Origin of the sequence: Rhizobacter sp. Root1221 (assembly GCF_001425785.1) — a bacterium.
Classification (GTDB): Bacteria; Pseudomonadota; Gammaproteobacteria; order Burkholderiales; family Burkholderiaceae_C; genus Rhizobacter.
In genome coordinates, this window is sequence record NZ_LMDI01000033.1 from 1 (window position 1) to 53,501 (window position 53,501).

Sequence of the window (53,501 nt, forward strand, 5' to 3'; positions counted from 1 at the left end):
GAAGGCAAGCCGCGCAAGCCTTCGCCGCCGCCCAACCGCCCCTGTTCAACTGAGGGGGAAATTATTCCGGACAGTAGTGGGCGTTCGCCGGGATGACCTGCTGGTCAGGCGCGCAACCCGCGCGGCGCGGCCGGGCGGAACGCGCGCATCCACCACACGAGGCGTGCCCAACGGGCGGTCCACGGGCGGGCCTGCGGCGGCACCAGCAGCTGGAAGCGGCCGGAGGTGCGCGCCTCCACCACCCACTCGCTGCCGGCGGGCAGTTCCATCGGTTCACCCGGCAGCAGCCACACGTCTTCGGCCGGGAGGTCGCGGGTGCCTTCGGTGGTGAGCCACAACCAACCGTCCACCACACGCAACTGGCGTGGGCCCGGGCCCACGGTGAGTCGCGTCGCCTGCCCCGGCGCGAGCGTCCACAGGGCGTCGCGTTGTTGACTCTTGCTCATCAGTTGTACGCTCATGGTCTGCTCCATTTACACTCGATTGAAGTGAAGCTTAGAGGGGAGCCCAGGATGCGTCCAATGAGTTGCCAGCACCGGATTATCGCGTTTCACGCATGAGTACCGCACGCCGCCGCCCGCTCGCCGTGGGCCCCATCCGCGCGTTCGAATCGGTCGCGCGGCACCTGAGTTTCCGGGCCGCCGCCGAAGAGTTGTTCCTCACCCAGTCGGCCATCAGCCGCCAGATCCAGGCCCTCGAGGAAGACCTCGGTGCGCCGGTGTTCCTGCGTGGCACCCGCAAGGTCGAGTTGACACAAGCCGGCGTGACCCTGCTGCGGGCCACCGAACCACTGCTCGACCGCCTCGACACGTCGGTGCGGCAAATCCGCCAGACGCGCGGGCGGCGTGTGGTGAGTGTCAGCACGTTCGCGTCGTTCGCGTCGCTGTGGCTGATCCCGCGGCTCGAAGCGTTCCAGCGCGAGCACCCGCAGATCGACATCCGCATCAGTGCCACCGACAACCTCGTCGACCCTGATGGCAACGACGCCGGTGAGGTGGATGTGGCGTTGCGCTACGGCCTGCCCGAACAGGCCACCCCTCATTCCGTGCAGTTGTTCGACGAAGTGGTCACACCGATGGTGAGCCCGTTGCTGCTGGAACGCGCGCAGACCATCGGCCCGCCGCTGCGCACGCCGGCCGACCTCACCGCGCACACGCTCATGGAGGAGGACAACCCGAAAGGCAGCGCCGAGTTCGTCAGCTGGATGCGCTGGTTGCGCACCCACGCGGCCCCCGACCTGCAGCCCGCACGCTGGGTGTTCTTCAACTACACCCACCAGCAGGTGCAGGCGGCGCTGGCGGGCCAGGGTGTCGCGATGGCACGCCTGGCGCTGACGGTGGACGCCGCCTCGCGCGGCGAACTGATCGAGGTGTTCCCGGGGTGCCGGCTCGAATCGCCGTATGGCTACTGGCTCATCAAGCCCCCTGCCACCCAGATGACGGAGGACGCCAAGCGGTTCTGCACGTGGGTGGAAGCGCAGGCGGCGGTCACGCGGGCCGCGATGGCCGCGCTGTGATCAGGCGGCCGCTTCGGCCCGCATGCGCACGGCGTACTTGACCCAGCGCCGCTTTTTCCAGCGGTGCAGCATGGCCAGGCCGCGGAACCATTCGTCGATCAGGAACGCGCACCACACGCCCACGAGGCCCAGACCGAACCACGTGCCCAGCAACCAGCCACCGAGCGCCATCACACACCACTGCGACAGCAGCCCGGCATACAGCGGGAAACGCGCATCGCCCGCGGCCCGCAGGCTGTTGATGACGATCAGGTTGAACGCCCGCGCCGGCTCGAGCAGCAGCCCCATGCGAAGCAGCAGCGTGCCAGTGGCGATGATGGCCGGGTCATCCGTGAACAGGCCGAGGATCCAGGGCGCCAGCGCGGCGAACACCGCGGCCACGCCCATGGTCACGACCAGGCCGATGCGCAGGCTGCGCATGCACTCGGTGTAGGCGTCCTCGAACCGGCCCGCCCCCACGAGGCGGCCGATCAGGATCTCGGTGGCCAGCCCGATGGACAGGCTGAACAACATCATCACCATCGCGATCTGCATCGTGTACGACTGCGCGGCGAGGGTGGTGTCGCCCATGCGGGCGGTGAATGCGGTCAGCACCATGAACGCCGTCCACCAGCTGATGTTTTCACCGGCGGCGGGCAGGCCGATGTGCAGGATGCGGCCCAGGCGGTCGCGCTGGAACGTCAGGAAGTCGCGCAGGCGGATCTTCAGGTGCGTGTGGTGCTCCACCAGGATCCACAGTGCCACGCACGCGACGAAGCGGCTGAACACCGTGGACAGCGCCACGCCCATCACCCCCATCTGCGGCGCGCCGAACAGGCCGAACAGCAGCACCGCGTTGCCCGCGAAGTTGAGCAGGTTCTGGCCCAGCGTGACAATCATCACCTCGCGGGTGTGACCGTGCGACCGCAGCACCGCCGACAGTGCGAAGTTCATGGCCTCGAGGAACAGCGTGCCGCCCATCAGGTGCAGGAACGGCACGGCGTGCACCAGCAGCGCGTCGGACAGCTGCATGGCCCGCAACATGGGTTCGGCGAAGAACCACACGGCCAGGCTCACGATGAGGCCGAGCCAGGTGTTGGTGCCCACCGCCGTGGCGGCGATGCGGTCGGCGCCCTCGCGGTCGTTCGCGCCCAGGTGGTGGGTGATCACCACCGATGCCCCGATCGAGAAGAAGCTGAACACGATCAGGAACAGCACCACGATCTGCCACGCCGACCCGAGCGCGGCCACCGCGTCGTCGGACACGTGGCTCACCATGAACGTGTCGACCACGCCGGTGAGGATGTGGAGCGCCTGCTCGATGAAGATGGGCCAGGCGAGCGCAATCAGCCCCGGGATGGGCTTGGGCGAGGAGGCGGTCAAGGCGGAAGTCATGCGGCGAACGTGGAACCGGCTCCAGGGCCGGAGGCGGATTCTCGCACGACTGAACCGGTTTTGTGAAGAGTCTTTACACGTCTTGGCGTGCGATATGACACGTCGTGGCGTGCGCCGCGTGCCGTGGTGGCTGCTGCCCCCCGCATCGCCGCGGGTCACCGGTGTTCCGCGAAATGCGGGAGATGCGTTACCTGTGGCAACAGCCGGCGCGCCTCGGCAACACGAAACTCGCCACCTTCCTCGGCGCCGAGCCCCACACGGTGCAGGCGCCCGGGGGCCTCGGCCCTCGGCCGCGGCTACGCTTGGTTACAACGCAGGCGCCGACCGGAGGTAAACCCTGGTCCTGGAGGCCGCGTTGGGATGTCGTACCGGCACACCCGCGCCGCCTGATCAATGAATGAACGAGGGGATATTGTCATGACTGATGTGGTTGCTGCTTCTCACGTGGAACCCGCCGCACCGCGCCGCAAGCTGCCGGTGTGGGCCATTGCCGGCATCGTGGGCGTGCTCGGCGCCGTGGGGGGCGGGGCCCTGTCCACCGCGCTCGTGAAGAGCCCGGCGCCGCAGGAAGCCGCGGCCGAGGCACCGCCGGCAGCCCAGCAGGCCGCCAAGAACCACGCGACGAAGAAGCCGGTGGTGCAGGAAGATGCGGCCGAGTGCCGCAACTGCGGCGTGGTCGAGAAGGTCGTCGCGGTGAAACACAAGGGCGAAGGCACCGGTGTGGGCGCCGTCGCGGGCGGCGTGGTCGGCGGGGTGCTGGGCCACCAGGTGGGTGGCGGCAACGGCAAGAAGGCCATGACGGTGCTGGGCGCCGTGGGTGGCGGCCTGGCCGGCCACGAGATCGAGAAGCAGGCCCGCGCCACCACCGTCTACAAGGTGCACGTGCGCATGGACGACGGCACCACGCGCACCGTCACGCAGTCCACCGCCCCCGCGGTGGGCGCACGCATCCAGATCTGACGCGGTACCCGGGCCCGGCGCAAACCGGGCCCGCGTCCTCAGGCCCAGCGGTTGCGGGCCTTGAAGTACTTGAAGTTCGGCAGGTGGTCGTCCGGGAGGAACACCGCCGCCGAACGGGCCGGCACCCGCACCCGGGTCTGCCCGCCCATCATCAGCTCGGCCACACCTTCACCCACCGCATCGCGCAGCAGCAGGCCGCTGTACAGGTGCGGGTCGGGCAGCAGCAGCGACGCCTCGAACGCCTCGTTGCCGCGGTTCAGCACCACGAGTGCGGTTTCACCCGGCTGGCCGGTGTGGCGCAGGAACACGAGGGCATCCGTGCCATCGAGGCGGTCGCCCAGCACCGTGAGCTTGCCTTGCCACAGCGCGGGGTTGGCCTGGCGCAGGTCGATCAGCGTGCGGTAGAAGTCGCGGGTGGTGGTGTCCCAGCGTGATGCCTCCCACACCATCGGGCGCCGGCAGTCGGGGTCAGCTGCGCCGTCCATGCCGTTTTCCTCGCCGTAGTAGATGACCGGCAGGCCGGGCAGCGTGAACTGCGCGGCCAGGGCCAGCTGGCGGTCGGCCCAGTCGGGCAGCAGGTGCTTGAGGCGCGGGGTGTCATGGCTTGCCAGCATGTTCCACGACGACAGCGACCCTTCATGGCCGCACCCCTCGTAGCCGTCGCGCAGTGCCGCGTTCGACTGGCGCGCGCCCACGTCGCCCGCCAGCCAGCCCAGCACCGCCGAACGCTGGTAATAGTTCATCACGCCGGTGAAACGGTCGTCGCCCACCCAGTCGCCGCCGTAGTTCATCAACTCGCCCAGCAGCTCGGCCTTCGGGTGCGCGGCCTTCAGGACGGCACGCATGCGCTGGACGAACGGCAGGCCGATGTCCTGGCCCGTGTCGAAACGCCAACCCTGCGTGCCCATTTCCAGGAACCGGTGCAACACACTGGCGGGTGCGCGGTACAGGCGCTCCTCGAGTTCCGGCGCGTCCAGGCGCAGCTCCGCCATGTAGCGGTGGCCCCACCAGCACAGGTAGTCGGCCGCAGCCAGCACCAGCGGGTCGACGCTGTCGAGTTCGGCGTGGGTTTGCGGGTCGAGGAACGTGAACCAGTTGCGGTACGGCATCTCGCCGCGTTGGGCGGCGAGGAACCACGGGTGGCGGAAGCTCACGTGGTTCAGCGCGGCATCGAGCACCACGCCCATGCCGTTCAGCCGGGATGCCGCGAGCAGCGCGCGGAACACCGCCTCGTCGCCGAACATCGGGTCGATGCGGTCGAAGCTCACCGCGTCGTACTTGTGGTTCGACGGGGCCTCGAAGATCGGCGTGAAGTAGAGCGTGGTGGCGCCCAGGTCCTTCAGGTACGGCAGGCGGTCGATGACGCCCTGCAGGTCGCCCCCGTAGAACACCGAGCCCGGATCGGCCGGGGTGTCCTTCGGGTCCGCGCACAGCACCGGTTCGTGCCAGTCACGCAACGTCAGGCCGTCCTTGCGGTACGGCGGCAACGCGAGCTTGGAGCGGCTGTCGTGCGGGCCGCCGATGGCAAAGCGCTCGGGGAAGATCTGGTAGACGATCTGGGCGTGGGGATGCGGCATGGCAAACAGGGTGCGGTAGGCAGTCGGCATTCGTGGAACCGGTTTTTCTGAACCGATCCAGACGACACTGTATCGGAAACAGGGCGGCCCGACGAACCCCCTGTGGGGTGATGTTGCGGCGAAATGCGCGGCGTGTCATCCATTGCCGCGTCAGCCCCTGGCTGGGAGCGAGGCCTTGGCGCCCTTCGGCGCCCGCACCGAACGCGGGGCGCTTGATGTCGGTTCTCATTGAGTGCTGACGCAGCGATGTCCTCAGGGCTCTTCGACCTCGTTCAAATCCGCAGCCACGTGCAGCCGTGCAGCGTGTGAGTCGCTGCCGATCGGGCTCCTTCACTCGCTTCCGCAACGAGAAAGAAATGGGCCGCCGAGGAAGAAGAACAGCGGCTCAACGCGCAAGCGAGTAAGACCACTTTGCAGCGGGTTGCTGCCCTTTGATTTCGGTGGACGAACGCTTGCTGCCGGCCAGGTCCAGCCATTCGTGGCCGACAGCTTTGGTGCTCAAGCAAACCCGTCGCCGAGGGCCCGCGCGTCGGGGAGTGCGCCGTTTGATTTCCGCCAGACCAGAGTGAAGTTGTTTGCCGGCATTGGTACGGCCTCCTCCAGCACAAGGCCTTCATTGCCCGCGGTTTCCGCCACCTTGTCGATGTCGCGCACGCCCCAGCGCGGATTCCTTGCGCGCAGGCTCGCATCGAACGCTTCATTGCTCTGCGAGGTATGCGCGCCGCCACGCATGTACGGGCCGTAGGTCACAAGCACGCCACCGGTCGGCAGGATCCTACCGGCGCCCGCCATCAACGCGAGCGTAGCCTCCCATGGGGAGATGTGGACCACGTTGATGCACACGATTGCGTCGGCCGCGGATACGGGCCAGGGACGCTTTGTGACATCAAAGGCGAGGGGCGGCTTTACATTCGACAGGTTGCCTTCGGCCACCCACGCCTCGATGGAGGCATGGCGCTCCACATCCATCTCGCTGGGCTGGAAATTGAGGGCGGGCAAAGCCTGGGCGAAGTGCGCCACGTGCTGCCCAGTGCCGCTGCCGATCTCGAGCACGAGGCCGCGTGGCGGCAGTACGCGCGCAAGCACCTCAAGGATCGGCTGCTTATTGCGCTCGGGGGAGGGGGCGGTCTCGCGTAAGTCCATCAGCGATGGTAAGCCTCAAGTCGCGCTCGGCGCCTCAACCGCTCCGTCTGCCACCTGCCGATGCGTGCCCTTCGCTGCGGGACTTCCTTCTGCGAAGTGCCCAGTTCAACGGCCAGCGAGACCCTACACTGGAGGTCGTCGCCCCACCCGCCCAGCCCACCTTGGACCCGCTGCACCTCGCCGTCCTCGACGACGAACCCGACATCACCCGGCTGCTGGCCAGTTACCTGGCCGGCCACGGCTTTCGCGTCACGCAGTTGCACGCCGGGCGTGACTTGATGGCGCTGATGGCCACGGACCCGCCCGCGCTCGTGCTGCTCGACCTGGGCCTCCCGGGCGAGGACGGCCTCACCATCGCCCGCCAGTTGCGCGAACGCTGGCACTGCGGCCTCGTGATCGTCACCGGCCGGGGGGATGCGGTCGACAAGGTGGTGGGCCTGGAAGTCGGTGCCGACGACTACGTGACCAAACCGTTCGACCTGCGCGAACTGGTGGCCCGCATCAAGGCGGTGCTGCGCCGCATCGAACCGGCCGCGCCGCCACCCGCATCGGCCCCCACACGCTGGCGGTTCGCGGGGTGGACCCTGGACGAAGCCGCCCGCGAGTTGCGCGCGCCCGACGGCCAGCCGGCCACGCTCACCTCCGGCGAGTTCGACCTGCTGTGCGTGCTCGTGCGGCACGCGGGCCGGGTGCTGTCGCGCGACTTCCTGCTCGAACATACCCGCGGCCGCGCCGCCGGCCCGTTCGACCGCACCATCGACGTCCAGGTGGGCCGGCTGCGCCGCAAGATCGAACGCGATGCCGACCACCCCGAACTGATCAAGTCGGTGCGCAGCGCGGGCTACGTGCTGGTGCCCGCCGTGGAGCCGGCATGATCACCCCGGCCAACGAACCCAACCTGTACACGTCGCTGTTCGCGGCCTACCCCGATGCGCTGCTGCTGGTCGACGACGCCGGGCTGATCCGCCTCAGCAACCCGGCCGCCGACACGCTGCTCGGTTACGCCCCCGGCGAACTGATCGGCCGGCCGGTGGACGCGCTGGTGCCCGACAGCATCCGCCCGCGTCATGCGAACTTCCGCCACGCCTACGCCCACCAGCCCCGGCCGCGGCCCATGGGCATGCAGATGGACCTGGTGGCCAAGCGCCGCGACGGCAGCGAGGTGATGGTCGAGATCGCGCTCAGCCCACTGCAGGGGCACGGCCTGCCGTACGTCGTGGCCGCCATCCGCGGCATCAGCGACTACCCCCGGGTGCGCCATGCGCTGGCCCGTGCGCACTACAGCGAATCGGTGGCCCGCATCGGCCGGCTGGCCGTGGACACGCGCGACCCGCAGGTGCTGCTGCAGCGCATCCCGGCCGAGGCCGCCGAGGCGCTCGGCGCGGACACCGCGGTGCTGTTCCTGCTGGAACCCCACGGCCTCGAATTCGTGGTGGCCGCCGGCGTAGGCCTGCTGCCTGGCGAGGGGGTGGGTACCCGGGTGCCCAACGACCCGCGCGGCAAGCTGGGTTTCGTGCTTGCGCACGGCGCCCCGGTGGTGGTGCCCGACTACCGGCTCGAACACCGCTTCGGCGTGCCCGCCGGCTACCTGGACGCAGGCCTCGTCAGCGCACTGGCCGTGCCGCTCACCGACCGCGGCCGCGACGTGGGGCTGCTGACCGTGCGGTCGCGCCGCCCGCAGACCTTCGGCGACGACGAGGTGCGGTTCCTCGAATCGCTGTCGAACCTGCTCGCGGCCACCTTGCAGCGCGTCCAGACCGAGGAAACGCTGCGCCACGCCCAGCGCCTGGAAAGCGTGGGCCAGTTGACGGGCGGCATCGCGCACGACTTCAACAACCTGCTCACGGTGATCCAGGGCAACCTGCAGGTGCTCGAGGATCTGCCGGCCGTGGCCGGCGACGACCACGCCCGCGTGCTGGTGGCCGCCGCCGGCCGCGCCAGCCGCCGCGGCGCCGACCTCACGGGCAAGCTGCTCGCGTTTTCGCGCCGGCAGGTGCTGAGCCCCAGCGCGGTGGACGTGCCGGCCATGGTGCAGTCGCTCGCGGACATGCTGCGCCGCACACTCGACCAGCGCATCCGCCTCCAGGTGCACACCGCCGACACGGCGCTCCCGTGCCTGGCCGACCCTGGCCAGCTCGAATCGACCCTGCTGAACATCGCGATCAACGCCCGCGATGCCATGCCGTCGGGGGGCGCGCTGTCGTTCCGGGTGAGCCGGTGCGACCGCCTGCCGCCGGCGCTGTGCGAACCCTTCGAGATCACCGAGGCGGACACCGGCGGGTTCGTGTCCATCGCCATCGCCGACACCGGCGCCGGCATGAGCGATGCGGTCAAGGAACGCGCCTTCGAACCATTTTTCACCACCAAGGAGGCGGGGCGGGGCACCGGCCTCGGCCTGAGCACCGCGTATGGGTTCGTGAAACAGTCCCGCGGCGCGGTGGCGCTCGACAGCGTGCCCGGCGAGGGCACCACGGTCACGCTGTACCTGCCCTTGGCCACCACGACTGAAGAAGAAGACACCCCCGGCCGGCCCGACACCGTGCCCCCCGGGCTGCGCGTGCTGCTGGTGGAGGACGAGCCGGAGGTGCGCGCGGTGGCCGTGCGCTTCCTCACGGGGTTCGGGTGCCACATCACGTCGTGTGCCACGGCCGAGCAGGCGCTGCTGCGCCTCGATTCGCCGGAACCGTTCGACCTGCTGCTGAGCGACATCGCGCTCGGGGCCGGCCTGCGCGGCACCGACCTCGCCCGCGAGGCGCAGGCCCGGCGCCCCCACCTCAACGTGCTGCTGGTCTCGGGTTTTTCTGCAGAACTGATCGACATGAGTGAGACGGCCCCCGCCTCGTGGGAGCTGCTCGCCAAGCCCTACTCCCGGCAGGAACTCCAGCACGCCATCGCGCGGGCGGTCTCACCTCACTGAAGGGTGGCGGCCGCGTGCCCCAGCGCCCCGGCGTCCGGAATGCGGATGTCGCGCCGCCCGGTGCCGCAGAAGGCGATCACCCCGTCGCGCTCCATGCGCGACAGCGCGCGGCTGACGGTCTCGAGTTTCATGCCCAGGTGGTTGCCGATCTCGGCACGGGTCATGCGCAACGTGATCTGGTCGGTGCGCAGCCCGCGTTCGGCGAGCGACACCGCCCACTGTTGCAGGAACTTGGCCACCCGGGCGTCGGCGGACAGCGTGCAGAGTGACATCAACGCATCGCGGTCGCGGGCCATCTCGCGGCTCATCGCGCAGTGCAGCAGCCGGGCCAGGTCGGGTTCGCGGGCCGAGGCACGCAGCAGGTCGTCGTAGCGGACCGACCAGACTTCGCTGGTGTCCATCGCGACGGCACTGCCACCATGGCGCCCCGACGCGATGCCGTCGAATCCGAGCCAGTCGCCCTTGAACTGCAAGCCCACCACCTGCTCGCGGCCATCAGCGGCACCGTTGACGAGCTTGAACGCACCGGCATGCACCACGTGCAGCCACTGGAACCGGTCGCCCGCGGCGTACAGGCTTTCGCCTGCACGCAACACCCGGCACGTGACCGGCACGCAGTCACGCACCAGGGCGAGCGAGGCCGCAATGCGGTCGCAGGGTTCCCGCAGGGGCAACACCGGCGGACGGAGGGACATCGGGACGTGGGCGGCGGCGGTGGTGGTCATCGAAGCCTCCTGGCTTGTCTTGAATCAATGCCACGACCGTAGGCAGGCCGGGCGAACGGCCGACGAACCCCGCGTCGCGTTCCGTAACGTTCGGTGAACCGATGGTGACAACGGCGGCGGCGCAGGCCGGGCTTGACTGGCGTCAACGCCACCCGGTCGCAAACGCCTACGCTGGGGACCTGCTTTGCCTGACTGCCACACGATGAACCACCCGCACCCCGCCCACTGCCACACCGGCGCGCTGCCGCCGCGTGACGTCGCCTGCCTGCTGGGCAGCGCGGCCGACCTGCGGCGTTCGGCCGTCGCCGGGACGCCGCAACGGCCGCTGCGGGGCAAGAACATCGCCGTGCTGGCGCCGTCGGCCGACCTGCCGGCGGCCGAAGCCACCACACGTGCGGCACAGGCGCTCGGTGCCCAGGTCGTGCACGTGCGGCCCGACACGCTGCCGCCGGTGGACGCCCCCGCGTTCACCGTCACGGCGGGGCTGCTGGGAAGGCTGTACGACGCGGTCGTGGCCGAGGGCGTGCCGGCGGGCCTGGTGCGGCGGCTGGAGGCCGCGGCCGACCGGCCCGTGCTCGACGACATCGCCGGCGACGCCCACGCGCTGCGCACGCTGGCCAACGCGATGACCCGGCTGGACGGCGTCCCGGACCACCACGACTGGCTGCTGCAAGCGCTGCTGGTGCACGCGGTGGCGTGAGGCCTGTTCAGCAGAAGGCGGCCACCCGCACCCGCACCCTCACACCATGCCCGAGGCCCCACGCGGCGGCCCCGGCCAGCAGCGCGCCCGACAGGCGCACGGCCCACGACGTGTCCACCCGGCCGAGCGCAGCCAGCGGGTGCCCCCCATGCGCTCCAGCGCAGCAGCGCGAGCTGGTCGGCCGGGATCTCCCCGGCGGCCGCGACGCACCCGCGCGCGCCTGGGCCACATGCACTTCAGCCAGGGTCACCCCCGGCACCGAACGCAACACCTGTTCGATGATGCCGCGCAATGCATGCCCTGCACCACGAACACCGACCGGGCCTCGCGCCCACCGTCGGTCCGCTGGACCCATTCCGTGCGGGTGTCGTCCAGCGCCGCGCGTTCGCGGGCATCCAGTGCGGGCAGTGCCGCGGCCGTCAGCACGGCATCTCCGCCTGGACGGCCTGCTGCAGCGCGGGTGTGTCGAGCAGCCGCACGTCGCGTTGCTTCACCTCGATCCACCCGCGGGCCTGGAACGCCGAAAACGCGCGGCTCACGGTTTCGAGCGTCAGCCCGAGGTAGCTGCCGATCTCCGCACGGGTCATCCGCAGCACGAACGACGACCCCGAGAATCCGCGCGACTGCAACCGCTCGGCGAGGTCCAGCAGGAACGCCGCCACGCGGGTGTCCGCGCGCAGGCGGCCGGGCAGGCGCAGGGTCTGGTCGCGGGCAATCTCGCGGCCCAGCAGCCGGTGGAACTGGCGCTGCAACGCCGGCATGTCGCGCAACAGCGCCATCAGCGGCGGGTACGGGATCACGCAGACCTGGGAGTCCTCCAGTGCCACGGCGTCACCCACGTGGTGCTCGTCCGCCAAGCCTTCGAGCCCCACCAGGTCACCGGCCATCCGGAAGCCGGTGATCCATTCCTGGCCGGCGCGACCGAGGGTGCGGGTCTTGAAAAACCCGGTGCGCACCGCGAACACAGCACGGAACGGATCGTGATGCCGGAACAGCGTGTCGCCACGGGCCACGGCCTGGCGTTGCGCCACCATCGAGCCGGCCAACGCGAGCTCCTGGTCGGACAGGCCCAGCGGCAGGCACAACGCGCGCAGGCTGCACGCGGCACACGCGGGCGAGGCCGGCTCGGCAGGAAGGATCGGGATGAGATGCATCGTGCCCGCATTGTTCGAGGGCGCCCCGCGCGGCATGTTGCGCCAGATCAAACCGCACTCGGCCCGGGGCGGCGACAGTCACACTATGCGAGCCGTTGCCCTCCCCGACCGCCTCGACACCTTCGGCCCCCGCTACACGTCTTACCCCACCGCGGACCGCTTCGGCGGAAGTTGCGCATGTCCTCACGGAAGAGCAGGCTGGCCTCGGTCTTGGTGCTCCCCAGCATCAATGGGACCTTGGCATGCATGGCCAAGCCCTCGGGGCTCATCGGCCGCGTGGTGAGGTGGGGCCCATCGATCACCGGTCTCGCACCTTCGAGCCCTGACTTGGCGACGGCTCGCTGCCGCGCCGCAAGCACGGCATCGAAGGAAAGCGCGTGCAGCGGCGCAAGGTTCGCTCGGTCGCGACGACGCTGTCGCTGAACCGAAGGTCAAGTTCGATGCCCGGATGCTGCTGATGCAGCACTTTCACCAGCGGCATCACCACCGTCTGGCCCAGCGCAACCGACGCTGTCACGCACACGGTCCCGCGCACTTCGCTTGTGCTTGCTTGAATGTCGTCCGATGCAGCGTCCAACTCCTCCAGCACATCGGCGACTCTTCTGAAATACGCATCGCCGGCTTCTGTTGGGGCCACCTTGCCCGTCGGGATCTTCGCGCCGCGAAGCGATCATTCTTTGGAGAAACTCTATGAGCAAGGTTCTGGCACTGGTCGGGATGGGTCCGGGTGTATCGGCGGCGGTTGCGCGTCGCTTCGGTCGCGAGGGCTATGCCATTGCCGCGATCTCGCGCCGTCCCGAGACATTGGAAGAGCAAGTGGCCGAGCTGCGGTCAACAGGCACTTCGGCGGCGGCCTACCCGGGCAACGCCGCCGATCCAGACGGACTCGCAGCCACACTTGGGCGCATCGCCGCGGATCTCGGGACGATCGATGTGCTCGTCTACAACGCCGCCGGCATGCGCCACAAACCGCTTGCACAACTCATCGCAACGGAATTGGCAGAGGACCTGGCCATCAGCGTGGTGGGGGCTCTGGCCGCCGCGCAAGCCGTACTCCCCTCGATGCGTGCGCGACGCCACGGCTCGTTGTTGTTCACCGGCGGTGGCTTTGCCCTGGAGCCTGAACCGGACTACGCAACGGTCGGGATTGGCAAGGCCGCTCTCCGCAATCTGACGTTCAGCCTCTTTGCCGATTTGAGGAACACCGGCGTACATGCAGCCATGCTGACCATCGCGGGTTTCGTCAAACCCGGCACTGCGTTTGACCCAGAGCGGATTGCCGACCGCTTCTGGGCATTGCATAGCCAGCCGGAGAACGCTTTCGAACGCGAACTGGTGCTGGGAAGCCCGAGCTCGTGAACACGCTGTTGATCGAATTCATGGGGCGCGCACTTCGGCAAGAAGCCTGGGCGCACCCGCTTCTCCCGCATCGGCTGATCAGGCGCCGCGCCGGAACTCGCTGGGGCTCACGCCCACGCGCTTTCGGAACACCCGCGAGAAGTACAGCTGGTCGTCGTAGCCGACCAGCGACGACACGGTGCAGATGGCCGTGCTCGAGCTGCGCAGCAGGTGCTTGGCCAGGATGAGCCGCTGGTCCTCGCGCCACCGCACGATCGTCACGCCCATCTGGTCGCGGAACAACTGCGCGAGCCGCGACGGCGACAGGCACGCCTCGCGCGCGATCTCCTCCAGGCTCAGGTCTCGTGCGAGGTGCCGTGCGATGAACTGGCAGGCGGCCTGCACGCGGGCGTCGATCGCTCGCGTGGCCTGGGCAGGCGCCTCCTCCACACAGCGGATCAGCAGGTGTTCGAGCTGGTTGATGGCCAGCTCCTGGGATGTGGGCCGGCCACCGCGGTGGGTCTGGTCCACACGGGTGAACAGGTCCTCGAACTCGGCGCGCAAGGCCTCGCCGTGCAGGTGCAGCCGGCCAATGTGCCGGGACGCGCCGGGCCACTGCAGCCACGGGGACCAGAACCCCCGCGGCCGGAAGTACACCCAGCGGTGGAACCACTCGCCGTGACCGTCGGCCCGGCCGTAGTCGTGGCGGGCCTCGGGCGCGAACAACAGCAGGTCGCCACGTTCGCACCGCACGGACCGATCGCCATCGAACACGTCGCCCGTGCCACGCACCGTCATGTTCAGGATGAAGCCCTTCATGCCGTGCGGCCGGTCGATGCGGAAGTCGAGCGGCCCGCCCGACACGATGGGTGTGATGCCGGCCACCAGGTGCTGGTCGAACGGGTACCCCGGGAACAGCGGGTCGGTTTGCGCCACGCTGGATCGTCCATGCACTACGGCGGTTTTGTCCATTCCGGGTTCGCTCCTCGACCTCTAGCATTTGACATTCGTATGATGAATACAACCCCTCGGAAGTACTGAGATGTCCGGCATCGAACTGCACCAAGTGGCCAAACGGTATGGCGCGATCGACGTGATCCCCGACCTCTCGCTGAGCGTCGAACCCGGCGAGTTCATGGTGTTCCTGGGCCCGTCGGGCTGCGGGAAGTCGACACTGCTGCGCATCGTGGCTGGGCTCGAGGCGGTGAGCGGCGGGTCGATCCACATCGGCGGGCGCGACGTGACCACCCTCGCCCCGGGCCAGCGCGACGTGGCCATGGTGTTCCAGCAGTACGCGCTCTACCCGCACATGACAGTGCGCGACAACATGGCCTTCGGGCTGCGCAACGTGGGCACCTCGGCCGCCGAGATCGCGCGGCGCGTGGACGACGCCGCGCGCATGCTGGAGCTGGGTGCCCTGCTCGACCGCAAGCCCACGCAACTGTCCGGCGGACAGCGGCAGCGGGTGGCCATCGGCCGGGCCGTGGTGAAGGAGCCGGCGGCGTTCCTGTTCGACGAGCCCCTGTCGAACCTTGACGCGGCGTTGCGCAACCGCACGCGGGTGGAACTGTCACGGCTGCACCAGCGCCTGGGGGCCACGATGGTGTTCGTGACCCACGACCAGGTCGAGGCGATGACCCTCGCCACGCGCATCGTCGTGATGAACGCAGGCCGCATCGAACAGGTGGGCACGCCGATGGACGTGTACCGCCGGCCTGCATCGCGGTTCGTCGCCGGTTTCGTGGGCAGCCCGTCGATGAACTTCGTCGACGTGGCGCGGGCCCCGTCCGACGGGGCTTTCGTGCGTGTGCGCCTGCCCGACGGCACCGTGACCCCCACCCGCATTCCCGCGGGCGACGTGCCTGGCAACGGGTTGCTGACGCTGGGTGTGCGGGCCGAATGCCTGACGGTGGACCCGGCCGGCACGCTCGGCGGCCGCACCGAGGTGGTCGAGCGCCTGGGCGACCGCACGCTGGTGCACGTGTCGCTGGCCGCCGGTGACCTGGTGGTGGCCGAGGCCGCGCCCCACAGTGAGCTGCGCGCGGGCGACCCGGTGCGGCTTGCGCTGGACCCCGCCGGGCTGCACGTGTTCGACGCCACGGGCCGCGCCCACCACCCGGTGGCCTGATTCCCCATGGCCACCAAGCGCCTGCCGCCGTCCCTCGTGCCCACCTCCGGCGTGGGCGTGTCCCACTGGGGACACGCGCTGTTCATCGCGCCGTTCGTGCTGGTTTACGTGGCCCTGCTGGTGGTGCCACTGGTGCGCGGGATGTACCTGTCGTTCTTCGAGGTGGATGCGCTGTCGGGCGACAGCACGTTCGTGGGCTTCGACAACTTCGTGCAACTGGCCGGCGATGCGGTGTTCCGCGGCGCCGTGTTCAACACCTTCGCGTTCGTGCTGATGACCACGCCCGCGTTCGTGGCCATCGGCCTGGCCCTGGCCCTCGCGCTGAAACAGGCCGGCTTGCTGCGCGCAGGGCTGCGCGCCATCTTCTTCGGCGCGTCGGTGCTGTCGGTCACGATCGTCACGCTGGTGTGGCGCCTCGTGTTCATGACCGACCGCGGGCTGCTCGCGAACCTGATGCGGGCCATCGGCCTGGACCCGGTCAACCCCCTCGTCGATCCGCACCTCGCGCTGCCGGCCGTGGCGCTGGTCACCGTGTGGTGGATCATCGGGCTGCCGATGATGCTGTTCCTCGCCGCGCTGCAGCAGATCCCGCAGGACGTCTACGAGGCCGCCGCGCTCGACAACGCCAGCCGCTGGCGCACCTTCCGGTCCATCACGCTGCCGGCCATCCGGCGCACGCTGGCGCTGGTGGCGATCATCGAGGTGATCGCGCAATTCCAGTTGTTCGGCCAGGTGCAGCTGATGACCCTGGGCGGCCCCGACAACGCGACGCGGCCCATCGTGCAGTTCATCTTCGAGGCGGGCTTCAACCAGTGGGCCATCGGTTATGCGGCCGCGGCAGCCCAGGTGCTGTTCGGTCTGATGCTGATCGCCGTGGTGGTGCAGGTGCGCGTGGCATCGCGCAAGGAGGCGGCATGAAGACGCATGGCGCCCTGGGCGACCGCCTCATCCTCGCCAGCGCCTGCCTGCTGGCGCTCGTGTGGATGGCCCCGCTGCTGTGGGTGCTCGCGCTGTCGTTCAAGCCGAACGACTTCCTCGCCGGCCGCACCGACGTGCTGTTCTCGCCACCGTTCACGCTGAAGAACTACACGGACATCTTCGGCACGTCGTCGGTGTTCCGGTGGATCATCAACAGCAGCATCGTGGCCATCGCGCAGACGGCACTGACGCTCGTGCTGTCCACGCTGGCAGGCTACGGGTTCGCGCGCACCGAGTTTCCGGCCAAGCGGTGGTGGTTCGCGTTCGTGCTCGCGGGCCTGGCGGTGCCGGAGCAGGCCATCGTGATCCCGCTGCACCGGCTGTTCGCCGACCTCGACCTGCACAACAGCTACAGCGCCCTCGTGCTTCCAAAACTGGCGGCGCCGTTCGGTGTGTACCTGATGACGCAGTACTTCAAGGCCGTGCCGAAGGACATCGAGGAGGCTGCGCTGCTCGACAACACGCCCCGCTGGAAGGTGTTCTGGCGCGTGGTGCTGCCGCTGTCGCTGCCCGCCCAGGCCACGCTCGGCATCTTCACCTTCCTCAACGCATGGAACGACTACCTGTGGCCGCTGATCTCGGCGTCGCAGCCGGAGATGTACACGCTGACGCTGGGCCTCGCGGCCACGCAGTCGAACTTCGCGCAGTCCGAGGGCATCGGCTACCTCATGGCCCAGGCGGTGTTCGCCGGGTTGCCCATCTTCATCGTCTACCTGTTCTTCCAGCGCCACATCGTCCAGGCGGTGGCGGGCACCACCGTGCGCTGACGCGCCATGCGACACGGCTTGATTCCACAGGCGCATCCACTGAAGGAGATCCTTCCGATGAACACGACCCAACGCCGTGCCTGGCTCGGCTTCGCCCTTTCGCTCTGTGCGCTGTCGGTGCAGGCGCAGGACAAGACCGTTGTCACGCTGTCCCGGTTCTTCGGCGCCTGCGAGGCCGACTACGGCAGCGTCAACGACGCCGCCAAGGCCCGCGGCGAGTGCGGCATCATCACCTCGCTCGTGAACCAGTTCAATGCGAGCAACACGCTCAACGTGGTCGTGAAGCCGCAGATCGTCGAGTGGGGCCCGTACTATGACCAGCTCACGGCCCGGCTCGTCGCGAAGGACGTGCCCGCCATCGCGGTGATGCACGAATCGGTGCTCGGCGATTTCGTGGCCCGCAAGCTCGTCGACCCGCTGGACGACGGCCTGAAGAAGGTGGGCGTCGACACCGCCACGTACTCCGGCCAGGCCAGGACCGGCACCACCTTCGACGGCAAGACCTACGCGCTGCCCTTCGACACGTGGGCCTGGCTGTGGCACGTCAACCTCAATCTCTTCAAGAAGGCCGGCCTGGTGGATGGCGCCGGCGCCCCGGTGCTGCCGAAGACACCCGACGAACTGCTGGCGCAGGCCCGCAAGTTCAAGGAGGCCACCGGCAAGCCGTACTTCGCCTGGACCACGGCGAACGAGACGGCCGCCCCCACCCGCACGTTCCTGACCCTTGTGAACCAGCAGGGCGGCCAGCTGTTCAAGGGACGCACGATCGACGTGAAGGGCAAGGAAGCCGCCGCCGCCATGTCGCTGATGAACAAGCTGTGGGCCGAGGGCCACATCAAGAAGGGCCTCGACTACGGCGCCACGCAGCAAGCCTTCATGAACGGCGACGTGGGCGTGAACGTAGTGGGCACGTGGACCATCGACGACTTCATCGTGTCGTCCGAGAAGGCGGGATCTCCGCTGAAGGGCGGCTACACCGTGGTGCCGTTTCCGGCGCTGTACGGCAAGAAGTCGGCGTTTGCCGACGGCCACAGCTGGGTGCTGCTCAAGGGCGGCATCAAGAACGACAAGCAGCGTGAAGGTGCCTACGCATTCCTGAAGTTCCTGTGGGACAACGACCACCACTGGGCCCGCACCGGCCACCTGCCCGCCAACCGCGCAGTGCTCGAGAGCGACGGCTTCAAGGCCCTGCCGTTCCGCAAGAACATCCTCGAACTGTCCAACACCGGCGCCGGCATGCCCGGCACGGTGCCACGCCAGCGCGCTGTGGAACAGATCATCGGCGAGGAGCTGTCCAGCATGCTGCTGGCCAACAAGCCGGTGGCCGACGTGCAGGCCGGCATCGAGCAACGCGTGAACAAGCTGCTCGCCAGCGCCAAGTGAACCCGGGAGCCTTCGGACATGATCCACGCCAAACTCGTCGTCGACAGCGACTTCGTCATCTCGGAACTCGACCGGCGGATCTTCGGCACGTTCGTCGAACACATGGGCCGTTGCGTGTACACCGGCATCTTCGAGCCGGGCCACCCCACGGCCGACGAAACCGGCCTGCGCCAGGACGTGATGGCGCTCACGCGCGAACTCGGGCCCACCATCGTGCGGTACCCGGGCGGCAACTTCATGTCCGGCTACAACTGGGAAGACGGCGTGGGGCCGCGCGAGGACCGGCCCGTGCGGCTGGACCTCGCGTGGTATTCCACCGAGACGAACCAGTTCGGCACCAACGAGTTCATCGACTGGTGCCGCAAAGCCGACATCGAGCCGATGCTCGGCGTGAACCTCGGCACCCGCGGTCTCGACGAGGCGCGCGCGTACATCGAGTACTGCAACCACCCGGGTGGCACTACGCTGTCCGAGCTGCGCCGCAGCCACGGCCAGGACCAGCCGCACGGCGTGCGCTTCTGGTGCCTCGGCAACGAGATGGACGGACCCTGGCAGATCGGCCGCAAGACGGCTGAGGAGTATGGGCGCATCGCCGTGGAGACCGCCAAGCTGCTGCGATCGGTGGACCCTACGATCCAGCTCGCCGCGTGCGGGTCGTCGGCCCACAACATGCCCACCTACGGCACCTGGGAGGACACCGTGCTCGACCATTGCTTCGAGCAGGTGGACTTCATCTCCCTGCACACGTACTTCGAGAACAAGCACGACGCCACCGAGGAGTTCCTCGGCAACATCGACGTGACCGACACGTTCATCCAGGAGATCGTGGCCGTGGCCGACAGCGTGGCCGCGCGCAAGCACTCCACCAAGCGCATCATGCTGTCGTTCGACGAGTGGAACGTCTGGTACAAGAGCCGCGGCATCGACGACCTGCGCAAACCCGGCTGGCCCGTGGCCCCGCGCCTGATCGAGGAGGTCTACAACTTCGAGGACGCGCTCGTCAACGGCGGTGCGCTGATGGTGCTGATGAACCACGCCGACCGGGTCAAGGTGGCGTGTCTCGCGCAACTCGTCAACGTGATCGGGCCCATCATGACGGAGCCCGGAGGCCCCGCGTGGCGCCAGACCATCTTCCACCCGTTTGCGCTGACGGCCCGCCATGCCCACGGCCGCGTGCTGCGCCCGGTGATCGACTCGCCGTCTTACGAGGCCAAGACGTTCCCCGAGATTCGCTACCTCTGCGCATCAGTCACCGACGATCCGGCCACCGGCCGCACGGTGGTGTTCGCGCTGAACCGCCACCTCGGCGAGGAGATGGACTTGAAGGTGCACCTGCGCGGCCTCGGCCGGCAGCGCACGCTCGTGGAAGCGGCCGAACTGCACCACGTGAACATGAAGGCCACGAACACCCGCGAAGCGCCCGACACGGTCACGCCCGCGCCCCACACCCGCGTGTCGGTGGACGGCGAGGTGTTGACGGCCCGGCTGAAACCGGGTTCGTGGAACATGTTCGTGACCCACGCCACCGACCGGGGCTGAGCACGATGTTCGAACGCGCCGAGGTGGTGGGCACGATGAGCGCGCAGGTGGCCCGCATCCTCGGCATGCGCATCGTGAGCGGGGAGTACCGGCCCGGGTCGGTGCTACCCATCGAGCCCGAGTTGTGCGCCGCCTTCGGCGTGAGTCGCACCACGGTGCGCGAGGCGGTCAAGCACCTCGCGAGCAAGCGGCTGCTCGAGGCGCTGCCGAAGGTCGGCACGCGGGTGCTGCCGTTCGACGAATGGAACCTGCTGGACCGCGACGTGCTGGGCTGGCGTCTGCTCGCGCAGTTCGACCACAAGATCGTCGCGGACATCTTCGAGATGCGCCTCTGTTTCGAGCCCCGGGCCAGCGCGCTCGCGGCCGAACACGGCACCGCGGACGACTTCGCGATGCTGGCCCACCGGCTCGACGGGCTGCGCGCCGCGCTCGCCCCGGGGCAGGACACCCGCCTCGCGGCGCAGGGCGACCTGGAATTCCATCTGCTGGTCATCAACATGTCGCGCAACGGCATGTTCATCACGATCGGCGGGGCCATCAAGGCCGCGCTGCGCGTGTCGTCGGAAATGTTGCACCGCCACCCGGACCAGCCCGGACGCGACCCGGCGCTGTACGCCGAGGTGGCCCGGCACATCACCGCCCGCCACAGCGCCCGCGCCGCGGACGCCATGACGGTGCTGCTGCAGGCCTCGCGCGACCGGTTGCTCACCATGATGGCCAAATCGTAAACCTCCAGGTTGTCTTTTTGGATGATGCGGTTTAAGCTGGTTTTTTCCACGGCTCACCAGGAGGTCACCATGCCTGTACTTGATCCCTACCTCTTCTTCGACAACAACGCTTCGGAGGCGATGCACTTCTACGCCCGCACGCTGGGCGGAAAGATCGAGTTCGAGCAGAAGGTCAAAGGGTCACCCGGCTGGGAGAGCATGCCCCCCGAGGTGGCCGAGCAGGCGATGCACATCGCCATGTCGCTGGGCGACCGCCGGCTGATGGCCTCCGACAGCTGCGGCCAACCCTTCAACGGCCGCCGCGGTGTGTCGCTGTCGCTCTCGTACACCGACCTGGCCGAGGCCCGCCGCCACTTCGACGCGCTGGCCGACGGTGGCAAGGTCATCATGCCGCTTGGCGAAACCTTCTGGGCCGAGGCCTTCGGCATGCTCGAGGACAAGTTCGGCACGGCGTGGATGATCAACGGCGGGCAGAAGGCGGTGTGAATCTCCGTCATCCCGTCACCCCGACGGACGTCGGGGCCCACTGGGCGCTGCGAGTTGAGTTTTCTCTCGGGCGAGGCCGCGCCGGGTCTCGGCCCGGCAGCCGAGTCCCTTCTTGTTCTGGTGAAAAAGAAGGAACCAAGAAAACACCNGATGAGATCCGGGCGGCGGTGGGGGTGCGTTACCCCTTCGAGTGAGCGCTTTCGCCCGTCACCCCTCCCGTCACCCCCACGGACGTCGGGGCCCACTCTTCGCTGCGAGTTGAGTTTTCTCTCGGGCGAGGCCGCGCCGGGTCTCGGCCCGGCAGCCGAGTCCCTTCTTGTTCTGGTGAAAAAGAAGGAACCAAGAAAACACCTCAACATCAGCTTCCCAGACCTTTGCCCTGGCGCTTCGGCTGAGCGGGACTCGCACGGTGTACGCCGAGAACTCAACCAAGCCAGGACGTCTCTCCACGCCCTGACTCCCGGGGTCTGCCTTCCCAGGCACCGCACCACCCGTGCCACTCGCGTCACCCTGGACGGGTCTCCGGCTTGGCGTCTCTCCACGCCCTGACTCCCGGGGTCTGCCTTCCCAGGCACCGCACCACCCGTGCCACTCGCGTCACCCTGGACGGGTCTCCGGCTTGGTCATCGGTACAGCAGGGCCCCGCGCACGGAGGGCCTCGTCGTTCGTCCGGCCAATCGCCGCACATCGCGCAAGCCATGTGCGCGCCCTCCGGCACGGGTGTACGATCCGCCCCCGTCGCCCTCACCCCCCTGGAGTTCCCCATGTTCAAGATGATCGCGCTCATCGTCGTGGTGCTGATCGCCACCGTGCTGGGGCTCGCGGCGACGAAGCCGGACACTTTCCGCGTCGAACGTTCGGCCACCATCAAGGCCCCGCCCGAGAAGGTGTACGTGCTGATCAACGACTTTCACCACTGGACCCAGTGGTCGCCGTGGGAGCGCATGGACCCGGCCATGCAGCGCACCCACAGCGGCGCCAGCAGCGGGACCGGCGCGGTGTACGCCTGGGAGGGCAACAAGAAGGTGGGCAAGGGCCGCATGGAGATCGTCGACTCGGCGGCTCCGTCGAAAGTGACCATCAAGCTCGATTTCCTGGAACCCTTCGAGGCCCACAACACCGCGGAGTTCGTGCTCACCACCCAGGGTGACGCCACCACGGTCACCTGGGCCATGACGGGCCCCAACCTTTTCCTCGGCAAGGTCATGAGCGTGTTCACCAGCATGGACAGCCTGGTGGGCAAGGACTTCGAAAGCGGCCTGGCCAACCTGAAGGCAGTGGCCGAAAAATAGACGCGGCGCGGTCCTACACCCGTGCAGCACGGCCCGGGCCATCCTTCGAGGATCGACATTCTCCGGAGGACCCGCCATGCCTGACCGCCGCCCAGAACGCCGCCGCGAAGGCGACCGTGTGCCCGACGTGTCGTTCCGCGTGCGCCGCGACGACGATTGGTCGGTGGTGCACGGCCGCGAGTTGTTCGACGGCAAGAACGTGGTGGTGTTTTCGCTGCCCGGGGCTTTCACGCCCACCTGCTCGTCCACCCACCTGCCCCGCTATGACGAGTTGGCCCCGGCCTTCCGGGCGCACGGCATCGACACGGTGGCGTGCATCTCGGTCAATGACCCGTTCGTGATGGACGAATGGGCGCGCACCCAGCACTGCGACAACCTGCTGATGTTGCCCGACGGCAACGCCGCCTTCACCCGCGAGATGGGCCAGCTGGTGGACAAGCGCGACCTGAACTTCGGCGAGCGGTCGTGGCGCTACTCGATGCTGGTGCGCAACGGCATCATCGAGAAGATGTTCGTCGAACCGGACGAACCTGGCGACCCGCTCACGGTGTCCGACGCCGACACGATGCTGAAGTACCTCGATCCGGACGCCAAGGCACCCGATGCAGTGGCCATGCTCTCGCGCGAGGGGTGCCCCTTCTGCGCGAAGGCCCGGAAGATGCTGGACGACGCGAAGATCCCGTTCGCGGACGTGCCGCTCGACGGCGCCATCCGGTCGAAGGCGCTGAGCGCCATCGCCGGCCAGGCCACCGTGCCGCAGGTGTTCGTCAACGGCGCCCACGTGGGCGGCTCCGAGGCACTCGAACGCTGGCTGCACGCCCGCTCCGTCGCCTGACACCACGGCGCAGAACCGTCCTACGGACACTCCCCGGCCGCCAGGCGCACGATGTTCCCCTGACGATGGGAGAACTGCCATGGCGAGTCGGGTCATCTGGAAAGGGGCCATCAGCTTCGGGCTGGTGCACGTGCCGGTTGCGTTGTATCCGGCGTCGTCGGAAGGCGGCATCGATTTCGACTGGCTGGACAAGCGCACGATGGATCCGGTGGGCTACAAGCGGGTCAACAAGCGCACCGGCAAGGAGATCGACAAGGCCCACATCGTCAAGGGCGTGAAACAGGCCGACGGCGACTACGTGATCCTCAGCGACGAGGAGATCAAGGCCGCCTACCCGAAAACGATGCAGACCATCGAGATCGAGGCCTTCGTCAAGGCCGCCGAGATTCCGTTCCTGCACCTCGAACGCCCGTACTACCTGGAGCCCGTGGCCAAGGGCGAGAAGGTCTATGCGCTGCTCCGCGAGGCCATGCTTGCGCAAGGAGTGATCGGCATTGCGCGGGTGGTCATGCACACCAAGGAACACCTGGCAGCGCTGATTCCCGCCGGCCCCGCGCTGATGCTCAACACCTTGCGCTGGGCCGCCGACATCCGCGACGTGTCCGACCTGAAGCTGCCGGCTGAAGGCAAGTCGGCCGCGCACCTGAAGGACAGCGAGTTGAAGATGGCCGAGCAGCTGGTCAAGGACATGACCGACACGTGGCAGGCCGGCCAGTACGAGGACCACTTCACCGAGGCGGTCCACACGCTGATCGAACAGCGTGTCCATGCGGGCAAGACCGAAAAGGTGACCCCGCTGGAAGACGCCGGCCCTGCCGGCACCACCAACGTGGTGGACCTCACGGCGCTGCTGAAGCAGAGCCTCGGCGGCCGGCGCGCCGCGGCCAACGAACCGAAGGCCAAGGCGCCGCCGGCCGGGAAGGCGGCCGCCAAGAAGGCCCCGTCCACCCGCAAGCGGGCCTGAGGGGCCATGGCGACGCCGCACGCCGACCGGCTGGAACGCTACCGCGCCAAGCGCGACTTCACGCTGACGCCGGAGCCCGCCGGGGTGCGGGCTCGGCGCGGCAAGGCCCTGTCGTTCGTGATCCAGAAACACGACGCCACCCGCCTGCACTACGACTTCCGACTGGAGTTCGACGGGGTGCTGCTGTCGTGGGCCGTGCCCAAGGGGCCGTCGTTCGACCCGTCCGACAAACGCATGGCCGTGCGCACCGAGGACCACCCGATGTCGTACGCCGACTTCGAGGGCACGATCCCGCCCGGGCAGTACGGCGCCGGCAACGTCATCGTCTGGGACCGGGGCACCTGGACCCCGCTGAACGACCCGGCCGACGGCCTCGCCGCGGGCAAGCTCGCCTTCGAGCTGCACGGTGAAAAGCTGGCCGGCGTGTGGGAACTGGTGCGCATGAAACCGCGCAACGGGGAGCGGCAGGAAGCGTGGTTGCTGTTCAAGAAGCGCGACGCACACGCCCGGCCCCATGACGAGTTCGATGTGGTGGCCGAACGGCCCGACAGTGTCATCACGGCCCGGCCGCTGGCGCCGCGCGTCCGCAAGGCAGCGCCGCCCAGGAAGGGGCCCCTGCCGGCCACGCTGGCGCCACAGCTCGCCACCCTCGCCACGGCGGCGCCCACCGAGGGCGAGTGGACCTACGAGATCAAGTACGACGGCTACCGCGTGATGACCCGCATCGAACGCGGGGTGCCGGCGTTCCTGACCCGCGGCGGGCACGACTGGACGGCCAAGCTGCCGGGGCTGGCCCAGGCGGTGCGCGGCCTCGGCATCAAGTCCGGTTGGCTCGACGGGGAACTGGTGATGTTGAACGACGACGGGGTGCCCGACTTCAACGCGCTGCAGAACGCGTTCGACCGCACCCGCACCGACCGCATCGTCTATGTGCTGTTCGACGTCCCGTTCCTCGACGGCCGGGACCTGCGGTCCGAGCCCTTGCGCGAACGGCGGCAGGTGCTGAAGGCGCTGCTCGACGGCCATGACAGCGACCGCGTGCGGTTCAGCCCCGGCATCGACGCCGACCCGGCCAGCATCCTCGCGTCCGCCTGCCGCATGAAGCTCGAGGGCGTGATCGCCAAGCGGGCCGATGCCCCCTACGAGTCCCGGCGCTCCACGTCGTGGCTCAAGCTCAAGTGCCAGCAGCGGCAGGAGTTCGTCATCGCGGGTTTCACGGCACGCCGGGGTGTCGACGGCGAGGTCGGCAGCTTGCTGCTGGGGGTGCACGACGAGCGGGGCCGGCTGGTCTCGGTGGGCAGCGTGGGCACCGGCTGGGACACCGCCACGTCCCGCGACTTGTGGCACACGCTGGCCCGCATCGAGGCCCCCGCGCCGCCGTTCACCGCGGAGGCCGCGCCGAAGAATGGGCGCTGGTCGCGGCGAGACCTCGTGCAGGTGCACTGGGTCAAACCCACCCGCATCGCCGAGGTGTCGTTTGGCGAGTGGACCCCCGACCAGCAGATCCGCCACGCCGTGTTCGTGGCCCTGCGTGCCGACAAACCGGCGCGGCAGATCACCCGGGAGAAAGCCGTGACACCCACGACAACCCACACCACCGTCAAGATCTCGAACCCCGGCCGCGTGATCGACCCGGGCACCGGCGCCACGAAGCTCGACCTCGTGCGGTACTACGACAGCATGGCCGAGTTCATCCTGCCGCACCTGAAGGGCCGGCCCTGTTCGCTCTTGCGCGGACCCGACGGCGTCGGCGGTGAACTGTTCTTCCAGAAACACACCGGCAAGCTGAAGCTCGACGGGGTGAAGCAGCTCGACCCGGCGCTGTGGCCCGAGCACGAGCCGCTGCTGGAGGTGGGCACCGAGAAGGCGCTGGCGAGTGCCACGCAGATGAACACCATCGAGTTCCACACCTGGAACGCCAAGGTGCGTTCGATCGGCAAACCCGACCGCATCGTGTTCGACATCGACCCCGGCGAAGGCGTCGGCTTTCCCCAGGTGCGCGAGGCCGCCACGCTGACCCGTGCGCTGCTCGCCGAACTGGGCCTCGAGGCGTGGCTCAAGACCAGCGGCGGCAAGGGATTGCACGTGGTGGTGCCCATCGCCCCCCGCCTCGACTGGGACACGGTGAAGGACTTCTCCCGCGCGGTGGTGGCCCACATGGCCCACCACATCCCCGACCGTTTCGTGGTCAAAAGCGGGCCGTCGAACCGCGTGGGCAAGATCTTCATCGACTACCTGCGCAACGGCCACGGCGCCACCACGGTGGCCGCCTTCAGCGCCCGCGCCCGGCCCGGCCTCGGGGTGTCGATGCCATTGCACTGGGACGAACTCGACTCGGTGAAGGCGGGCAGCCAATGGACCATCGCCAATGCCCGCGAGCACCTGTCGTTCCAGAAGGCCGATCCATGGGCCGGCTACGCCACCGCCCGGCAGCCCCTCGGTGCGGCGATCAAGCGGCTGGCACTGCAGGCCGGCGGCGCCAGGTGATCAGGCGGGCGGGACGGCCTGCACCACCTTGTCCTGCGGGCGCTGGTACAGCACCCGCGTGGTGTCCGCCGGCACGAAGGCCGTGAACACGACCGACGCGAGGCGATCGGGCGCGAACAGCACCCCCACCCGCGGGGACAGGCTCAGCATCTCGTTCTGCGTGACGATGGGCACCTCCAGGTCGTACACCATGCGCGACGCGGTGTAGGCCTCCCCCCCGAACCGGTTGTGCTCCACTGTCTGCGACTTGGTGGTGCGGACCATCTTCGTGCCCGACAGCAGGCTGGCCCATTCGGCCGTCTCCGGATCGGAGGCGCGGTACAGCAGCTTGATCTGGCAGTTGACGATCACCCCCGACTCGAGTGCCTCGACGTTGAGCGTGCGGTCCTCGGGGCCGCGCAGGTCCCGGATGGACTGGTGCAGCAGCACCATGTTGACGTTGAACCCGGCGATCGTCGCGAGCGCATCGCTGATCTCCTGCGAGATCATGAACTTCACTTCGTCGACCGCCAGGGTCAGGTGGTGCGGGCGTTCGGGCGCCAGCCGGCGCGCCTCCTGGATGACCTCGGTGATGAAGGTCTGCGTGGCACGCTTGATGGTGGCGTCGTCCAACGAACCGCGCACATAGACGCTGGCGCCCATCCTCAGCGCGTCGGCAACCTTGTTGCCGCCCCCCTTCTTCGGGTTCAGCGACGGCATCATGCCGAACTCGACCAGGCCGTCGTACAGGCGGTTGGCACTTTCCTTCAGCGGCTTGCCGTCTTCCCCGCGCTGCTCGAGCGCGGCCTTGAGCCCGGCGATGCTGGTCCCCGACTTGGACATGATGGTGTCCAGGATCGCGCGCTCTTTCGACTTGTAGAAGTCGGCACCGTCGCCGGTGTTGTTCAGGCCGAAGCAATTGACGATGCGGGCCCGGCGGTCGCGGTCGGTGCCGCCTTCGAACGGGGCCCAGCGGGTGTCTTCGCTCGCGAGGTCGATGTAGATGAACCGGCGGCCCGCGCGCTCGCAGGCCTCGGCCATGATGTACGGCAGGAACGCGTCGGCCTTCGGGTCGATGTAGACCACGCCGTGGCCCTGCGCGATGGCCTGTTCGAGCATCGTGCCCAGCACCACCCCCTTGCCGAAGCGGGTGGGGCCCACCACCTGCATGTGGGTCGCACGGAACGTCCTGGCCTCCAGGTAGGCCGGCTGGTTGGCCTCGTCGAGGCCCACGAACACCTGGTCCGCCCGGTAGTGGTCGCGCGGAAGGAAGTCACGTGCCTTGAGCTTGCCCACCTCCACCCGCATGTCGCTCTGCTTGTGGTCTTCCTGCCTGACCAGCACACGCTGCCACTGGCGCGACAGCCACGGGGTGCCGTAGCGGGCCCAGCACAGGCGGGCGGCCAGCCCCCCCACCACCCCGGCCGGCATCAGCCAGCCCCAGCGCCAGGCCTGCCGCGACACGTAGTCGACGAACCAGTGGTGGCCCTGGCCAGACCCGTTGCCCAGGGTCGCGAGGGTGCCGAAGTACATCGCCGGCCAGTACACGAGCACCAGCACGACCAGCGCGATGACCGCCACGTTGCGCAGGCCCACCTTCGTGAGGTCGATGAGGCCGTAGTCCTCCTCGCGTGCCGGGGGCACGCGCAGCGGCAGCACGTCGATCAGCGCGAGCGTGGTCATCGCGGTGGCGGCACACACCCACCACCACGGGGTGGACCAGCGCATTGCCGCGATCACGAAACTCGCTGCGGCCTGGTTCATCTCGTCCATCGATCGTGCTCCTTCAGTCGTCGCGGGTGTAGTGCATGCGCTGCATCGACGGCGCATGGACCGCCTCGTGTTCGCCCCGCTCGTAGTTCCACCGCCACAGCAGCGAGAACTCGCCGTCGAGGAGCTGCGCGATCTCGACCACCCGGCGCCCGTGGTGCGGCGTCTTCTGGGCGTGCACGATCACGTCGAGGTTGCTGCGCACCTGGCGCTGCACGTGTTCGTACGGGATCGCGGCGAAACCGGCGGCGGCGAGGTTGGTGAGCCGGTCGATCGTGTCGAGCGCGCTGTTCGCGTGGATCGTCGACAGGATGCCGGAGTGACCCGTGTTGGCCGCGGTCAGCAGCGCCTCGGCCGCCGCGCCGTCGCGCACCTCGCCGACGATCAGCCGCTGCGGCTCCATCCGCAGCGCGTTGCGCACCAGCCGGCTCATCGTCAGCGGCTCCACGTCCTTCACGAAGCGGTGTGGTGCCTCCAGGGCCACCCAGTGGTCGCTGTCGATCTGCAGCTCGGCCGTGTCCTCGATGCTGATGATGCGGTCCTCGCGGGGGATGAAGTTCGACACCGCGTTCAGCAGCGTCGTCTTCCCGCTGCCGGTGCCGCCGGACACCAGGATATTGAACCGGTTGAGCATGGCCAGGCGCAGGTAGCGGCCCATGGCCGCGTCGAACGACCCGGTCTGCATCAGGGCGTCGGCCGTGTACCGCAGCTTCGGGAACAGCCGCACGGTCATGTTGCTGCCCGACACCCCGGTGGGCGCCAGCACGGCGTTGATGCGCGACCCGTCGTCGAGCCGCGCGTCGAGCAGCGGGCGCTCGAGCGGGTGCACTTCCTGGCCCAGCGCGTTGGCGATCTGCTCGATGGCGGTGACGAAGTGGAACTCGTTCTGCCAACGGGCGTCGACCCGCTGGAACTCACCGCGCCGCATGATGAAGACGCTGTCGAAGCGGTTCACGAAGATGCCGGTCACGCCGTCGAGGCGGAAGTACGGATCGATCGGCCGCAGGTAGTGGCGCACCAGTTCCCACTGCAAGCGCACCGCGCTGCGGGCCTCCTCGCTCTGCGGATCGGCGGAGGTGGCTGTCATTTCATCCGCCCCAGCTCGCGCCGCAGCGCGTCCACGTTGTCGGCGTGGCGTGCCACCACCTTGGCCATGTCCGCGCCGGCACCCGCGCGGGCCCGCGCCAACGCCTCTTCCTCGGTGCGCAACTCGGTCTCGAGGATGGTGCGCCGCTGGTCGTCGCGCCCCCGCTGGTCGGCCGGGTCCACGCGGTGCGCCGCGGGCTCGCTTCGTGCCGGCCCGCGCAAGGGCGCCGGTTTCGGCGACACCGCCCCATCGAGCGGCGACACCCGCACCCCCACACGCTCGCACGCCCGGGCCCGCGCGTCGTCGTCGCTCAGCAGGTTGGTCACCACCGGCGCGCCACCGTCCCCGGCGGGCGGGCAGCGGTACATCACGGCGTGGGCACCGGCCGGCCACGCGATCGCTGCCGCCAGGATCCAGGGGGGCGGCCGTGTCACCGCGCCTCCCCTGCCAGTGCCGCGGCCCCGTGCAGGGCCACGGCCACCGAGGCCACCGCCACGAAGGTCCACCGCAGCGGCCAGCGGCGCGCGTGGACCGCCCGGTTGCGCCGCACCGCCGGCGCGATCGTGACCCACAACACCGCCGCGTACGGGAACACCGTGGTCGCCATGTCCCCGGGCCGGCCGGCCAGCGACACCCCCAACCCCCACAAGAACAGCAGTGCGTTGAGCGGCAGCGCGTAGGCCAGGAATCCCCGCTCCGGCGGCACGTCGAACAGCACCGGTTCGAGCGCGTCGGCCACATGGAACAGCGCGAGGAGCGACGGCAGCGCCATCGCCCACGACAGCCACGGCGGCGCCAGCACGCTGGTGACGATCAGCGGTGCACAGGCGATCGCGTGGGGCAGCAGCGATTGGCGCAAGCCCGAGCTGTCCACTTCGCCGGCGGCAGCCCGCCGGCACCAGTCGCGGGCCCGGACGATCCACGGCACGGGTGTCGGGGTCATGGGCTCGTCCACTCAGGGCCGCTGCGCCACGGCGGGCGCGAATTCGTCGATGGGCGCCCAGGCCTGCAGCACCATCTCGTCGTCGAGGAACACGTTCATCGGCGTGCCCGGGCGAAGGGTGATCGTGGGCACCAGGTTCAGGTACCGCGCCGCCACCCGCTTGCCGATGTCGGCCAGGCCTTGCGCGATCTCCGCGCCGGCCGACCGCTGCCCGCTCAGCAGGCTCACGGCCGTGGCGGCGTTGTTCTGGTCGGTGCGCTTGGCCGCTTCCACCGCCCCCCAGCCCCCGATCACCCCGTAGGCGACGACCCCGCCGAGCGTGGCGAGGACGTGGCGGTTGACGTCACCGTCGATCGCCGCCACACCGCCCGCATCGAGCATGGCGCTGCGCGTGAGGTCGATGCGCGCGCCGTTCGGCAGGACGAGCCATTGGGCGGCCAGGCCCATGCGCTCGTTGATCGCCTCGTTGACCGGCTTCGGCCGCACCGACGTGCCGAGCACGCGGGTGCCCTTCGGGATCAGGATCACGTCCTGGTGGATGTCGTAGATGTCGCGCGACACCATCGCGCGCCAGCGCCCCTCCCAATCGGAGTTCACTTCCATGTCGAGCACCGCCGCCATGACGGTGCCCACGGGAACGACGTACTCGCCCTCTCGCCGCCCCTCCCCCCGTTCGCGGCGCCGGCTGGCCGACTGGCCCACCACCGCCCCGGAGGCCTGGCCGCTGGGCAGGTCGCGGACGAACGGCGTGGCCAGGTCACCCACCGTCTCGCCCGCCGGGCCACCCGCGCCGCCCCCGGCGCCCGCGCCACCGCCAGTGCCGCCCTGGCGCACGCGGTCGATCGCCTGGCGCAGGCGCTGCAGCGTGCCGTCGGCCCGCCGCCCCCCGGCACCGGATGCCGCTCCCGCCGGCGCGCGCACGTCCGCCTCGGCGCGTGCATTGGCCACCACCATGTCCTGCGATTTGATCGCGGCCAGCGAACGCTTCAGGTCCTCGAGGCGGGCTTCCTCGCGCACGCCATCCTCGGCTGTCTTGCGCGGCGGGGCGGCCACGTCGGCCGGTTCGTCGCGCGGCGCCGGCCGGTCGCGGCGGGCCTGCGCCTCGGCCTGGGCCAGCGCGGCCTTCCGCTGGCGTTCGCTGTCGAGCCGGGCCGCCTCGAGCTTCTGCCGGGCCTCGAAGTCGATGAACGGGTCCTGCGGCACCGGCGGCTTCGCAGCTTCGGCGGCAGCGGGTGCCACAGCCACCTTCGCCGGACCGCGCAAGGCATCCACCAACAGCCCGCCCACCACCAGGGCCCCGAGCACCGACGCGACCAGCACCGCCCGCTTGCCGTGTTGCGCGGCCTGTTCGTCACCGCCCGAACCCGGGGGTTCGGTGTCGTCGTGGCCGGGGCGGGTGAGGTCCGGCGACGGATCGGCGCGGGACGGGCCGTTCACGACGACGCCCCCTCGGCCTTGCGCACCACGTCCATCGACTGCTTGCCGGACTGCAGCGTGAACTTCGGGAAGATGCCGCTCACCTGGTAGGTCCGGGTCGGCGCGTCGTACTGGTATTCGAGCAGCACCGCGCGGCCGTCCACCTCGCCGGTGATCGACATCAGGCCCTGGCCTCCATCCTTGACCCGCACGTACGTGAAGCGGCCGTCGTCGTACACCGACTCCACCTCGCCGCCCGTCCAGCGCGAGAACGTGCCGCTGCGCCATTCGTAGTTGCTGTTGAGCTTCTTGCGGTAGGCCTTGAGCCCTTCGCGAGACTGGCGTTCGAGCTGGGCGTTCCGCTCACGCAGGCTCGTGACCTCGCGCGAGAGCACGCCGGAGCCGTCGTAGCCTCCCGCCTCGGCCTTGGTCCAGGCGTTCCGGGACAGCAGCCCCGCATCGGCCACGATGTACACGCAGTGAGACAGCTCGGCCCCTTCCGGCACACGGGTCACGAGGAACTCGTAGGCATTGCCGCTCTGGCCGATCGCCGAGATCGTGGTCGAACGGCCTTCGGTCGACCGGCTCGTGGGCTTGATGAAGATGCGGTTGTTGATCCAGTCGAGCGCCCACAGCTCCTTGTCGCCCATGATCACGTCGATGCCGTTCTCGGGCAGTGCGACGTGGATCTGCTTGTACGGTTGTGCCACCAACCGGATGATGTCGCCGCGTTGCCAGTGCACGGTGCGGCAGCTGAGGGCCGGCTCGTTGCCATGGGCACGGTTGGCCGCGCGGGCCTGTACCGCGCGGGTGGTGGCCGCCGCGCGGCGTGGGGCCACCGGCGCGTCGTCGGTGGCAACGGCCGCGGGAGCGGGAGCGGGCGCCGCCTTGGCTGGCGGCGGCGCATCGAACGGCGTCTGCTGCGCGACCGCACACGCGGCGGCAAGGCCGAAGCAGGCGGCCATCAGGCGGGCCGCCACGAGGGTGGACAGGTTTCTCATCGGATGCAGGGCTCCATGGCGGGGGGTGTCAGGATGCGGCGCCGGACTTGTCGTCGCGCGGCACCGGGGTGGGGTCTTCCTTCAGGTCGAGCGACAGGATCTCGAGCCCGAGCGGGTTGGCGACCAGCGCGTTCTTGTTCGCACCGATCTCGTCCTTGCCCTTGATGCGCCAGCCCACCTGCACGATCGCGTTGCGGCGGTCGAGCACGGTGCCATCGGACTTGCGCTCGGTGAACGTGGTGAAGACCAGGGACTCGTAGAGGGTGGAGTCGGCGCGCTCGGGGATGTGCACCGGGGTCTGCGTGCGGTGTTGCACCACGCGCACGCGCACATCGCGTTCGAGGCAACGCGACTTGCATTCGGTGAGTTCAGCCGCCACCCGCGCGGCGTTGTAGTCCTCGGCCCCGAGGAACTGCGCCGACAGCTTCGGCGACAGGAAGAAGCCCACGAAGCGGTAGTCCGCGGTGATCGTGCCTGCCACCTTGCGGTAGCGCTTCTCGATGAACTCGCTGAGCTTCGACTCCAGCGTCGTCTGGAAGAACTCGACCGGCCGCACGCGGTCGGCGAACTCGACGGTGTAGGCGCCCGACGGGTCCAGCTTGACCCAGGCCACCCGCACGTTGTTGGCGAAGCGGCTGTCGGCCGCGTACCAGCCGAAACAGACGAACAGCGTGATGGCCCCGAGCATCACGAACGCGACGAACCAGCGCGCCCGGTCCGCGGTGGTCGCCGCGAGCAGGTCCAGGCGCGAATGCGCGCGCACCTTGTGGATCACCGCCTCGGGCACCAGGCCGTCTTCCTGGCGTCCCGGCCTCGGCGCACGCGGCTCGGCCGGCTTGCGTGCCAGTTTCGCGGCCTTCGCGGTTCCGGACTTGTTGAACAGGGACATCGGCGACTTTCACGGTGAGGGGCTCCCTGTCCAGTCGCAACGCCGGTGCCATGTGGGCCGCCCTCGCGTCGTGGCATGCGAAACACGAGGTGCGTCAGGCAGTTAGCGCAGCCAGGTGAGCGACCGGATGCCGCCGGCGCTGTGCGGTTCTTCGCACGGCGCGCATTCGGCGCGGCGATCGGCCGCACGTCCCCCAACAAGAAAAGGGCCGCAAGGGACACCCCTTGCGGCCCCGCGGGCGAGGAACACCACCGGGCCCGCGCCCCATTCACCGGAACTGGCGCCACGCCCCGACCCGCCCGAAAAAGGAAGGCCACGCGGTCTCCTTTCCCTGCCCGGTGGCAGTCCGGCGCCGCACATGACACGGCCGCCGGTGCCACGTGTGTAGGCCAAGGCGCGTGACACGCAAGCCACTCCGGTCAATGAGGCTCGCCGCTGAGCATGGGTGCGAAGGCCAGGCTCTCCAGGCTCGGCTCCGCGAGTTCGTCGAGCACCTCGCGGGCGAGCGCCGCGTGCACGGTGCGGCCATCCGCCACCAGGCTCGCGAAGCCCCAGAGCACCACGTGCTCCACGATGTCCGCACCGCTGCGCAGGCCACCCGTTTCGCCCGCACGCATCATTCGCAATGCGCGCAGGCAGTTCCTCAGTTCTCGTGCCGTCATGTCGGTTCTCCTCGAAGTCAGTCGGTTCGGCCGGCCACGGCCGGTCTTCTTGCCGGCCCTGGCCGGTCTTCTTTCAGTTCGATACAGCTGCTCTGCGTATAGGGTGCAACGCCCAAACGCCAAGGGCTGCCGCCGTGACGCCCGGTAACGCACCGTGCACACCGTGGTGCATGCGCCGCTGCTGGCGTTACGGGCTTTCGTAGATGCCTGAAAAAAAGAACGGCAGTACGCTTCTTCACATGAACGTCATCCTTCTCCACCACGACAGCCAACAGCGTTCCGAACTCGCGGCCCAGCTGCGCGAAGGCGGCCTCGACGTCCAACCCGTCACGAGCAGCGACGACCTGCTGGCCGCGGTTGCCTGCGGCGCAGCCGGCGCGGTCGTCACCGACCTCGACGTGCCCGGCGTGCACGAAGGCATGGAGCTGCTGTCGCAGTGCCGCGCCATCGACCCGCAGCTGAGCCTCATCGCCTTGTGCGCCCGCAACGACGCGGCCACCGCGGTCGAGGCCGTGCACCGCGGCGCGTGCGACGTGCTCACGCGGGAACGCCTGCCACGCCTCGTGCTGGCCTGCCGCCAGGCCTTGCGCGCACGCGAGATCGCGTTGCAGGCCCGCGGTGGCACCGACGCAGCCGAGGACGACGACGCGGAAGGCGCGGAAGCCGGCATCCCCTCCATCCAGGCGATGCTGCGGGGCAACCACCCGGCCATCGCACGGTTGCGCCAGACCCTGCTGCGCCTCGCACGCATCGAGACCGACGTGCTCGTGAAGGCCGAGACGGGCTGCGGCAAGGAAGTGGTCGCCCGGTGCCTGCACGACTTCGGTCCACGCCGGAACAAGCGCTTCGTGGCGATCAACTGCGGCGCGATTCCCGAGAACATCTTCGAGAGCGAGCTGTTCGGCCACGAGGCCGGGGCGTTCACCGGCGCGGCCAAGCGCCGCATCGGCAAGCTCGAACATGCCGCCGGCGGCACGGTGTTCCTCGACGAGATCGAAAGCATGCCGATGTCGATGCAGGTCAAGCTGCTGCGCGCGTTGCAGCAACGCACCATCGAGCGCGTGGGCGGCAACGAGCCCATCCGGCTGACCTGCCGCGTGGTGGCGGCCACGAAGGACGACCTGCTCGCGCTCGCACGCACCGGCCGCTTCCGCATGGACCTGTACTACCGCATCAACGTGATCGAACTCGACATGCCGCCGCTGCGCGAACGGCGTGGCGACATCCCGCTGCTGGCCGAGTCGTTCGCCCGCGAGGCGATGCGCCGGCACGGTGTCCCGGTGACCGACCTCGTGCCCGACTTCGTGTGCCGGCTGATGGCGCGCGACTGGCCCGGCAACGTGCGCGAGCTGCGCAACGCGGTCGAACGGCACGTGCTCGGCATGCCCGAACACCGCGGCATGGCCGACGAGCCAGCCACCCAGTCGCTGCCGCAGCTGGTGGCGTCGTTCGAGCGGATGGTCATCGAACAGTGCCTGCGCATGTGTGGCGGCTCCGTCACCCGGGCGTCGGAGGCCCTCAGCGTGCCGCGCAAGACGCTGTACGACAAGCTGACCCGGTTCAGCGTCGACCCCGCCACGTTCCGCTCCGAGGTGCCGGTCAGCTACGCGGTGCCGGGCGACACGGCCTGCTCGCTGATGCAGTGACCGCCTGACGGCGGTCAGGGGGTCAGGCCAGCGCGATGTCGCGCGTGATCCCTGCCGCCTCGAGCCCCTCGCGCAAGGCCTGCAACGCGGCCACCTGGACCTGCCGGATGCGCTCGCGGGTCACCCCGCCCAGCGCACTCAGCTGCTGCAGCGTGAGTTCATCGGAGCCATCGAGGCCGAACCGGGCCACGATCACGTCGCGCTGCCGCGCGGGCAGGCGCGCCACCAGCTCATGCAGCAGCCGTGCGAGGCGCGGGGCATCGTGGCGCGCGGCCACGTCGTCGAACACGTCGGCCTCCAGGTGCCCGACCGAGGCCAACTGGGCCTCGCTGTCGTCGCCATCGATCGCGACCTGCGTCACCAGCGGCGCGGGCGCGCTGTCGCTGAAGTCGACGGCCTCCGCATCGTGGGCGTCGGCCCAGTGCTGCCAGGCCTCTCGTCCCGCACGCTGCTGGGCGCGCAGCGGTGGCCGCACGATCGGCACCTGCGTGGCGATCGCCGTCTGCAGGTAATAGCGGATCCACCAGCCCGCATAGGTCGAGAAGCGCAAGCCCCGCTCGGCCTCGAACTTGCCGAGTGCGACGAGCATGCCGACGTTGCCTTCCTCGATCAGGTCCAGCAGGTCGAGGCCTCGGTGGCTGAACGGACGCGCCATTGCGATCACGAGACCGAGGTGATGGCAGATCAGCCGGTCGCGTGCGCCGTCCTGACCGTCGGCCATGGCCGACAGCAGCTCGAACTCGCGCTCGGGCGCCAGCCGCTCATAGCGCCGCACCTCGCGGAGGTACAGCGTCATCAACGTCGGCAGGCGCGCATCTTCGCGCGCCTCGGAGGCCCACTCGGGCGCGTCCGCGCCCGATCCGTCGGCCAGCAGCGGGTCGTGCGGACCGTTCACCGTGCAACGGCCCGCGTGTCAGCGCGCCGGACGCAACGCCGCGTCGGCCCCGAGGTCTCGCTCGACCACGCGCGGCGACACCGGTGGGGCCACGTCGGCCGGCGGCGGCGTCACACACGCGGCAAGCAGGAGCGGCGGCAGGATGGTTGCAGCCAGGAGGCGGAGGAAGCGGGTCATCAGGGTTCCTTCGATTCGTCGGTGACGTGGCGTTCGATCGCCACGAGGCGGTGGGTGTGGTCGACCACGAGGCGGTGGTCCTCGCCGATGAGCAGCAGCACGGCGGACTCGATGCTCATGACACCGGCGTTCGCAACGATCGGCGAGACCGGCCTGCGCAGCACCGTGGCGCTGGCGAGCGGGTCTACCGTGCGGTCGGTGATGCGGTAGCGCACCGGCATCAGCACCGATGCGATCGCGTCGCCAACCGTGTTCGTGCGCGGGTCGAACGCCACGAAGGTGCCGACCTTCAGCGGGTTGACCTTGGGCAACGCGGCCGCCACCTCCTGCGCCTGCACGGGTTCCGGGATCGACGCGAGTGCGATCAACGCGGCCGCCGCGGCCAGCACACACCAGCGCAGGAGGGCGCGGGCCTCGGACGGCATCTGGGTGGCACTGCGTGCGGTGCGTTTGAGGAAGGTGGTGAGTGGCATCGGCGGGTTCCGGGTCGTGCTGTCGATGACCTCTTCGGGCGCAACCCTCGTGCCAGCCACCGGGCGCTGGCGTGTGCGGGAGAAGACAGCACAACGGCGTGCGGCAATCCGCCCGCCTCGCCGCGCCGTGTGCGCCGTTCCGCACGGCCCTTGACTCCCGGATCCACCGCCCTACACCCCGAATGCCACCCACCGTGGCGTGGCAACCAACGCCAGTTCCCTTCTGGGAACGAACGTGGTCACTTCAACCCAGGAAGGATGTGATTCGGGTGTCCAGCACTCGTGTCGACATCGAGCTCCACCTCCCCCGTCTCCTGGAGACGGAGGGCTTCCGGCTGGTCCTCGCGGACGAAATTCTGCGGGGCCAGGTCACCGCGCTCCTGACCCACGGCTATCGCCGGGCGAAGAAGGAGTTCGACCGCTCCGTCCTCGGGTCCTACCCGCTGGACACGGTCGTCATCGTCGGCACCCGCAAGGGTGACGACGAGCCGGTGCTCACGGTCGCACTCAAGATGGTGCGCCACCTCAATGCCCTTGAGCCCCGCCTCGAGGTGGACGCCAAGGCGCTCCTCGGCGACGAGGAGTTTGGCAAGCTGCAGGTGCCCGCCGCCGTTGCGGCGCGGGCAACGTGCAGCATCTCCGGCATGTACCCGTCAGCGCGTCCGGCCATCCTCAACCTGGCTGGCGTGCTGGGCAGCCGTGTCCAGCTCAGCTTCAACCCTGAGTCCAACGGCATTGCCAGCAACCTCGAGCCCCTGGGCTACTCGGTGCACAAGGTTCCGAAGGAACTCGCCAAGAAGGCGGTCTTCCCCGGACCGCAGGTGGTGACCCGTCTCGACGAGTCCCACTTCCGCTCCACCACGGCCCAGTTGGCGGCCCGGATGTTCGGCGGCGCCATGCCGCTGGCCGTCTGGGGCGAGGAAGCGCGCCTGAAGCTGGAAGAGCTGGGCGGCAAGGCCTGGTTCTGATCCATCCAAGCGGGGTGCCATCCATCCGGATGGCACCCCGTCCCAACCCAACTCCACTGGAAGGTGGTGATCGGCGCATGTCGAACGACAAGCGTCAGCTTCTCAAGGCCCGCGGTTTTGCCGCGGCCGCCGCGACCGGAACGGTCGCGTTGCAGAACATCCTCCGGATCCTGAAAGGTGACGGCTTCGGGGTGTTGTTCCTCGTCTTCCTGCGCTACGCCGGCGCCGTGGCCATCAGCTCCGTGCTGGTGATCCGGCACGTGCCGACGCCGGCAGGGGCACGCCACAAGCTGCTGTCGCGGTTCCGACTCAAGGATCGCGCGCAGTCCAAGCGGCTGAGCATCCGGGGATACCTGATGTTCGGCGTCTCGCTCGGCGTGGTTGTCGGGGCCCTGTTGCTGAACAACACGCAGTTCACCACCATGAGCCTGGGCACCGTCTCGGTGTTCGTGCAGCTGATCGGTTACAGGTTCTTTGACATGGTCATCGACCGCCCGGTCTACCTGGTGATCTCGATCATCCTGTCCGCCATCGGCGTCGGCTTCACCGCTGCGTCCGACTGGACCGACATCGTTGCCATCAGCACCGGTTTCGCTGTCGTGGTGTTCACCTCGGTGTGCAACGCGACGAACCAGCTGTTGGGCAAGCGCGCGAACGAGTTCGGAGACAACCGTTACCTGGTGATGTTCTATCAGAGCATCGTCGGGTTCATCGCGTCCCTGAGCGCGATCGTCCTCAGCCTCGTGAACGCGTGGACCCTGCTCACCCGGGGAAACCTTCCTTGGCACACGCTCGCTCCGCTGGTCCTGGGGGTGTGCGTGCTCGGATTCCTCCCCGCGCTGTGGCTCCACCGTTCCACCGAACAGGTGTCGCCCGGCCGGGTGTCCGCCGTCGCCATCATCCAGATGCCGATCGGGTTCATGATCGACTGGCTCGGGTTCGACATCTTGCCGAACACGTTCGGTTGGATCGCGATCTCGCTCCTCGTCGGCGGTGCGTACTGCTCGATCCGGGCCAACCAGCCCGTTGACAAGCAGAAGCCTTGACCAAGTGACCTGCCGGCACCCGTGATCCTCACGGGCGCTGGTCGGTCTTTCGGGCTGGCACGAAGTAAGCAAGCAGGTCAGTGTCGGCGCGTGTGATTCACACCCGCCGGCCTGCCCTGTCAAACGTCGCCTTGTGTCGGATCCTGATTTTTCGGGACCCGGTGCTGTTTCAGGTGGCAAAGGGCACGGTGCTGGAAAGGGAGTCTTCTCCCGATCCAGCCCGTGCCTTCTTTCGTTCAGGGCGGCCACCCTCATCGAACCCAGGAGAAGATCCATGACGGAAGCTACGAACCGCAAGAGCGCAGGTGGCAAACACACCACGGCGGGCCAGGCCCGCGACAAGACCGGCGACCGCTGGCTCCCCATCGCCGACGGCGTGATGGACGCCGTGTCGAAGGTGCGCACCGACGTGCAGAAGCGGACCAAGATGCGCCCCGACCTCTCGGTGGTGGTGGCGGCGATGCTGCAACACGCCAGCACGTCGCCGGACGTGGCCGACGCGGTGGCCCGGCACGCCTTCGACGTCTACACGAAGGCCCTGTCGAACCGCGAACCCGGCGTCACGCCGGAGCCTGAGCCAGCAGCCACGACCTGAACGCCGCGACCTCGGACGTCTCGGTGCGCGACCGCGGCACACACAGGTAGTAGCCGCGGTTCGTCGACACCGTCAGGTCGAACGGCATGGCGACGCGGCCCTGCCCCAGGTCCTGCTCGATCAGGCACCGCTGGACCACGGCCACGCCGAGCCCGGCGGCCGTGGCTTCGATCAGGCCGGCGGCGAGGTCGAACGCCGGGCCGAGGCGCAGGCCCCGTGTGTCGACCCCATGGGCCGCGCACCACACCGCCCAGTTGTCGGGGTAGTTGGTGTGGTGCAGCAGCGGGTGCCGGAGCAGGTCGGCCGGTTCGCGCATCTGCGCGGCGATGCGCGGGTGGCAGATGGGCACGATCTCACGGCCCACGATGTAGGTGGCCTTCACGTGTGCGGGCCACCGGCTCGTGGACGTGAGGCGGGTCTGGAGCCAGCAGTCCACGTCGTCGCGGCGGAAGTCGTCGTCCTTCCAGTACGGCTTGAAGACGATGTGGAGGTCGGGGTGTTGGGCCTGCAGCGAGGGCATGCGCGACACAAGCCAGCGCATGTTCAGCGACGAGATTGCGCTGACCCGCAGCTCGCGCGGCCGTCCGCCACGACGGGCCGGCACCGCCGCTTCGAGTTCGGCCAGCGGCTTGTGCACGCGGTCGTAGTAGCACCGGCCTTCGGGGGTGGTGCGCGCGCCGGTGCCGCTGCGTTCGAGCAACACGAGGCCCAGGCGGGCCTCGAGGCGCAGCACCGCGCGGCTGATGGCACCCTGGGTCACCGACAGGCGCTCCGCGGCACGCGAGAACGTGCCCGTCTCCACGACGGCCGTGAAGGCATGCAACTCGATCAGCGAAGGCGAAAGGATGCGCACCCGCGGTATTACATCACGACATGGCTTCATGCCGGTTCGTCGATGGACGTGATGTGGCCCGTCGATCACAGTCGTGCCACTTCATGAACGAACGGAAAGCGACCCCCATGAGCCTCACCCGCCGGCGCCTCGTGCTCTCGTCCACCACCCTCGGGGCCCTGGCCCTCGCGGGCCGCGCCACGGCGGAGACCGCGCGCTTCCCCGACCGCCCCATCACGCTGATCGATCCGTTCGCTGCGGGCAGCAACACTGACTATTTTTCACGGGCCATCGGCGACGAGCTGGCCAAGCTGCTCGGCCAGCCCGTGATCGTGGACAACCGCTCCGGCAGCGGCGGCGCGCTCGGGGCCGAGGCCGTCGCCCGGGCGAAGCCGGACGGCCATGTGCTGGGCCTCGCGTCCGTCAGCACCCTCGTCTCCAACCCGGCCGTCAACAAGTCGCTTCGCTACGACCCGCTGAAGGACTTCGCCCCCGTCACCACCCTGGTCACGCTGCCGAGTGCCACCGTCGTGCTCGGAAACTCGCCGATCAAATCGCTGCCCGACCTGATCAATGCCGCGCGCGCCAGGCCGGAGGCCGTCTCCTTCGCGAGCCCCGGGGCCGGGTCGGCCGGCCACGTGTTGCTCGAACAGTTCGCACACCTCGCCGGCGTCAAGTTCCTGCACGTGCCTTACCGCGGCAGCGGCGCCATCCTCAACGACCTGTTCGGCGGGCAGATCGAGGTGGCAAGCGACAACATCCCGTCGTTGCTGCCACACATCAAGAGCGGGCGGCTGCGCGCGCTCGCGGTCCGGGACGTCAAGCGCGTGCCCCAGCTGCCCGACGTGCCCACCTTCAAGGAACTCGGCTTCGGGACCATCAGCCAGCCCTTGTGGTTCGGCCTCGTGGCCCCGGCGGCCACCCCGCGCGACGTGGTGAAGCGGCTGAACGAAGCCACGCTGCAGGCGATCCGCACGCCGTCGTTCATCCAGAAGACCGAGGCCGTGGCCGGCACCTGCACACCCAGTTCGCCGGAGCAGTTCCAGGCGCTGATCGCGCAGTGGCTCGAGTCGTTCAAGAAGACGGTGCAGGTCGCCAACATCACCATCTGATTTCACCGTGAACCTGACCGACTGGATCTCCGTCGTGGACGGGCGGCCGGGCCTGGCGCTGCCGCTCGTCTGCGACTCGCCGCACAGCGGCGTCGACTACCCGGCCGACTTCGGCCATGCGCTCCCGCTGGCGGACCTCCGCACGGGCGAGGACACCCACGTGGAACGCCTGTGGGGGCACGCCCCCGAGGTCGGCGCGACGCTGGTGTGCGCCCGGTTCCCCCGCACCTACATCGACCCGAACCGGCCGCTCGACGACCTCGACCCGACCATGCTCGCCAGCCCCTGGCCACGGCCGCTGCACCCGTCGCGCAAGTCCGAGCTGGGGTTCGGCCTCGTGTGGCGGCACGTCCGGCGCGGCGCGGCCATCTACAACCGCAAGCTGTCGGTGGACGAGGTGCAGCGGCGCATCCGGTTCGCGTGGTCGCCGTACCACGCGGCCCTCTCGGACGCCCTGTCACGGGCCATGGCCACCTACGGCGCCTGCTGGCACCTCAACCTGCATTCGATGCCCCATGACGCGTACGAGCGGCTCGGCGTCAGCTCGGCCACGCCGCTTGCGGACTTCGTGCTCGGCGACCGCCATGGCACGAGCTGCGATCCGGAGTTCGTCGAGGTGGTGGCGCAGGCGCTGGCGGCCCACGGCTTTCGCGTCAGCCTCAACGACCCGTACAGCGGCCAGGAGCTGGTGCGCCTTGCGGGCGACCCGGCGCGGAAGCGCCACAGCCTGCAGGTCGAGATCAACCGTTCGCTGTACATGGACGAGACAACCCGCGAACCGAACGCCCATTTCGAGGACGTGCGCGAGAGCCTCGCGAGCGTGCTCGAAGAGATCGCCAGGTATGTGCGCCTGCGCGTGACCTGAACGCCCCGCGGGGAAGGCGCGCCGGAATCGATGCAACTCAGGGAGAACACACCATGGAGATCGAAACGCCGCCAGAGCGCGAGACCTTCCGGATCGCCCCGCGCCCGGCCCACGCCGGCCTGCCGCTGTTCGGCGCCGCACCGCGGCCGGCGGGCGCGCGGGTGCAGGCGGCGCCACCGCTGCTGCGCCGCCTGCTGGAAGCCGGCGACGACAACACACGCCGGCAACTCGTCCGCGAAGCCGTCGCGGCACTCGGCTTCCAGTCCCTCGGCAGTTGCTGGGTGACCCTTCGCCACGCGTGGCCCGAAGCCTTGCCGAACGAGAAGGCATGGACGGACGGGGACTGGGTGCGGCAGTACCTCGGCGAGGCGTTCTTCGAGATCGACCCCCGCATGCACGAGGCCACGCAGACCGGCGTGCCCTGTGTGTGGCACGTCGACGAACTGGAACGCCGTGCCCCGCTCGGAACCCCTCGGGCCCGCGTGGCGCGGTTCGTGTCGGCACTCCGGCACAACCGCATGCACAGCGGGGTGCTGTTCGCCCTGCCGGGCCATGGCCTCCACGAGCGGCACATGGTGGGCCTGCTGTCACCGGCATCAGGCAGCCACTGGATCAACGACCGGGTGTTGCAGCAGGCCTGGGCCGTCGCGTTTTCGGTCCACCAATGCCAGCTCCACCAGGGCAGCACGGCGCCGTCCGAGGATGACCGCGCCGGACTGACCGCGGTGCAGCACCACATCCTGAGCCGGCTGGCCACCGGTGAAAGCGACAAGGCCATCGCGGCCGGGCTGGGCCTGTCGTTGCACAAGGTGGACTACCACATGCGGCTCCTGCGCAAGCGGTTCGGCGTACGCAACCGCCTGCAGTTGAGCCAGGGCGCGGCCCGCCTCCTCGCAAGGTGATCCCCGTGCGGTGCGTCACACGGCGCACCGCACCTTGTGCGGAAACCTGCACGCGCCAGGCCGGTCCGCCACGCCCCGTTTCCCGGGTGGCGCGGGGCAGCGGCCCTCGATGCGCAGGGCCTGGGGACATCTGGCACGGGACTCGCACAACACCGGCACCCCGTCAGCCCAGGAAACCCGCCCGATGGCCAGCCGCACCGACCCCAGCCTGCACGAAGTCAAGATCTTCGCCCGCGAGGACACCATCTGGGGCATCCCCAGCAAGCAGTTCCTCGGCGCCGCCGTGATGACCATCGCGATGGTCACGCAGATCCCGATCGTGTTCGGCCTGGCGATGGGTGCGCTGATGTTCGGCGTGCTCTTCGCGATCTACAACGACGACCCCCGTGCGCTGATCGCATGGCAACGCTCGTTCGGCCGCCCGGTGCGGTGGTCGGCGTCGCCACCGGCGAACCGGCCGGTCACGGTGCTGCCGTTCAACGAATGACAGCCGTTCCCCTTCCACCTTCACTTCAGGAGACCCTCACCATGTCGATCCCCCGCGCCCCGCTGTCCCGTTACCTGACACCCCAGGCCCTGGCCTGGATGAGCGGCTTCATGCTGTACTTCGCTTGCGGTTCGGCACACGCGGCCGGCGCCGACTTCGGTGCCGTCAAGAGCTTCCTGCAGGTGTTCCTGAACTTCATGACCGGCCCGTTCGGCAAGGCCGTCGTCATCATCTCGATCGTCGCGGCTTTCGCCACCTGGGTGTTCGCACCGAAGGACGGCATCTTCGGGCCCATCCTTCGGGTCGTGGTCGCGGGCATCGCGATCCTGAACGCCTCGGCGTGGGTCGGCCAGCTCGGCGCGGGCGCCGACTTCACCCTCTGACGAATCCCGACGGACCCGTCAACCATGGGCGCACGCGACAAGATCGGGTCGGTCCTCGACCTGCACAGCTGCTACGGCATCTACAACGGCTTCGTGCTGACCAAGACGGGTTCGCTGATGGGGGCCATCGAGCTGTCGGGGCGCGACCCCGACGGCATGGCCCCCGAAGACCACGAGGGGCTGATGCACGTGGCCCGCGTGATCTACGGCAAGCTGCCGAAGAACATCGCCGTCACGCAGTACTACACCCACCACGAGGGCGCGACGGTGTCGCTCGCCCGGCGGAGCCACCCGATCAGCGACCTGATGTCGCGCCGCCGGGCCGAGTTCCTCAACGGGCGTGACCTCTGCGACTCGCGGCTGGTGCACTACTTCGAGATCCTGCCGCCGGAGAACACCAACAAGCTCGACATCACGGGCCTGCTCAAGCACCTGGCGATGTCGGCCGTGAGCGCGTCGAGCCGCCGCGTGGTGCAGCAGGCGCTGTCCAAGCAGGGCGGCCTGGTGTTCATCGCCGAGCAGCTCGAACGCCTGTCGTGGACCTTGCGGGACACGCTGGCGGTGGTCAGCGCCAAGTGGTCGGGCATGATGTCCGCCGACCCGCTGGAAGTCGAGGAGATCTGGGCCCACGCCCGGTTCCTCGCCACGCTGCAGCCGCACCGCCTCGGCACCGCCCCGCTCGAGACGCCACCGCTGACGAACTGGGACCACTTCCTGACCAGCGGCGACATCCGACACCTGCGCGTGGCGAACATGGACGTGCTGAAGATCGAAGACGTCGAGCACCGGTACGTGAAGATCGGCGCGGTGAGCCGCCTCGGCAGCCCGGTGCGCGAGGGCCTGTGGGGCCATGGCGAGGATTCGCCCGCGCGCCTGCGGGGCAACTACGTGCTGATGCACCGCTTCGTGCCGTTCAACGAGTTCCGCCGTTCCATGCTGTTTCGCAGCAAGCAGACCGAACTCGAACGGTCGGCCATCAGCCCGTGGGACGTCATCCAGGGCAACGAGCGGTCGCTCGACGAGAAGCGCGTGACCATGAAACCCGCGATCGCGCAGAAGATCGAGGAACTCGGCGAGGCCGAGGCCCTCGACGAGGTCTGGGGCCACGGCCACAGCTTCGTCGCCGCGTTCCACACCGACCCGGCGAAACTGCGCGAGACGGTGCTGTCGCTCGACCGCGCGTGCTCGAACGTCGGGCTCTCGCTGGTGTGGGAGGGCGTGGACCTGCCGTATGCGTACCAGACGATGCAGCCCGGCGGCCAGCACAAGAGCATGCGCGACATGGTCATCAACGGCACCCAGAGTGCCGCGGCGGCCCTCGTGTACCAGAGTGCCCTGGGCCAGCCCTACGTGGAAGACCTCGGTGGCGAGGAGGCCCAGTACGTGATGGAAAGCCGCGACGGCCGGCCGTTCCACTTCAGCAACTTCATCGGCGGCCGTGCAATGCTGATCGGCATCGGCCCGATCCGCAGCGGCAAGACGTTTTTCAAGAACACGCTGGCCACCCACTTCCTGAAATACGGCGGGGTGATCCGGGCCATCGACATCGACCCCGGCACCGAGACACTGGCGCAGGCTTTCGGTGCCGACGGCGGCATCTTCCGCGTGACGGCCGACGGCACCAACGGCCTGAACCCGTTCGTGAACTACCAGGGCGACGGCGACATGCCGTTCATCGTCCACATGACCGAGCTGCTCGTGCAGATGATGCAGGCGAACGACGACGCCGGCCTGCAGCAGCTCGCGCACAACGAGCAGGAGTACCTGGACGGCGCGATCCGCAAGACGCTGCTGCTGCCGCCCGAGATGCGCACGCTCGACTCGCTGGTGGCCCACATGCCGATGCAGCTCGCGCAGAAGTTCACGCGCTGGACACGTGGCAACGACCCGCAGATGTCCGGCCGCTACGCCCCGCTGTTCGCCGCGGAGAAGGACGGCGCAGGGGGACTCGACAAACGGGTCGCGGTGTTCAACCTGCAGGCCGTGCGCGACGATCCGAACGCGATGGGGCCATTGCTGCTCGAACTCTTCTACCGCATCACCCGTGCATTCGAGGACCCGCGCCGCCGCGGCATCCCGAAGGAACTCCACGTCGACGAGTGCCACCACGCGCTGCGCCTGCGGGTGTTCGCCGAGTACCTCGTGGCGAAGGTGCGCACCTGGGGCAAGTGGGGCGCGGGCGTCCAGCTGTGGACACAGTCGCCGGAAGAGCTGCTCAACAGCGAGAACTGGGCGGCCGTGCGAAGCGCAGCCAGCACGTTCGTCTTCATGGCCGACTCGAAGATGGACGACAGCCTGTACCTCGAGACCTTCCCGTTCCTGCAGGCCGGCGAATGCGAGGCGATCCGCGGGCTGATCCCGAAGCAGCAGGCCTTCATCGTGCAACCCGAACTCGGCATCGCGAAGATCGTCAACCTGAAGGTGGAGCCCGAGCAGTACGTGATGAACACGTCGCACCCGCGCGAGGCCGCGATCCGCACCGCACTGATCGAGGAACACGGCTACGAGCGTGGCATCCAGCTGACGCTGAAGCGCTTCCGCGAGGAAGGGGTGCTGCCGTGACGCGGTTCTGGACGGTGCTGCTGGCGGCCGCGTTCCTCGCCGTCGCGCCGGCACGCGCCGACGACAGCGACGACCTGGAAGCGCTGCTGGACGACATCGATGCGCTGCCGGTGGCGGCGATCGAGGCCGACCCCGAAGGCTGGGCCGAGGTGCTCGCCCTGCTCGACGCCCACCTGCGCGACACCGGCGCCACCCCGGCCCCTCCGGCGGCCGCGGCCGCGGTGGCGGACGATCCCGGCCTGGCCACGGCCCTGCGCCGCCTGATCGCGGCCCACCGCGACATCGACCCGACGGACCACACCTCGCGGCTGTTCGCGGCCGGCGTCGAGCCGGGGGCACCGCCACCAGCGGCGGGGGACGCCCTGGCCGACCTGGCACGCAGCGGCGCGGGCCTTCCGGGATCGATCGACTTCGGTGCGATGCAGGCCTTCGTGGCGTCTACCGACGGCGGCCCGCTGATGCGCCAGGTGGAGGTGCTCAACGCCCGGGCCCCGGACGGCGCGGCCATGACACAAGGCGTGCGCGAATCGGTGGACCGCCTGCGCGGCAGCCTCGCACAGTCCGGCCGCGAACTGCTGGACGTGCGGTCCGCCGCCGCCGCGATGGCCGGCCGGCTCGCCACCCTCGACGGGATCGTGCAGCGCGCGGCAGCCATCGCCGGCGGCGACCTGGACGCCGGCCCGGCCAAGCTGGCCCAGCTCCGCGGCGAGCTGGCGGGCATTCGCGTGCGGCAGGCCGGCCCGGCGACACCCGCCCAGGCCCTGCCCGTGGCGCCCGCCGAACGCAGCGCCCTCGTGCAGCAGATCAGCCAGCAACTGCAGGCGCTGCAACAGGCCGGCCGCGGCCCGGTGCAGGCCCTGCAGGTGGGCCGCTGCGAGCTGTACCTCGCCGTGCTCGACACGCTGGAGCGCGAGGAACAGGTGCGCGCCGCCGTGCTGCAGCAGGGCCGCACCGCCTCGCTCGCGCTGCAGCAACTCGACAGTGAACGCCGCCGCCTGACACGTTCCGTGGAGCGCTCGCCCACCCCATGACACGCCTCACTGCCCTGCTGTTGTGCCTGCTCGCATGGAGCCTGCCCGCCCAGGCGGCCACCATTCCCGCGCTCCACGAGGTGTTCACATCGTTCGAGACGGTGTCGCAGCAGATCACGGACAACATCAACACCGCGCTCGGCACGAGCCAGGTGGAACGTGTGGTCAACGTGCTGTTCGTCGCCCTCGGCTCCATCCTGTTCATCTGGCGCTTCGCCGGTTTCGCCTTGCGCGGCTTCGACATGCTGGACCTGCTGACGCTCACGATGACGTTCGTGCTCGTGTACATCCTGCTGACCGGCTACAAGGCCATCTTTCCGCCGGTGTTCGATGCTGGCCGCTACGTCTCGGACGTGCTGGGCAACGGCATCACCGGGCGGCCCCTCGGCACGAGCATGGCCGAGTCGATCTTCAACATGATCATCCAGGTGAAGTTCGAGGTGTCGTGCAGCGGGTGGGACTGTATCGGGGCATCGATCATCGCGTTCCCGGCCACCGTGACGGCGTACCTGATGGTGCTGGTGCTCGGCGTGATCGCCACACTCGTGGAGCTGTGGACGATCTGGGGCTTCCAGATCGCCTACGCCGTGGGCTGGGTCACCATCCCGTTCCTGCTGTTCGAGCGCCTGGCGTTCCTGTTCGACGGCTGGCTGAAGTTCCTGTTCGGGCTGGTCGTCTACGTGATCGTCGCGAAGATCAACCTCGCCCTCGTGCTGCTCGGCATGGAGATCCTGTTCAACGTGGAGGGCAGCACCGGGCCGGGTTCGATCGACCCGGTGCAGATCACGGGCTTCTTCGACGTCGTGGGCATGTATGTGTTCATGGGCATCGGCGTGGCCACGCTGTACTCCACCGGCAAGTTCGCCTCGTCGATCGTCAACTCGGCGGCCGGCGGTGGCGTGGGCGAGATGGTGCAGAAGACCGCGCAGGCTGCCGCCAAGCTCGCGGGCCAGGTGGCCGCGCTGTGACCGCCGTGTCCCGGTCCGCGCGCGGCGCGGCGTTCTCTCTGGTGCTGATCGCCCTGGTGTGCGTGGCGCTGCCGGCACACGCCGGGCTCGGCGACGCGTTCTCCGTGGTGGACAAGTACGAGACCCAGATCGTCGAGCGTGTCACCCAGGTGGTGAAGGGCCCGGAGATGAAGCGGGTGATCGCCACCCTGTTCACCGTGATGGCCGCCTCGCTGTTCCTGATGAAGTGCGCCGGCTGGGCACTGCGAGGCTTCCAGCTGGACGACATGGTCTACACGATGATGCAGATCCTGCTGACCGGCGCGATGATCTCGTCGTTCCCGGTCGTGGTGCCGGCCATCTTCGACGCGTCGCTGTACGTGGGCCACATCATGCTGTCGGGCATCACCGGGCTGTCGTACGACCCGCAGCACGCGTCCACGCTGCCCCGGGCGCTCGTGCAAATGATGGTCGACTACGGCAAATCGCTGCGGCCGGACTGCCCCGACTCGGTGCTCGATTGGCTCAACCCGATGAAGCTGCTGGCGTGTGTCAAGGGCTCCATCGTGATGGTGGTGGCCACCGTGGCGATGTCGGTCGTGATGCTGGTCCTGTGCATGGTGGTCATGGCGGTGGACGTGTGGGGCTTCTGGATCTACGCGATCGCGCTGGCCATCGGGCCGCTGATGCTGCCGTTTTCGCTGTACCCGCGGCTCGCGTTCCTGTTCGAGGGCTGGCTGCGGTTTTTCTTCGGCGTGGTGGTGTACGTGATCGTGGCCCGCGTGAACCTCTCGCTGGTCGCGGTGGCCATCATGGCGTACCAGAAGTCGTCCATCACGGCGCTCGTGTCGGGGGGCTTCCTGTTGCCGGTGGCGGCCCCGATCAAGGATTTCGCGAGCGTGCTCGGCATGATGTTGTTCTGCGCGGTGGGCATCTTCACGCTGCTGGCCACGGGCCGCTTCTCATCCGCCATCGTCGCCGGCGCCGCGGCTGGCGGGCTCAACCTCGGCTCGGTGGTGTCGAAGACCAAGCAGGTGGTGCAGAAGGGGGTCAAGGAGCGGCAGCAGCGCCGCCAGCAGGCGTCGCATCGCGACCGCATGAACGCGGCTTACACCGACCGCCTCGTCAGAACCAGCGACATCGTCGAGGACTATGCCGAGAACACCCTCCAGCGCCTGCCGTCCAAGGTCATCTGGGCAGAGGTGAGCCGCCGCAAGGCAGAACGGGCCGCGCGGTCGTCCAACGGCGGCCAGGGCTCGCGCCGTGGCGGAAGGCCGCCGAACCGGGGCACCAATGGCCGCAACAACGGCCCCAACAGCGGCCCGCAGCGACGGTCAGGCAGGTCCCGCGCAGGCGGATCGACATGACCCGTCGCCTGCCGCCAGTCACGCGGTGGATCGTGCCGCTGATGGTCGCGCTGTGGCTGCAGCCGGCCTGGTCCGCGCCCACCATCCCCGACATCCCGTGGTTGCACGACATCTACGTGACGCTGGCGAACGCCGGTGTCGAGATGGACAAGGCCGTGGGCCAGGCGTTGCGGTCGAACCAGGTGTCGATGGTGGCGAACGTGCTGTTCACGTCCCTCGCCGGGTTCCTGTTCGTGTGGCGGTTCGCCGGGTTCGCGATGCGCGGCTTCAACCTGCAGGCGCTGCTCGAGCTGATGTTCACGATCTTCTACGTGTACCTGCTGCTGACGGCCTACACGACGCTGATTCCCGCGGTGGGCAACGCTGGCCGGTTCGTGGGTGACACGATGGCCAAGGGCATCAGCGGCGCGGAAGGCAAGGCCACCTTCGCGGAGGCCATCTTCAGCATGCTGCTGCAGCTGACGTTGCAGCCGTCGTGCGAAGGTTTCTTCCATTGCATGGGCAAGGCCGGGATGATGGCGATGGGTGTCACGCAGGCCGGCGACCTGGCCATCGTGATCCTCGGCATCGTGGCCACCGTGGTCGAGACCTGGATGCAATGGTGCTACTCGATCGCCTACGCCGTCGGGTGGTTCACCATTCCGTTCCTGCTGTACCCGCGCCTGTCGTTCCTGTTCGACGGGTGGTTGCGGTTCTTCTGCGGCGTGATCATGTACGACCTCGTCGCGAAGATCACGCTGGCCATCGTGTTGCTCGCGTTCCAGTCGATGCAGATGCAGGCGCCCGGGGCCTTCGGCGCCACGATCGAGGTGCGCCAGCCGTTCGACCTGATCGCCCTGTTCCTCTTCATCGCCATCGGCGTGCTGGTGCTGTGCGTGACGGGCACATTCGCGAACGCGCTGGTTGCCGGGGTGGCGGGCACGAGCGGCGTGTTGCAGGACATGGCCCGGGGCGCGGCCAAACCCTTCCATCGCTGAACACGGTGCGGGAATCCGCACGCCCCGTCCGGCCCCGTGCCGGCCACCGCACACGCCGGGCGCCCGCTCCCCCCGGAGATGCCCCCACGGGCCCGCTGGCACACCCCTCGCAACACCCGGGCACCGACCCACCCGCGGCACCGGCCGCCAAGGAGCCTCCATGCCCCCGACCTTCCGAGCCCTTCGATCCGTTCCCTGGCTGGCCCTCGTGGTCCTCGCCGCCATCGCCCTGCTGATGCCGCGCCCTGCCGCCGCGGGATACGCGTGCAACGCAGCCCCCTCCGCCTACATCGACGGCCAGGGCGGGCGTTTCGACGACACCCAGGACAGCACGGGCTTCCCCGTGTTCAACAAGAACCACTGTTACGGCAACCCGATCTACAGCACCAACGGCAAGGACACGTACACGACGAACCCGAACGGCAACCGCACGATGACCAACAGCGGGTTCGGCTACCAGTGCTACGAACTCGCGCAGCGCTACTTCGGCTTCAAGTTCAACAAGTGGATCATCCTGCCGGCGGCGGCGGACTTGTGCGACGGGCCCATGCCGGCCGGCGTGCGGCGATTCCGCCCGGGGCAAGGCACGCCCGTACCGGGCGACCTGTTCGTGTTCGGCCGCGGCAGCTGCGGTGTCAGCGCCCAGTTCGGCCACGTGGGCGTGGTCACGAAGGTCTACAACACGCAGAAGGTGCAGATCGCGCAGCAGAACGTGCGCAACGAGGCGTCCACGATGCAGACGGTGGACGTGGGTTGCGCCTGCGTGTTCATCCACGCCGAGGACAACCTGGCGCGCAATGGTGCGCCGTCGTCGCCACCGGACGGCGGCTGGAGCCCGAACAACCCACCCGGTGAAGGCGATGGGCCCATCCCGACCGGTGGGGGCAACCTCATCGGGGAACCTGCCAACCTGTGCCGCTGTTCTTCGAACGATCCCAACAGCGTGTGGCCGCTCTGCTGTAAAAAGTGAGCCCCCCAGTCGCTTCGCTCCTGCCCGAGGGGCGCCCGCGGTCGCCCGGGGGACCCGGGCTCGGCGGTAGCTTGATCTGCGGCTTCGCTTCGCTCGCCTTCTGCCTGGCGTTCGCGATTCGGGGCGTTGCTCGCTGCGCGTCGCTCGCCGCCTGGCTTCGTCGGCTGTCCGGGGAAATTCAACCTGAATGGCTGCGTTGCCAGCAGGCATCGGGGGTACAGCCGATTCACCGATGGGTCGACTCACTCACAACGTTGTCATCCCGGCGGACGCCGGGACCCACTGGACGCGTGGGGCTCGAGCGTGTGATTCAGAGCAGCTGGTGCCGTCAGAGGGCCCAAACGTTTCACGCTGTCGAGAGAAGCGTTGAGGCGGGGGCATCAGGCCAGATGTGRCCGGRACGTCGCSGCGYCTGGACACRGTGGGTCCCGGCGTTCGCCCACTACTGTCCGGAATAAATTGGACCGAGGTCACGTAAGTTGTTGCGAGCACTCGCTGTTTGGGATAAATCCCAGAGCGCCAACTCAA

General features: G+C 68.9%; 53 protein-coding genes. 32 read left to right on the forward strand and 21 right to left on the reverse strand.

The window, feature by feature from the left end:
• Positions 1–104: 104 nt before the first annotated feature.
• Positions 105–461 (reverse strand): DUF2917 domain-containing protein, encoded by a 357-nt coding sequence (locus ASC87_RS20630; RefSeq protein ID WP_162255190.1) that lies wholly within the window; start codon positions 459–461, stop codon positions 105–107.
• A gap of 95 nt (positions 462–556) precedes the next feature.
• Here ASC87_RS20630 and ASC87_RS20635 point away from each other — a divergent pair, with 95 nt between their 5' ends.
• Positions 557–1,516, forward strand: a complete 960-nt coding sequence (locus ASC87_RS20635) for a LysR substrate-binding domain-containing protein (RefSeq protein ID WP_056666641.1) — start codon at positions 557–559, stop codon at positions 1,514–1,516.
• Here ASC87_RS20635 and ASC87_RS20640 read toward each other — a convergent pair whose 3' ends face one another.
• Positions 1,517–2,890 carry an MATE family efflux transporter gene (locus tag ASC87_RS20640; protein ID WP_056666644.1) on the reverse strand — a complete coding sequence of 458 codons (1,374 nt, stop codon included), beginning with the start codon at positions 2,888–2,890 and terminating at the stop codon, positions 1,517–1,519. It abuts the gene before it with no gap.
• A 417-nt stretch (positions 2,891–3,307) separates the two neighbouring features.
• On the opposite strand from ASC87_RS20640, the gene ASC87_RS20645 reads away from it, so the two are divergent.
• Positions 3,308–3,850 (forward strand): glycine zipper 2TM domain-containing protein, encoded by a 543-nt coding sequence (locus ASC87_RS20645; RefSeq protein ID WP_082568805.1) that lies wholly within the window; start codon positions 3,308–3,310, stop codon positions 3,848–3,850.
• Between the two features lie 38 nt (positions 3,851–3,888).
• Here ASC87_RS20645 and ASC87_RS20650 read toward each other — a convergent pair whose 3' ends face one another.
• Both ASC87_RS20650 and ASC87_RS20655 read right to left on the reverse strand, forming a co-directional pair.
• The gene (locus ASC87_RS20650) at positions 3,889–5,457 is read right to left on the reverse strand and encodes a glycoside hydrolase family 13 protein (RefSeq protein WP_056666649.1); all 1,569 of its coding nucleotides are present in this window, start codon (positions 5,455–5,457) and stop codon (positions 3,889–3,891) included.
• A 468-nt stretch (positions 5,458–5,925) separates the two neighbouring features.
• Positions 5,926–6,570, reverse strand: coding sequence for a DUF938 domain-containing protein (locus tag ASC87_RS20655; RefSeq protein WP_056666653.1), 645 nt, complete (start codon positions 6,568–6,570; stop codon positions 5,926–5,928).
• A 161-nt stretch (positions 6,571–6,731) separates the two neighbouring features.
• Here ASC87_RS20655 and ASC87_RS20660 point away from each other — a divergent pair, with 161 nt between their 5' ends.
• Positions 6,732–7,445, forward strand: a complete 714-nt coding sequence (locus ASC87_RS20660; protein WP_056666657.1) for a response regulator — start codon at positions 6,732–6,734, stop codon at positions 7,443–7,445.
• Positions 7,442–9,487, forward strand: a complete 2,046-nt coding sequence (locus ASC87_RS20665) for a GAF domain-containing protein (protein ID WP_056666660.1) — start codon at positions 7,442–7,444, stop codon at positions 9,485–9,487. The genes ASC87_RS20660 and ASC87_RS20665 overlap by 4 nt, the downstream gene beginning before the upstream one ends.
• On the opposite strand, the gene ASC87_RS20670 is transcribed toward ASC87_RS20665, so the two are convergent.
• Entirely contained in the window at positions 9,481–10,212 is a 732-nt protein-coding gene (locus tag ASC87_RS20670) for a Crp/Fnr family transcriptional regulator (RefSeq protein ID WP_082568807.1), read from the reverse strand. The two genes, ASC87_RS20665 and ASC87_RS20670, sit on opposite strands and share 7 nt — an antisense overlap.
• Positions 10,213–10,414: 202 nt before the next feature.
• Here ASC87_RS20670 and ASC87_RS20675 point away from each other — a divergent pair, with 202 nt between their 5' ends.
• Positions 10,415–10,912, forward strand: coding sequence for a hypothetical protein (locus ASC87_RS20675; RefSeq protein WP_056666664.1), 498 nt, complete (start codon positions 10,415–10,417; stop codon positions 10,910–10,912).
• 7 nt (positions 10,913–10,919) lie between these two features.
• Here the strand turns inward: ASC87_RS20675 and ASC87_RS20680 are convergent, their stop codons facing one another.
• The 3 genes from ASC87_RS20680 to ASC87_RS20690 form a co-directional block, all read right to left on the reverse strand.
• Positions 10,920–11,204 carry a hypothetical protein gene (locus tag ASC87_RS20680; protein WP_056666668.1) on the reverse strand — a complete coding sequence of 95 codons (285 nt, stop codon included), beginning with the start codon at positions 11,202–11,204 and terminating at the stop codon, positions 10,920–10,922.
• 127 nt (positions 11,205–11,331) lie between these two features.
• Positions 11,332–12,066 (reverse strand): helix-turn-helix domain-containing protein, encoded by a 735-nt coding sequence (locus ASC87_RS20685; RefSeq protein ID WP_056666789.1) that lies wholly within the window; start codon positions 12,064–12,066, stop codon positions 11,332–11,334.
• 298 nt (positions 12,067–12,364) lie between these two features.
• Positions 12,365–12,703: a LysR family transcriptional regulator gene (locus ASC87_RS20690; protein ID WP_056666671.1), complete on the reverse strand. Its 339-nt coding sequence runs from the start codon at positions 12,701–12,703 to the stop codon at positions 12,365–12,367.
• Between the two features lie 53 nt (positions 12,704–12,756).
• Between ASC87_RS20690 and ASC87_RS20695 the strand changes: the two genes are divergently transcribed.
• Positions 12,757–13,425, forward strand: a complete 669-nt coding sequence (locus ASC87_RS20695; RefSeq protein WP_056666673.1) for an SDR family NAD(P)-dependent oxidoreductase — start codon at positions 12,757–12,759, stop codon at positions 13,423–13,425.
• A gap of 78 nt (positions 13,426–13,503) precedes the next feature.
• Here the strand turns inward: ASC87_RS20695 and araC are convergent, their stop codons facing one another.
• A complete protein-coding gene (araC, locus tag ASC87_RS20700; protein ID WP_082568809.1) occupies positions 13,504–14,376 on the reverse strand; it encodes an arabinose operon transcriptional regulator AraC in 873 nt (290 codons plus the stop codon).
• A 70-nt stretch (positions 14,377–14,446) separates the two neighbouring features.
• Here araC and ASC87_RS20705 point away from each other — a divergent pair, with 70 nt between their 5' ends.
• The 11 genes from ASC87_RS20705 to ligD all read left to right on the forward strand — a co-directional run bounded on the left by ASC87_RS20705 (position 14,447) and on the right by ligD (position 26,991).
• Positions 14,447–15,532: an ABC transporter ATP-binding protein gene (locus ASC87_RS20705; RefSeq protein WP_056666676.1), complete on the forward strand. Its 1,086-nt coding sequence runs from the start codon at positions 14,447–14,449 to the stop codon at positions 15,530–15,532.
• Positions 15,533–15,538: 6 nt separating this feature from the next.
• Positions 15,539–16,450 carry a carbohydrate ABC transporter permease gene (locus tag ASC87_RS20710; RefSeq protein ID WP_056666679.1) on the forward strand — a complete coding sequence of 304 codons (912 nt, stop codon included), beginning with the start codon at positions 15,539–15,541 and terminating at the stop codon, positions 16,448–16,450.
• Positions 16,447–17,277, forward strand: a complete 831-nt coding sequence (locus ASC87_RS20715; protein ID WP_056666682.1) for a carbohydrate ABC transporter permease — start codon at positions 16,447–16,449, stop codon at positions 17,275–17,277. Before ASC87_RS20710 ends, ASC87_RS20715 begins: the two co-directional genes overlap by 4 nt.
• Before the next feature lie 57 nt (positions 17,278–17,334).
• Entirely contained in the window at positions 17,335–18,660 is a 1,326-nt protein-coding gene (locus ASC87_RS20720; protein ID WP_056666686.1) for an extracellular solute-binding protein, read from the forward strand.
• Positions 18,661–18,678: 18 nt separating this feature from the next.
• The gene (locus tag ASC87_RS20725) at positions 18,679–20,199 is read left to right on the forward strand and encodes an alpha-N-arabinofuranosidase (protein WP_056666688.1); all 1,521 of its coding nucleotides are present in this window, start codon (positions 18,679–18,681) and stop codon (positions 20,197–20,199) included.
• Positions 20,200–20,204: 5 nt separating this feature from the next.
• The gene (locus ASC87_RS20730) at positions 20,205–20,927 is read left to right on the forward strand and encodes a FadR/GntR family transcriptional regulator (RefSeq protein ID WP_056666691.1); all 723 of its coding nucleotides are present in this window, start codon (positions 20,205–20,207) and stop codon (positions 20,925–20,927) included.
• Between the two features lie 69 nt (positions 20,928–20,996).
• Entirely contained in the window at positions 20,997–21,413 is a 417-nt protein-coding gene (locus ASC87_RS20735) for a VOC family protein (protein ID WP_056666693.1), read from the forward strand.
• Between the two features lie 764 nt (positions 21,414–22,177).
• Complete coding sequence (locus ASC87_RS20740; RefSeq protein WP_056666697.1) at positions 22,178–22,705, forward strand: SRPBCC family protein; 528 nt, start codon at positions 22,178–22,180, stop codon at positions 22,703–22,705.
• Positions 22,706–22,781: 76 nt separating this feature from the next.
• Complete coding sequence (locus ASC87_RS20745; RefSeq protein WP_056666700.1) at positions 22,782–23,540, forward strand: glutathione peroxidase; 759 nt, start codon at positions 22,782–22,784, stop codon at positions 23,538–23,540.
• 79 nt (positions 23,541–23,619) lie between these two features.
• Positions 23,620–24,504, forward strand: coding sequence for a Ku protein (locus ASC87_RS20750; RefSeq protein ID WP_056666703.1), 885 nt, complete (start codon positions 23,620–23,622; stop codon positions 24,502–24,504).
• Between the two features lie 6 nt (positions 24,505–24,510).
• Positions 24,511–26,991, forward strand: a complete 2,481-nt coding sequence (gene ligD / locus ASC87_RS20755) for a DNA ligase D (RefSeq protein ID WP_056666707.1) — start codon at positions 24,511–24,513, stop codon at positions 26,989–26,991.
• Here the strand turns inward: ligD and ASC87_RS20760 are convergent, their stop codons facing one another.
• The 8 genes from ASC87_RS20760 to ASC87_RS20795 all read right to left on the reverse strand — a co-directional run bounded on the left by ASC87_RS20760 (position 26,992) and on the right by ASC87_RS20795 (position 34,738).
• Entirely contained in the window at positions 26,992–28,743 is a 1,752-nt protein-coding gene (locus ASC87_RS20760) for a type IV secretory system conjugative DNA transfer family protein (RefSeq protein ID WP_056666709.1), read from the reverse strand.
• A 13-nt stretch (positions 28,744–28,756) separates the two neighbouring features.
• Positions 28,757–29,827, reverse strand: a complete 1,071-nt coding sequence (locus ASC87_RS20765) for a CpaF family protein (protein WP_056666712.1) — start codon at positions 29,825–29,827, stop codon at positions 28,757–28,759.
• Positions 29,824–30,261, reverse strand: a complete 438-nt coding sequence (locus ASC87_RS20770; protein WP_056666715.1) for a hypothetical protein — start codon at positions 30,259–30,261, stop codon at positions 29,824–29,826. Before ASC87_RS20770 ends, ASC87_RS20765 begins: the two co-directional genes overlap by 4 nt.
• A complete protein-coding gene (locus tag ASC87_RS20775) occupies positions 30,258–30,770 on the reverse strand; it encodes a hypothetical protein (RefSeq protein ID WP_157604170.1) in 513 nt (170 codons plus the stop codon). The genes ASC87_RS20770 and ASC87_RS20775 overlap by 4 nt, the downstream gene beginning before the upstream one ends.
• A gap of 12 nt (positions 30,771–30,782) precedes the next feature.
• Positions 30,783–32,207 carry a TrbI/VirB10 family protein gene (locus tag ASC87_RS20780; protein WP_056666722.1) on the reverse strand — a complete coding sequence of 475 codons (1,425 nt, stop codon included), beginning with the start codon at positions 32,205–32,207 and terminating at the stop codon, positions 30,783–30,785.
• The gene (locus ASC87_RS20785; RefSeq protein ID WP_056666725.1) at positions 32,204–33,187 is read right to left on the reverse strand and encodes a TrbG/VirB9 family P-type conjugative transfer protein; all 984 of its coding nucleotides are present in this window, start codon (positions 33,185–33,187) and stop codon (positions 32,204–32,206) included. The genes ASC87_RS20780 and ASC87_RS20785 overlap by 4 nt, the downstream gene beginning before the upstream one ends.
• Positions 33,188–33,215: 28 nt before the next feature.
• Entirely contained in the window at positions 33,216–34,076 is an 861-nt protein-coding gene (locus ASC87_RS20790) for a hypothetical protein (RefSeq protein WP_056666728.1), read from the reverse strand.
• A 419-nt stretch (positions 34,077–34,495) separates the two neighbouring features.
• Entirely contained in the window at positions 34,496–34,738 is a 243-nt protein-coding gene (locus tag ASC87_RS20795; RefSeq protein WP_157604171.1) for a hypothetical protein, read from the reverse strand.
• A 239-nt stretch (positions 34,739–34,977) separates the two neighbouring features.
• Here ASC87_RS20795 and ASC87_RS20800 point away from each other — a divergent pair, with 239 nt between their 5' ends.
• Positions 34,978–36,384 (forward strand): sigma-54 dependent transcriptional regulator, encoded by a 1,407-nt coding sequence (locus ASC87_RS20800; protein ID WP_056666733.1) that lies wholly within the window; start codon positions 34,978–34,980, stop codon positions 36,382–36,384.
• Between the two features lie 22 nt (positions 36,385–36,406).
• Here ASC87_RS20800 and ASC87_RS20805 read toward each other — a convergent pair whose 3' ends face one another.
• From ASC87_RS20805 to ASC87_RS20810, 3 genes are read right to left on the reverse strand one after another with little or no spacing between them, the layout of a single operon-like run.
• Positions 36,407–37,279, reverse strand: a complete 873-nt coding sequence (locus ASC87_RS20805) for a sigma-70 family RNA polymerase sigma factor (RefSeq protein ID WP_056666736.1) — start codon at positions 37,277–37,279, stop codon at positions 36,407–36,409.
• A gap of 18 nt (positions 37,280–37,297) precedes the next feature.
• A complete protein-coding gene (locus tag ASC87_RS32055; protein ID WP_157604172.1) occupies positions 37,298–37,456 on the reverse strand; it encodes a hypothetical protein in 159 nt (52 codons plus the stop codon).
• Positions 37,456–37,929: a hypothetical protein gene (locus tag ASC87_RS20810; protein WP_056666738.1), complete on the reverse strand. Its 474-nt coding sequence runs from the start codon at positions 37,927–37,929 to the stop codon at positions 37,456–37,458. The genes ASC87_RS32055 and ASC87_RS20810 overlap by 1 nt, the downstream gene beginning before the upstream one ends.
• A gap of 269 nt (positions 37,930–38,198) precedes the next feature.
• Between ASC87_RS20810 and ASC87_RS20815 the strand changes: the two genes are divergently transcribed.
• From ASC87_RS20815 to ASC87_RS20825, 3 genes are all read left to right on the forward strand, one after another.
• Positions 38,199–38,897: a hypothetical protein gene (locus ASC87_RS20815; protein ID WP_157604173.1), complete on the forward strand. Its 699-nt coding sequence runs from the start codon at positions 38,199–38,201 to the stop codon at positions 38,895–38,897.
• A gap of 77 nt (positions 38,898–38,974) precedes the next feature.
• Positions 38,975–39,943, forward strand: coding sequence for a DMT family transporter (locus ASC87_RS20820; protein ID WP_056666742.1), 969 nt, complete (start codon positions 38,975–38,977; stop codon positions 39,941–39,943).
• A 274-nt stretch (positions 39,944–40,217) separates the two neighbouring features.
• On the forward strand, positions 40,218–40,538 hold the full coding sequence (locus ASC87_RS20825; protein ID WP_056666747.1) for a hypothetical protein: 321 nt from the start codon (positions 40,218–40,220) through the stop codon (positions 40,536–40,538).
• Here ASC87_RS20825 and ASC87_RS20830 read toward each other — a convergent pair.
• Positions 40,504–41,391 (reverse strand): LysR substrate-binding domain-containing protein, encoded by an 888-nt coding sequence (locus ASC87_RS20830; protein WP_056666751.1) that lies wholly within the window; start codon positions 41,389–41,391, stop codon positions 40,504–40,506. The genes ASC87_RS20825 and ASC87_RS20830 overlap by 35 nt on opposite strands.
• 107 nt (positions 41,392–41,498) lie before the next feature.
• Between ASC87_RS20830 and ASC87_RS20835 the strand changes: the two genes are divergently transcribed.
• The 11 genes from ASC87_RS20835 (at position 41,499) to ASC87_RS20885 (ending at position 52,973) form a co-directional block, all read left to right on the forward strand.
• Positions 41,499–42,482 carry a tripartite tricarboxylate transporter substrate binding protein gene (locus ASC87_RS20835; protein WP_056666753.1) on the forward strand — a complete coding sequence of 328 codons (984 nt, stop codon included), beginning with the start codon at positions 41,499–41,501 and terminating at the stop codon, positions 42,480–42,482.
• A gap of 7 nt (positions 42,483–42,489) precedes the next feature.
• A complete protein-coding gene (locus ASC87_RS20840) occupies positions 42,490–43,347 on the forward strand; it encodes an N-formylglutamate amidohydrolase (protein WP_056666756.1) in 858 nt (285 codons plus the stop codon).
• Positions 43,348–43,400: 53 nt separating this feature from the next.
• Positions 43,401–44,249 (forward strand): LuxR family transcriptional regulator, encoded by an 849-nt coding sequence (locus ASC87_RS20845; protein WP_056666758.1) that lies wholly within the window; start codon positions 43,401–43,403, stop codon positions 44,247–44,249.
• Positions 44,250–44,433: 184 nt separating this feature from the next.
• Positions 44,434–44,736 (forward strand): hypothetical protein, encoded by a 303-nt coding sequence (locus tag ASC87_RS20850; RefSeq protein WP_056666761.1) that lies wholly within the window; start codon positions 44,434–44,436, stop codon positions 44,734–44,736.
• A 41-nt stretch (positions 44,737–44,777) separates the two neighbouring features.
• Complete coding sequence (locus ASC87_RS20855; protein ID WP_056666763.1) at positions 44,778–45,119, forward strand: TrbC/VirB2 family protein; 342 nt, start codon at positions 44,778–44,780, stop codon at positions 45,117–45,119.
• A 24-nt stretch (positions 45,120–45,143) separates the two neighbouring features.
• On the forward strand, positions 45,144–47,681 hold the full coding sequence (locus tag ASC87_RS20860; protein ID WP_056666767.1) for a VirB4 family type IV secretion system protein: 2,538 nt from the start codon (positions 45,144–45,146) through the stop codon (positions 47,679–47,681).
• On the forward strand, positions 47,678–48,712 hold the full coding sequence (locus ASC87_RS20865) for a hypothetical protein (protein ID WP_056666770.1): 1,035 nt from the start codon (positions 47,678–47,680) through the stop codon (positions 48,710–48,712). The genes ASC87_RS20860 and ASC87_RS20865 overlap by 4 nt, the downstream gene beginning before the upstream one ends.
• Complete coding sequence (locus tag ASC87_RS20870) at positions 48,709–49,680, forward strand: type IV secretion system protein (protein ID WP_056666774.1); 972 nt, start codon at positions 48,709–48,711, stop codon at positions 49,678–49,680. The genes ASC87_RS20865 and ASC87_RS20870 overlap by 4 nt, the downstream gene beginning before the upstream one ends.
• Entirely contained in the window at positions 49,677–51,026 is a 1,350-nt protein-coding gene (locus tag ASC87_RS20875; RefSeq protein ID WP_056666775.1) for a type IV secretion system protein, read from the forward strand. Before ASC87_RS20870 ends, ASC87_RS20875 begins: the two co-directional genes overlap by 4 nt.
• Positions 51,023–52,003: a hypothetical protein gene (locus ASC87_RS20880; RefSeq protein WP_056666778.1), complete on the forward strand. Its 981-nt coding sequence runs from the start codon at positions 51,023–51,025 to the stop codon at positions 52,001–52,003. The genes ASC87_RS20875 and ASC87_RS20880 overlap by 4 nt, the downstream gene beginning before the upstream one ends.
• Positions 52,004–52,163: 160 nt before the next feature.
• Complete coding sequence (locus ASC87_RS20885; protein ID WP_056666783.1) at positions 52,164–52,973, forward strand: CHAP domain-containing protein; 810 nt, start codon at positions 52,164–52,166, stop codon at positions 52,971–52,973.
• The last annotated feature ends 528 nt before the right edge of the window (positions 52,974–53,501 follow it).

Coding starts and splice junctions, on each gene's coding strand:
- ASC87_RS20750 (WP_056666703.1), top strand. CDS start 23,620: ATGGCGAGTCGGGTCATCTGGAAAGGGGCCATCAGCTTCGGGCTGGTG.
- ASC87_RS20725 (WP_056666688.1), top strand. CDS start 18,679: ATGATCCACGCCAAACTCGTCGTCGACAGCGACTTCGTCATCTCGGAA.
- ASC87_RS20710 (WP_056666679.1), top strand. CDS start 15,539: ATGGCCACCAAGCGCCTGCCGCCGTCCCTCGTGCCCACCTCCGGCGTG.
- ASC87_RS20885 (WP_056666783.1), top strand. CDS start 52,164: ATGCCCCCGACCTTCCGAGCCCTTCGATCCGTTCCCTGGCTGGCCCTC.
- ASC87_RS20775 (WP_157604170.1), bottom strand. CDS start 30,770: ATGACCCCGACACCCGTGCCGTGGATCGTCCGGGCCCGCGACTGGTGC.
- ASC87_RS32055 (WP_157604172.1), bottom strand. CDS start 37,456: ATGACCCGCTTCCTCCGCCTCCTGGCTGCAACCATCCTGCCGCCGCTC.
- ASC87_RS20790 (WP_056666728.1), bottom strand. CDS start 34,076: ATGTCCCTGTTCAACAAGTCCGGAACCGCGAAGGCCGCGAAACTGGCA.
- ASC87_RS20845 (WP_056666758.1), top strand. CDS start 43,401: ATGGAGATCGAAACGCCGCCAGAGCGCGAGACCTTCCGGATCGCCCCG.
- ligD (WP_056666707.1), top strand. CDS start 24,511: ATGGCGACGCCGCACGCCGACCGGCTGGAACGCTACCGCGCCAAGCGC.
- ASC87_RS20800 (WP_056666733.1), top strand. CDS start 34,978: ATGAACGTCATCCTTCTCCACCACGACAGCCAACAGCGTTCCGAACTC.
- araC (WP_082568809.1), bottom strand. CDS start 14,376: ATGGACAAAACCGCCGTAGTGCATGGACGATCCAGCGTGGCGCAAACC.
- ASC87_RS20810 (WP_056666738.1), bottom strand. CDS start 37,929: ATGCCACTCACCACCTTCCTCAAACGCACCGCACGCAGTGCCACCCAG.
- ASC87_RS20645 (WP_082568805.1), top strand. CDS start 3,308: ATGACTGATGTGGTTGCTGCTTCTCACGTGGAACCCGCCGCACCGCGC.
- ASC87_RS20825 (WP_056666747.1), top strand. CDS start 40,218: ATGACGGAAGCTACGAACCGCAAGAGCGCAGGTGGCAAACACACCACG.
- ASC87_RS20835 (WP_056666753.1), top strand. CDS start 41,499: ATGAGCCTCACCCGCCGGCGCCTCGTGCTCTCGTCCACCACCCTCGGG.
- ASC87_RS20665 (WP_056666660.1), top strand. CDS start 7,442: ATGATCACCCCGGCCAACGAACCCAACCTGTACACGTCGCTGTTCGCG.
- ASC87_RS20635 (WP_056666641.1), top strand. CDS start 557: ATGAGTACCGCACGCCGCCGCCCGCTCGCCGTGGGCCCCATCCGCGCG.
- ASC87_RS20735 (WP_056666693.1), top strand. CDS start 20,997: ATGCCTGTACTTGATCCCTACCTCTTCTTCGACAACAACGCTTCGGAG.
- ASC87_RS20655 (WP_056666653.1), bottom strand. CDS start 6,570: ATGGACTTACGCGAGACCGCCCCCTCCCCCGAGCGCAATAAGCAGCCG.
- ASC87_RS20785 (WP_056666725.1), bottom strand. CDS start 33,187: ATGAGAAACCTGTCCACCCTCGTGGCGGCCCGCCTGATGGCCGCCTGC.
- ASC87_RS20695 (WP_056666673.1), top strand. CDS start 12,757: ATGAGCAAGGTTCTGGCACTGGTCGGGATGGGTCCGGGTGTATCGGCG.
- ASC87_RS20675 (WP_056666664.1), top strand. CDS start 10,415: ATGAACCACCCGCACCCCGCCCACTGCCACACCGGCGCGCTGCCGCCG.
- ASC87_RS20860 (WP_056666767.1), top strand. CDS start 45,144: ATGGGCGCACGCGACAAGATCGGGTCGGTCCTCGACCTGCACAGCTGC.
- ASC87_RS20715 (WP_056666682.1), top strand. CDS start 16,447: ATGAAGACGCATGGCGCCCTGGGCGACCGCCTCATCCTCGCCAGCGCC.
- ASC87_RS20765 (WP_056666712.1), bottom strand. CDS start 29,827: ATGACAGCCACCTCCGCCGATCCGCAGAGCGAGGAGGCCCGCAGCGCG.
- ASC87_RS20705 (WP_056666676.1), top strand. CDS start 14,447: ATGTCCGGCATCGAACTGCACCAAGTGGCCAAACGGTATGGCGCGATC.
- ASC87_RS20650 (WP_056666649.1), bottom strand. CDS start 5,457: ATGCCGACTGCCTACCGCACCCTGTTTGCCATGCCGCATCCCCACGCC.
- ASC87_RS20670 (WP_082568807.1), bottom strand. CDS start 10,212: ATGACCACCACCGCCGCCGCCCACGTCCCGATGTCCCTCCGTCCGCCG.
- ASC87_RS20720 (WP_056666686.1), top strand. CDS start 17,335: ATGAACACGACCCAACGCCGTGCCTGGCTCGGCTTCGCCCTTTCGCTC.
- ASC87_RS20795 (WP_157604171.1), bottom strand. CDS start 34,738: ATGACGGCACGAGAACTGAGGAACTGCCTGCGCGCATTGCGAATGATG.
- ASC87_RS20640 (WP_056666644.1), bottom strand. CDS start 2,890: ATGACTTCCGCCTTGACCGCCTCCTCGCCCAAGCCCATCCCGGGGCTG.
- ASC87_RS20880 (WP_056666778.1), top strand. CDS start 51,023: ATGACCCGTCGCCTGCCGCCAGTCACGCGGTGGATCGTGCCGCTGATG.
- ASC87_RS20760 (WP_056666709.1), bottom strand. CDS start 28,743: ATGGACGAGATGAACCAGGCCGCAGCGAGTTTCGTGATCGCGGCAATG.
- ASC87_RS20855 (WP_056666763.1), top strand. CDS start 44,778: ATGTCGATCCCCCGCGCCCCGCTGTCCCGTTACCTGACACCCCAGGCC.
- ASC87_RS20820 (WP_056666742.1), top strand. CDS start 38,975: ATGTCGAACGACAAGCGTCAGCTTCTCAAGGCCCGCGGTTTTGCCGCG.
- ASC87_RS20730 (WP_056666691.1), top strand. CDS start 20,205: ATGTTCGAACGCGCCGAGGTGGTGGGCACGATGAGCGCGCAGGTGGCC.
- ASC87_RS20685 (WP_056666789.1), bottom strand. CDS start 12,066: ATGCATCTCATCCCGATCCTTCCTGCCGAGCCGGCCTCGCCCGCGTGT.
- ASC87_RS20740 (WP_056666697.1), top strand. CDS start 22,178: ATGTTCAAGATGATCGCGCTCATCGTCGTGGTGCTGATCGCCACCGTG.
- ASC87_RS20870 (WP_056666774.1), top strand. CDS start 48,709: ATGACACGCCTCACTGCCCTGCTGTTGTGCCTGCTCGCATGGAGCCTG.
- ASC87_RS20745 (WP_056666700.1), top strand. CDS start 22,782: ATGCCTGACCGCCGCCCAGAACGCCGCCGCGAAGGCGACCGTGTGCCC.
- ASC87_RS20850 (WP_056666761.1), top strand. CDS start 44,434: ATGGCCAGCCGCACCGACCCCAGCCTGCACGAAGTCAAGATCTTCGCC.
- ASC87_RS20630 (WP_162255190.1), bottom strand. CDS start 461: ATGAGCGTACAACTGATGAGCAAGAGTCAACAACGCGACGCCCTGTGG.